Origin of the sequence: Halomonas daqiaonensis, from assembly GCF_900109725.1 — a bacterium.
Lineage (GTDB): Bacteria > Pseudomonadota > Gammaproteobacteria > Pseudomonadales > Halomonadaceae > Halomonas > Halomonas daqiaonensis.
This window is the reverse complement of the sequence record NZ_FOBC01000016.1, coordinates 1-56,964: the sequence shown is the minus strand read 5'-3', so window position 1 is coordinate 56,964 and position 56,964 is coordinate 1. Positions and strand designations below refer to the sequence as shown.

The following is a 56,964-nucleotide window of genomic DNA, read 5'->3' as shown; positions in this document are numbered from 1 at the left end:
CCTCGCGACATCAAGGTCGAAGAGATCAGCGCACACCACGCGAAGATCGTGCTCGAACCCTTCGAGCGTGGCTTCGGCCACACGTTGGGGAATGCCCTGCGTCGCATCCTGCTCTCGTCCATGCCCGGCTGTGCCGTGGTGGAGGCCGAGATTGCCGGTGTCGAGCATGAGTACAGTGCGATAGAGGGTGTCCAGGAAGATGTCATCGAAATCCTCCTGAACCTCAAGGACGTGGCGCTCCGGATGCACAGCCGCGACGAGGCAGTGCTCTCGCTGAACAAGCAGGGGCCGGCCGTCGTGACTGCAGGGGATATCGCTCTCGACCATGATGTCGAGATCGTCAATCCCGAGCATGTCATCGCCCACGTCAACGAGGGGTCCGAGCTGAAGATGCAACTCAAGATAGCTCGCGGCCGCGGTTACGAGCCGGCAGATGTTCGTGGCGATGCCGACGACGAGTCGCGCGCCATCGGTCGCTTGCAGCTGGATGCTACCTTCAGCCCCGTACGCCGGGTTTCCTACAGCGTCGAGGCCGCGCGTGTCGAACAGCGCACCGACCTCGACAAGCTGATCATCGACCTGGAAACCGACGGTACCCTGGATCCGGAAGAGGCGATCCGTCGCAGCGCGACCATTCTGCAGGAGCAACTGGCCGCGTTCGTCGACCTGGAAGCCGACAAGGAACAGGAAGTGGTGGAGGAAGAGGATCATATCGATCCGATCCTGCTGCGCCCCGTAGACGATCTCGAGTTGACCGTTCGCAGCGCCAACTGCCTCAAGGCCGAGAACATCTATTACATCGGGGATCTGATCCAGCGCACCGAGGTGGAGCTGCTGAAGACCCCCAATCTCGGCAAGAAGTCCCTGAACGAGATCAAGGACGTGTTGGCCGCCCGCGGGCTTTCTCTGGGCATGCGGCTGGAGAACTGGCCGCCGGCAAGCCTGAAGGACGACAAGGCATCCGCGTGAGCCTCGACTCGAGTCCCAGTTTGGTAAGGAATCACAACCATGCGTCATCGTAAGAGTGGTCGTCACCTGAATCGCACCAGCTCGCACCGCCAGGCCATGTTCAAGAACATGTCCGTCTCGCTGGTCGAGCACGAAGTGATCAAGACAACCCTGCCCAAGGCCAAGGAACTGCGTCGCGTCATCGAGCCGCTGATCACCCTGGCCAAGCAGGACAGCGTCGCCAATCGTCGTCTGGCCTTCAGCCGTACCCGCTCGAAGGAAGCGGTCGGCAAGCTCTTCAACGAGCTGGGTCCGCGTTACGCCGAGCGTCCGGGCGGTTACGTCCGTATTCTCAAGTGCGGTTTCCGCACCGGCGACAACGCCCCCATGGCCTTCGTCGAACTGGTCGACCGTCCGGTCGTCGAGGAAGCCGTCGCCGAGGAGTGATCCTCGACCGGCCTTCCGCCAGTGGCACGCCAAACCGGCTCCTTTCGAGGAGCCGGTTTTTTATTCCAGCTACAACCACCGAGTGCAGAGCTACAAGCGACCCCCGAGACTTTGGCCTCGGGGGTCGCTTTTTCTCGGGATGCTTCATGCTGGCCGCTTGGCCGCTTGGCCGCTTGGCCGCTTGGCCGCTTGGCCGCTTGGCCGCTTGGCCGCTTGGCCGCTTGGCCGCTTGATCAGGTCGCGCTCGCGGCCCGTGGCTCGTGGCTCGTCGCCTGTCGTTCAAGCAGCGGTTTGAGGAAGCGGCCGGTGTGAGAACCCTCCATGCGTGCCACCTGCTCGGGGGTCCCCTCGGCGATGATGCGTCCCCCGCCTGAGCCGCCCTCGGGGCCCAGATCGATCAGCCAGTCGGCGGTCTTGATCACGTCGAGGTTGTGCTCGATCACCACGATGGTATTGCCGTGGTCGCGCAGGCGGTGCAGCACGGTGAGCAACTGGCGGATGTCCTCGAAGTGCAGGCCAGTGGTCGGCTCGTCGAGGATGTAGAGGGTCTTGCCGGTGTCGCGCTTGGCCAGTTCCCTGGCCAGCTTGACCCGCTGGGCCTCGCCCCCGGAAAGGGTGGTGGCGCTCTGGCCCAGGCGGATATAGGAGAGCCCCACGTCGAGCAGGGTCTGCAGGCGTCGGGCGATGGCCGGCACCGGCGAGAAGAACGCCAGCGCCTCCTCCACGGTCATCTCGAGAACCTCGTGGATGTTCTTGCCCTTGTAGGCGATCTCCAGCGTCTCGCGGTTGTAGCGCTTGCCCTTGCAGACGTCGCAGGGCACGTAGATGTCCGGCAGGAAGTGCATCTCCACCTTGATCATGCCCTCGCCCTGGCATGCCTCGCAGCGCCCGCCCTTGACGTTGAAGGAGAAGCGACCCGGCTTGTAGCCCCGTGAGCGCGCCTCCTGGGTGCCGGCGAACAGCTCGCGGATCGGCGTGAAGATGCCGGTATAGGTCGCCGGGTTGGAGCGCGGGGTGCGGCCGATGGGGCTCTGGTCGATATCGATCACCTTGTCGAGGTGATCGAGGCCCTCGATGCGCTCATGGACCTCCGGCGTCAGGCTTGTGGCGCGATTGAGCTCGCGGGCGGCGATGGGCATCAGGGTGGCGTTGATCAGCGTCGACTTGCCGGAACCCGAGACACCCGTCACACACACGAACAGCCCCAGCGGAAGCTCGAGGGTGACGTCCTGGAGGTTGTTGCCCCGGGCGCCGGTCAGGCGCACCACCTTCTCCGGGTTGCCGGGGATGCGCCAGGGCGGGACCTCGATGCGCCGGGTGCCGGCGAGGTACTGGCCGGTCAGCGACTCGGAGTTGGCGATGATTTCCTGCGGAGTGCCCTGGGCGACGATGCGCCCGCCATGGACGCCGGCGCCCGGGCCGATGTCGAGCACATGGTCGGCGGCGCGAATGGCCTCCTCGTCGTGCTCGACCACGATCACGGTGTTGCCCAGGTCGCGCAGGCGCTCTAGGGTCTGCAAGAGGCGGTCGTTGTCGCGCTGGTGCAAGCCGATGGAGGGCTCGTCGAGGATGTACATCACGCCCACCAGGCCGGCGCCTATCTGGCTGGCCAGGCGGATGCGCTGGGCCTCGCCGCCGGACAGGGTCTCGGCGCTGCGCTCCAGGTTCAGGTAATCGAGCCCCACATTGACCAGGAACTCCAGGCGGGCATGGATCTCATTGACGATCTTGACGGCGATCTCGCCCTTGCGCCCGGGCAGGCTGAGCGTGCCGAAATAGCTCAGGGCCTCGCCGATGGGCAGGCGCACCAACTGCGGCAGGGTACGGTCGTCGATGTAGACGTGGCGAGCTTCGCGGCGTAGCCGCGAGCCGTGGCAGGTGGGGCAGGGCTGGACGGCGATGTGTTTCGCCAGGTCCTCGCGCACCATGCTGGACTCGGTCTCGCGGTAGCGGCGCTGCATGTTGGGCAGCACGCCCTCGAAGGGATGCTCGCGAGTCACCTTGCGGCCGCGGTCGTTGACGTAGCTGAAGGCGATCTCGTCGCTGCCGCTGCCATGTAGAATGACCTCGCGCTCGTGGCGGGCCAGGTCCTTCCAGGGCGTCTCCAGGGTGAAGCGATAGTGGTCGGCCACGGCCTGCAACTGATTGAAGTAGTAGACGCTGCGCCGGTCCCAGCCCTTGATCACGCCCTCGGCCAGCGACAGCTCGGGATGGCTGATCAGCTTGTCGGGGTCGAAGAACTGCTGTACGCCCAGGCCATCGCAGGTGGGGCAGGCGCCGGCCGGGTTGTTGAAGGAGAACATGCGCGGCTCGAGCTCGGCGATGGAGTAACCGCACACCGGACAGGCGAAGCGCGCCGAGAAGGCGATATCTTCGTGCTCGCCATCCATGAAATGGATCGTGGCCACGCCGTCGGCCAGGTTGAGGGCCGTCTCGAAGGACTCCGCGAGGCGCTGCTGCAGCCCCTCGCGCACCTTGAGGCGGTCGACCACCACGCTGATGTCGTGTTTCTTGTTCTTGTCCAGCGGGGCGATATCGTCGAGCTCCAGCACCTGGCCATCGACCATGGCGCGCACGAAGCCATGGGCGCGCAGCTCGGCGAGCAGCTGCAGGTGTTCGCCCTTGCGTCCCTTGACCACCGGGGCCAGCAGCATCAGCTTGCTGCCCTCGGGCAGGGTGAGTACCTGGTCGACCATCTGCGAGACGGTCTGGGCCTCGAGGTCCTCTCCGTGCTCCGGACAGCGTGGGGTGCCGGCGCGGGCGAACAGCAGGCGCAAGTAGTCGTAGATCTCGGTGATCGTGCCCACGGTGGAGCGCGGGTTGTGGGAGGTGGACTTCTGCTCGATGGAGATCGCCGGGGAGAGGCCTTCGATATGGTCGACGTCGGGTTTCTCCATCATCGACAGGAACTGGCGCGCGTAGGTGGAGAGGGATTCCACGTAGCGGCGCTGACCCTCGGCGTAGAGGGTGTCGAAGGCCAGCGATGATTTCCCCGAGCCGGAGAGGCCAGTAACCACGATGAGCTTGTCGCGGGGCAACTCGACGTCGATGTTTTTCAGGTTGTGGGTGCGGGCACCCCTGACCAGGATCTTGTCCATTCCCACCTCGCCGGTCGCGGCAAAAGCTCGATTATACGGGCCGGGCCGTGTCGGCGGCAAAGCGCGGGTCGCCGTCGGCTTTCCCTGCAGGCCGACGAGCCGCTAGAATGTGCGGTCCACCTCCGGGCCCGAGGGGCCGTCCACGGAAGTTCGAACCGCCATGCGAAAGGTCTCAGGACTGCTGTTACCCACCGAGCGTCGTGCCATCACCGGGCTGGCGGGACTCTATGCCACGCGCATGCTGGGTCTGTTCATGGTGCTGCCGGTGTTGGCCCTGTATGCCGATGACCTGAGAGGATCGACGCCGCTGTTGGTCGGTCTGGCGCTGGGGATCTATGGCCTTACCCAGGCGGTCCTGCAGATCCCCTTCGGCCTGCTCTCAGACCGCCTGGGGCGCAAGCCGGTGATCGCTGCCGGTCTCCTGCTGTTTCTGCTCGGTAGCGTGGTGGCTGCCGGTGCCGACTCCATCGGCGGGGTGATCCTGGGGCGTTGCCTGCAGGGCAGTGGCGCCGTGGCGGCGGCCATCATGGCGCTGCTCGCCGACCAGACACGTGAACAGGTGCGCACCGCCGCCATGGCCACCATCGGGCTCTCCATCGGTATCGCCTTCGCCGTGGCCATGGTGCTCGGCCCCTGGCTTGCCGCGGGCTTCGGCCTGGCTGGGGTCTTCTGGTTCACTGCAGCCCTGGCGGTCCTTGGGCTGGCAGTGCTGTGGAAGCTGGTGCCGCCGGCGCCGCGCCGGTTGCGGCATCGCGATGTGGGCATCGATCGTGGCCAGCTGCGCGGGATCCTTGCGCGCGGTGATTTGTGGCGCCTGGATATCTCGATCTTCGCCCTCCACTTGGTGCTGATGGCGATCTTCGTCGCCGTGCCCTTCCGGCTGGTCGAGGCGGGAATTGCTGTCGAGCGTCATGGCCTCACTTACCTGAGCATCATGCTGCTGGCCTTCGTGGCCATGGTGCCGCTGGTGATCATCGCCGAGAAACGGCGCCGCATGAAGGCCATGTGCCTGGTGGCGATCACCGGCATCACCCTGAGCCTGTTCGGGCTGGCGGGTCTAGGTGACGGAGTCCCCGCGTTATTCGGCTGGCTGCTGCTGTTCTTCATTGCCTTCAACCTGCTCGAAGCCACCCTGCCGTCGATGCTCAGCAAGCTGGCGCCGGCCGGGGCCAAGGGCACCGCCATGGGCATCTATTCCACCAGCCAGTTCCTGGGCGCCTTCTTGGGTGGCGTACTGGGGGGTGCCCTGGTGCAGCAATGGGGGCTTTCCGCAGTATTCATCGGCTGCGGCCTGGTGGGCCTGGCATGGCTGGCGGTGATGGTCGGCATGGCGCCGCCGCGTCACCTGACCAGCGAGGTGGTGGCGCTAGACGACAACGAGCGGGATGATGCCCTGGATACCCTGATGGCGCGTTTCGCCGAGGTGGCCGGGGTGGAGGACGTGCTGGTCGTTCCCGAGGAGCGTCTGGCCTATCTCAAGGTGGACCGCCAGCGTCTAGACGAGCAGGCCCTGGCACGCCTGACCGGTTCCGGGAATCATCACAGCGGCGCCTGAGCCGCGTATGATCCTTACAAGGTATTCAACGACAGCAAGGAGTCTCTCATGGCCCGTGGCATCAACAAGGTCATCCTCATCGGCAACCTCGGCCAGGATCCGGAGGTGCGCTTCACGCCCTCCGGCACTGCCGTTGCCAACCTCAACCTGGCCACCACCGACACCTGGATGGACAAGCAGAGCGGTCAGCGCCAGGAGCGTACCGAATGGCATCGGATCGTGCTCTTCAACAAGACCGCCGAGATCGCCCAGCAGTATCTCAAGAAGGGCAGCAAGGTCTATATCGAGGGCCGGCTGCAGACGCGCAAGTGGCAGGATCAGAACGGTCAGGACAAGTTCACTACTGAGATCGTTGCCAACGACATGCAGATGCTCGACTCCCGCGGGGGTGACGTTGGCGGCCAGCAGGGCGGCCAGTACGGCGCTCAGCCCCAGCAGGGCGGTGGCCAGCCCCAGCAGGGCGGTCAGTATGGCGGTCAGCAGCAGGGAGGCAATTTCGGCGGCGGTCAGTCCCAGCGTCCGGCTCCGCAGCCTGCTCCCCCACAGCAGGGTGGTGGCCAGCAGCAGGGCGGCAACTATGGCGCCCCGGATCCGGGCAGCTTCGACGATTTCGATGACGAGATCCCGTTCTAACCAGGGACCAGTCGAGGAGATGCTTTGAAGCTGTTGATTCTGGAGGCCGGGCACTGCCTGAGCCTGGCGCTGGCACGCGAGGCCAATCGGCGCAGCGACACCGAGCTCACCATCGAACCGGGTCTGGCGGTCACGCCGCAGCTGCTCTATGAAGTGCGCCCGGATGCGCTGGTGATCCCGCCGCTGTTGCGGCCGATCACTGTCGAGCCTGCTGCCGTCATGGCGCATGCCGAGGCGGTCGAGGCCTGCATGGAGGCCTGCCGTGAGGCGGAGATTCCGCTGTTGTGGTGCGTCTCCGACCAGCTTTACGAGGATGGCCTCGCTGTCCCCATTGACGAGCACGTGATCCCCGAGCCTCGCGACGATAGCCTGAGGCGGCTGATACGTACCGGCGACCGGATTCGTGCCGAATATCCTCGCCACCTGATCGTGCGCCTGGGACCACTGTTCGCTCTGGAGGGTAGTCAGGCCTGGCTGAGCGAGCTGCTCGATACCCTGACGGATGGTGGCGAGGTGCGGGCTGAGTCCGACGTGATCTTCTGCCCGACCTCGGCGGATGCCGTGGCCATGGCGGTGATCGGCATGCTCCAGCAGCAGCACTGCGGCGCCGAGGCCTGGGGCAGCTACCACCTGGCCGGTCCCGAGCCGGTGAGCGCCTATACCTTCGTCTCCATGGTGCGCACCCAGCTCGCCACACGGCTCGAGGGGCGTGGCGAACAGGTTACACTGGGCAGCGTCAAGGCGCTCAGTCACCATCACGACCAGCCACTGCGTCGCGTGTTGCATTGCCGGCGGGTACTGGACGTGTTCGGCGTGCACCAGAAGCCCTGGCGCCTGGAGGTGGGGCGAATGCTGGATACCTGGTGCCTGGCCAGGGATGACGGCAAGGTGCAAGAGGAGTCGACGCCACGATGAACCTGATCCGCAGCCTGATCTTCTATGCTGGCTACTTCCTGGCCATGCTGGTCTGTGGTGTGCTTTTCCTGCCACCGGCGCCCTTCCTGCCGCTGCGCTCGCGCTATCGCCTGCTCAACCTCTATAACCATTTCATCATCGCCTGGTTCCGCCTGGCCTGCGGGGTGCGCTACGAGTTCCGCGGACATGAGCGGCTGCCCGATGGCCCCTGCGTTCTCCTCGCCAACCACCAGTCCGAATGGGAGACCGTCTACCTGCAGCTGCTGCATCCGCCGGTCTGCACGGTGCTCAAGCGGGAACTGCTGAATATTCCGATCTTCGGCTGGGGGCTACGCCTGCTGCATCCTATCGCCCTTGATCGCAGCAAACCCGCCCGGGCCATGAAGCAGGTGCTTACCCAGGGCAAGACCCGGCTCGAGGAGGGGCTCTCGGTGCTTATCTTTCCCGAGGGGACCCGGGTGGCGCCGGGAAGCCGGCAGCGCTACAACAAGAGCGGCGCGGTGATCGCCTGCCGCGCCGGGGTGCCGGTGGTGCCGGTGGCCCACAATGCCGGGGAGCGCTGGCCGGGGCGCCACTGGGTCAAGCGCCCAGGGCGTTTGTCGCTGGAGGTGGGCGAGCCCATCGAGACCGTCGGCCGCACCTCCGAGGAGGTGATGGTCGAGGTGGAGGCGTGGATCGAGGCGCGGCTGGCCGAGATCTCCGAGGTGCCGCGCCCGGCAGCCGCTGCATCGCCGGCCACCGAGAAGCCCCCGGCCTGATGCCGACGGCTCCCGTAACGCAAGAGGCGCCCTATCGGGGCGCCTCTTGCGTTACTTACGTTACGGCCTGATCGCTGTAGATCAGTCGCGGTACTTCTCCAGCACCAGGCAGGCGTTGGTGCCGCCGAAGCCGAAGCTGTTGGAGAGCACCCGCTCGACCTTCACGCCGTCGCGGCGCTGGGTGACGATATCGAAGCCGTCGGCCTGCTCGTCCAGTGTCTCGACGTTGGCGGAGGCGGCGATGAAGTCGTTCTCCATCATCAGCAGCGAATAGATCGCCTCCTGCACCCCTGTGGCCCCCAGGGAGTGTCCGGTCAGCGACTTGGTGGAGCTCATCGCCGGTGTAGAGTTGCCGAAGACCTCGCGGATTGCCTTGAGTTCGGCCACGTCGCCCACCGGCGTCGAGGTGCCATGGGTGTTGATGTAGTCGATCTTGCCATCGACGGTGGCCATGGCCTGGCGCATGCAGCGCATTGCCCCTTCGCCGGAGGGTGCGACCATGTCGTGCCCGTCGGAGGTGGCGCCGTAGCCGGTCACCTCGGCATAGATCTTCGCGCCGCGGGCCCTGGCGTGCTCGAGCTCCTCGAGCACCAGCATGCCGCCACCGCCGGCAATGACGAAGCCGTCGCGGGCCTGGTCATAGGGCCGCGAGGCCTTCTCGGGAGTGTCGTTGTAGTGGGTCGAGAGCGCCCCCATGGCATCGAACAGGCAGGAGAGGGTCCAGTGCTCTTCCTCGCCGCCGCCGGCGAAGACCACGTCCTGCTTGCCCAACTGGATCTGCTCCACGGCGCTGCCGATGCAGTGGGCCGAAGTGGCGCAGGCCGAGGAGATGGAATAGTTCACCCCCTTGATCCTAAACGGGGTCGCCAGGCAGGCCGAGACGGTGCTGCCCATGGTGCGGGTGACCCGGTAGGGGCCCACACGGCGCAGGCCCTTCTCGCGCATGACATCAGCCGCCTCGACCTGATTGGCACTCGAGGCACCGCCCGAGCCGGCGATCAGCCCTGTCCGCTCGTTGGAGACCTGATCCGGTGCCAGCCCCGCGTCCTCGATGGCCTGGGCCATGGCGACGTAGGCATAGGCGGCGGCGTCGCCCATGAAGCGCAGCAGCTTGCGGTCGATCAGGGGATCCAGGTCGATGTCGACGCTGCCGGCCACCTGGCTGCGGAAACCTCGCTCGGCGTAGTCTTCCTTGAAACGAATGCCCGAGCGCCCGTTCCTGAGCGCCTCGAGAACCTGTTGTGCGTCATTGCCTAGGCAGGACACGATGCCCAAGCCGGTGACTACCACTCGTCGCATGGGAGCCTCCTGTTCAGAAATTCGCGGTGGAGGTGAACAGGCCGACGCGCAGGTCGTTGGCCTGGTAGATGTCGCGGCCGTCGACGGAAACGGTGCCGTCGGCCATGCCCAAGATCAAGCGCCGGGTGATGATGCGCTTGATGTTGATGCGGTAGGTAACCTTCTGGGCATCGGGCAGGATCTGGCCGCTGAACTTGACTTCGCCGCAGCCCAGGGCGCGGCCGCGGCCGGGATGGCCAAGCCAGCCGAGGTAGAATCCCACCAGTTGCCACATGGCATCCAGGCCCAGACAGCCGGGCATCACCGGATCGCCGGGGAAGTGGCAGTCGAAGAACCACAGGTCGGGGTGAATATCCAGCTCGGCGATCAGCTCGCCCTTGCCGTGATCCCCGCCTTCTTCGTGGATGTGCATGATGCGATCGAGCATCAGCATGTTGGGGGCCGGCAACTGGGCATTGCCCGGACCGAACAGCTCGCCGCGTGAGCAGGCCAGCAGTTCTTCGCGATCAAAGGAGTGTTGCTTGGTCACTGAATCGTTCCGAGAGTCGAGATTATTGTGTGCCGAAAGCGGCCTGGGGCCGCCGGGCGGCTGTGCCTAGTCTACTGTCCACACACGATGAATGCACGCCAACCGGGTTTTCTGCGTGGCGTGATGCCTCGCCCGCCCAGGGAGGATGTGAATGGGATAACGTCTCAGGCGGAGCATCCGAGCATAGACCCTGGGTTGTCGTCCGCCGACCGCCAAGCGACGATACCCGCGGCGTGGGGTTCAGCTTTGCACGTCATTGCCGATAAGACAGTAACGATCCGTTCATGCACAGGCATGACACTCTTCACCGATGGAGCGTCAGATACCGTGTGGCCAGACTTCTCTCTCAATCGACCCATGCTCTGGGTGGCGCTCTCGGCCTTCTCGGCCAGTATCTGGCTGCCCGGTATCCCGCTGCGCCTGGCCGCGGCGGCTCTGGTGGCCCTCGGCATTATGGATGCCTGGCGCCAGATCCGACTGGAGCACCAGCGGGCACGCCTCGGCGAAGCGGCGCTCTCCCTGTCGGAAGAAGGCGTCATCATCACCGATGCGTCCAACCGCATCGTCACCGTCAACCCGGCCTTCACCCGCATTACCGGCTATACCCTGGACGAGGTCCGCGGCACTAATGCCAGCTCGCTTTCCGCGCCACGACATGACAAGGCGTTCTTCGAGAATTACTGGCAGACCCTGAAGGCCACAGGACGCTGGGAAGGGGAGGTATGGAACCGCCGCAAGCAGGGCGACGAGTATCCCGAATGGCTTCGTGCCCGTGTCGTCTCGGACGAGTCGGGCCGCGTCACCCATCATGTCTGCCTGTCTACCGAAATTTCCATTCACAAGGCCCGCGAGCGAGACCTGCAGAGGATAGGCTTCGAGGACCCGCTAACCGGCCTGCCCAACCGCCGGCGACTGCACGACCTGCTGGAGTCCCGGCTCCGGCACCTGCGGGCGGGCGAGAGCCTGGACATGGCGCTGATCGATATCGACGGCTTCAAGGAGATCAACGACGGTATCGGGGTTGAGCTCGGCGACCGGCTGCTCGCTCACTTCGGGCAACGGCTGGCCAGACAGGTTGCCGGTGGTGTCGTCGGCCGTCTGGGAGGTGATGAGTTCATGGTGATTTCTACCACGACACATGACGATCATGACAACTGGATCAAGGGCCTGCAGAACCATTTGGGGCAACCCTTCGAGATTGACCAGCACAGCCTTCGGCTGGGGCTGACCATCGGCAGCTGCCGCTCACCCGAAGATGGCCGCGAGTCCGGTGTGCTCTTCCAGCGTCTGGAGTCGGCCCTCTACAGCGCCAAGCGTAACGGCCGCAATCACAGTCAGCGCTTCCGGCCATCGCTGGATGTCCAGGATAGCCCGCAGCTTGGCATGCTCAACGACCTTCGCAATGCCCTGGCCGTGGGTGGTCAGTTGGAGTTGCATTACCAGCCTCAGTATCGACTGGAGGATGACAGCCTCGTCGGGCTGGAGGCCTTGCTGCGATGGCAGCATCCGCGTGATGGCATGGTCTCTCCCGGCGACTTCATCCCCCTGGCCGAACGGCATGGCTTGATGGCGACGCTGGGAGACTGGGTGATCGACCAGGCCCTTGCACAGCTCTCTCACTGGCAGAGCAAGGGCATGCCGGAGGTAGTGGTGTGGATCAACATCTCGGCCATGCAGCTGTTTCAGGGTGACCTGGAGACGGCTCTGGCCTCCGGGCTTGCACGTCACCGCGTGCCGCCTCGGCTTTTGGGGCTGGAGTTGACCGAGTCTGTGCTGCTCGACGAACGCGCGGGTGACATCGCCCCACGGCTGGAAAAACTGCGCCGGCAGGGTCACCACGTCGCCATCGATGATTTCGGTACCGGCTATTCCTCGCTTGGATATCTCAAGCATCTTCCGCTCGACAAGCTCAAGCTCGATCGAGCGTTCATTCAGGCATTGCCCGACGACCAAGCCGATGCAGCCATCGTCTGTGCCGTGCTGGCCATGGCGAGAGGGCTTGAACTGGAAGTGATCGCGGAAGGGGTCGAGACCGAGGCTCAGCGCGATTATCTGCGCGCCCAGGGATGCGCCCAGGTGCAGGGCTTTTTCTATGCCAGGCCGCTGCCCGCAGCGCGACTGGAGGCTCAGTGGCGGGAGCAGATCTCAGCGGGACAGATTATCAAGGGTAAGAGTTTTGCTGAAGCGTCCGCTTAGGGCGAAACAGATCAGCGCCCAGGCGAAGGCCTCGGCGGGCAGCAGCCAGGGGGCGAGCTCGACGCCCGCGAGGTGCGCGCCGCCATAGTAGGAGAGCGGCCCGCTGGTGGCACCGCCGAGCACGGCCAGCCAGGGGGTTCGCCATAGCCAGGCCAATGAGTGGTGTATCAGGGTGGCGAACAGTGGCCAGAGCAGCCATAGCCACATCGGCATCACGCCGAGAACCCGCGTCCCGTCAGCGAAATCAAAGCCGCCGGCCAGCGTCAGGCTGCCGTCGACCACCAGCCCCAGCGCGGCAAAGCCCACCAGCCAACGCCACTCACCAGGTCGCGCCAGCCAGGCCAGGTGCAGGGTGATGATCATTGCAGCCACCAGCAGGCCGACCCGCGAGCCGCCCAATATGCAGGCGAACCAGCCGGCTTGGAAGGCGGCCAGGTTGGCGAGCAGCTTCACGAGACTGTCGGGTTGCGTAGCCATCGTGGATCACGCCGCCCCGGTGAGCGGCGTCGGTCGTGCGTCTGGCTTGGCCAGCAGCAGCTGACAGGTACCGATGGTGCGCTCCAGGAAGCCGCCCTCGCAGTAGCAGAGGTAGTAGCGCCACATGCGGATGAAGCGCTCGTCGTAACCGAGCCGGCTCACGGTCTCCAGGCTGGCCTCGAAGCGATGTCGCCACTCGCGCAGGGTGCGGGCGTAGTGCAGGCCGATCTCGTCCAGGTCGACGACATTCAGCGAGGTGTGGCGTGTCAGGCCGTCGAGGATGGCGCAGTGTGATGGCAGGAAGCCCCCTGGGAAGATATAGCGCTTGATGAAGTCCATCTCATGCTTGGCGACCTCGTAGCGCTGGTCTCGGATAGTGATCGCCTGCAGCATCGCCTGGCCGTCGTCGGTGAGCAGTCTGTCCAGGGTCGCCAGATAGGTGCCCAGGTACTGGTGACCCACCGCCTCGATCATCTCCACCGAGATCAGTCGGTCATACTTGCCCTCCAGCTCGCGGTAGTCCTGCTGTAGCAGGGTGATGCGCTCGCCCAACCCCTCCTCCTCGATGCGCCGGGCCGTGAAGGCGTGCTGTTCCGCGGAGATGGTGGTGGTTGTCACGTGGCAGCCGCGGGTCTTCGCCGCATGGATGGCCAACCCGCCCCAGCCGGTGCCGATCTCCAGCAGGCGGTGATGGGGCTGGACATCGAGCTTGTCGAGCATCAGGTCGAGCTTGTGGGTTGAGGCCTCCTCCAGGCTCGCTTCGGGATGGGGGAAAACGGCGCTGGAGTACATGCGGTGCTCGTGGTCGAGGAAGGTGGCGAACAGCGCGTTGCCTATATCGTAGTGGGCGGCGATGTTGTGCTTCGACCCACGCAGGCTGTTGCGCTGCAGGCCATAGAGGACGCCGAGCAGCCAACGTCCGAGGCGGGCGGTGCCGGTCTCGATCTCGCCGTTGACCCGCTCCAGGTTGGCGGCGAACAGCCTTACCAGTGCCACCGGGTCGTCGGCATCCCAGTCGCCCTCCATGTAGGCCTCGGCGGCGCCCACGGTGCCGCCCAGTGCCAGACGCTTCCACGCCCGGCCGTGGCGGACTACCAGGGTGGTCCGCAGCGGCCCCCCCTGGCCCAGGTGGTGGCGCTGGTGGCCGTCGATCAGGGTGATGTCGCCACCTTCAAGGCGGTCGAGCTGGGCCAGTACCCGGGGCTTGAGCCAGCGGGTCAGCCGGTCGCCCTCAGGGGGTAGGGGGCGAGCAGTAGCGGAGCGAAGGGTGTTCACGACGAGCTCTCCTCACGGGAAGGGTGGTTCTGGCCGGGATGGTCATGGACGGGAATGCGCTTGAGCCAGAGCCGCAGCGCTTCGAGGTGGATGCCGGCGAGGGTCTTCAGGCTCATCCAGGGCTGGCGGGCCAGGGTGGCCAGCAGCACGCCGCGGGTGGCGGGGCGGGCCTGCAGGGTCAAGGTGGCGTCGAAGTGGCGTTCGCCATCTTTCCAGTTCTCCATGTGCATCGACAGGGAATCACCGGGGCTATCGAAGCGCCAACGGTAGGTCATGTCCATGGGGTTGAAGGGCGAGACGTGCATCGCCTTGTCGAATTCGGCGACATGGCCATGGCGGCGAGGCGCCACGGTGCAGGCATAGCGGGTGCGTTCTCCCCAGGGCGTGTTGCTCACCTCGCCGAGCATGGCGCGCAGCTCGCCACGGGCGTTGTAGGCGTAGTAGAGAGATACCGGGTTGAAGCCAAGCCCGAGGGTGCGCAACTGGGTCAGCACGCAGATGCGACCGTCGGGGGCGCTGCCCAACTGGCGCTCCAGTTCCTCGCGCACCGCCTGCTTGAGGGGGCGGTCTTGTGGGCCCAGATAGTCCTCGCGGCGAAAGCGGGCCAGGGCCGGGCGCCGGGCGCTGAAGCCGGGTACGCCGTCGAACAATTCTGGCAACTCGTCGAGGTCGAGCCAGGCCATCCAGACACGGTACTCGAAGGCGTGATGGCGTGGCACGAAGCGCCGGTGGCGCAGGGTGCCCCGATAGATGCGCGAGCGCGGCAAGCGGATCATGCCACACGCTCCTCGGCGGCCGATGCCGGCATGGCCGGTTGCGCCTCGCGGCTGTCGTCCTCGTCACAGCCCAGGGCTTGGGCCACGCGCAGGGCACTCCAGACGCCGTCCTCGTGGAAGCCATTGCGCCAGTAGGCGCCGCAGAAGTGGGTACGGTGCTCCGGCCCGGAGATTTCGGCGTGGCGGGCCTGGGCCGCCTGGCCGGCCAGGGTGAACTGGGGATGGGCGTAAGTGTAGCGGCCCAGCACCTTGGCGGGATCGATGGCAGCGCTGTCGTTGAGGGTTACGCAGAAGGTCTGCGGGGCGCTGATGCGCTGCAGGATGTTCATGTTGTAGGTCACCGAGACCCCGGCATCGTCACCGCGGCCATCGAGCCGGTAGTTCCAGCTCGCCCAGGCACGCCGGCGGCGCGGCAGCAACCGGGTGTCGGTGTGCAGCACCACCTCATTGTCGGCATAGGGCAGGGCGCCGAGGATCTCGCGTTCGGCGGTGCTCGGGTCGTCGAGCATCGCCAGTGCCTGGTCGGCGTGGCAGGCCAGCACCACCTGGTCGAAAGCCTCTATGCCGCCCGCGGTGCGTACCTCGACCCGATCAGCATGGCGGCGGATGCCGCACACCGGGGTGGCCAGGTGAAGGCGACCGGCATAGGGCGCGGTCAGCGCCGGGATGTAGCTGCGTGAGCCGCCTACCAGGGTGTGCCACTGGGGCCGGTCGCTGACCGACAGCAGGCCGTGATGGCGGAAGAAGCGCACGAAGAACAGCAGCGGGAAGTCGCGCAAGTCGCGAATGCTGGCCGACCAGATCGCCGCGCCCATGGGCAGCAGGTAGTGGTGCTGGAAGTCGCCACCGAAGCCGTTGACGTCGAGCCAGGCGCCCAGCGTCATGGCGGGGTCGAGCCGGCCGTCCTCCAGCGCTCGGGTCGCTTCGCTATTGAAGCGCAGGATGTCGCTCAGCAGGCGATGAAAGCTGGGTCGTAGAAGGTTGCGGCGCTGAGCGAAAAGGCTAGAGAGGGTATGGCCATTGTATTCAAAGTCGCGGGCCGTCTCGTGCACCGAGAAGCTCATCTCCGTGGGCTGGCTGGCCACGCCGAGCCTCGCCAGCAGGCGCTGGAAATGTGGATAGGTCCAATCATTGAAGACGATAAAGCCGGTATCGATGGCGTAGTGGCGCCCCTCGAGCTCCACATCCACGGTGGCGGTATGGCCGCCCAGACGGTCGGCGGCCTCGAACAGCGTCACCTCGTGCCGGCTCGACAGGTACCAGGCGGCCGACATGCCGCCGATGCCGCTGCCAATCACGGCAATGCGCCGGGCGGCGCTCCGCTGGGCGGCATTCCGTCGGGTGGCGCTCCGTTGGGCGGTCTCGCGCAGCGGGTGGAGCGGAGTGAGCGAGGCATTCATGAGCGGGTCTCTGGAGCGGTGTCCTGGCGAGCCATTTGCAAGCCCAGGCGGCGGCGCAGGTCCGGGGGCAGGATGCCCGCCAGCCGCACCAGCAGCGTGAAGCGTCGCGGGAAGTTAATATCCAGGCGGCGCTTGGCGAGGCCTTGGAGGATCGCCGTGGCGGCCTCGTCGACGCTCACCCGCATGGGCATGGCGAAATCGTTGCGGTCGGTCAGCGGGGTCTTGACGAAGCCAGGATGGATCAGGCTCACGTCGATGCCCTCAGCGTCCAGGTCGAGGCGCAGAGACTCCAGGAAGTGGCTCAGTGCGGCCTTGGAGGCACCATAGGCCTCGGCCCGGGGCAGCGGCAGGTAGGCCGCGGCGCTGGAGGTGGCGGCCAGCAGCGGCCGCCTGCCCTCGGCACGGGCCTGGCGCAGCAGTGGCAGGGCGGCCTCGACGCCGTAGACGGCACCGAAGAAGTTGGGGGCGAAGACCCGTTCGACGAGGTCGACATCGAACTCGCGGGCGTCCAGGTACTCGCAGGTCCCGGCATTGAGGATCACCAGGTCCAGGCCGCCGAATTCTTCATTCAGCCGCTCGCCGGCCTGATGCACGGCCTGGCGGTCGGCCACGTCAAGGGGCAGCATCAGGGCATTGTCGCGCCCGGCGGTAAGCTCACTGAGCGCCGACTCGCTGCGGGCACTGAGCGCCACCCGGTGGCCCTCGTCGAGCAGTCGTTCGGCCAGGGCACGGCCGATGCCCGAGGTGGCGCCGGTCAGCCAGATGCGTTGCCTGTCGCTCGCTGTGGTCATGGTCTCTCCCCGTTCTCGGTGGCCGTCAGCGGCCCAGTTGTCGCTTCACCAGCCGTATCGCGCTCCCTAGCAGGGGCAACCGCTCGTAGAGCAGCGCGCCGGCGTCGAAATAGTCGCGGTGCCTGACAACTCGGCCATCCTCCGCGAAAGCGAGGTGCGAGCAGCCCTCGACGTCTATCTCGCGGCCGCCATCGAGGCGGGGATGCACCAAGTGCATCGTCCAGGTGATGAATGCCGTATCGTGCCGCTGCAGGGTCTCGTGGAAGATGAAGCGGCACGATGTCACGTTGTCGTACAGGGTGTGGAAGTAGCCTTCCAGCGCCTCGCGGCCCTTGATGTGGTGCAGTGGGTCGGTGAAATCCACGTCGTCAGTGTATACCTCGTACAGCTTTTTTGTACAGGTCTTGTCTAGATTATTGAAGAAGGCGCAAAAGGCCTCCAGGTCAGGTGCCTGGCGCATGGCAGGGTCTCCCGTGTCAGATGGGGGTGTCAGTCCTTGTTCAGGGCCTTGAAGGCTTCCAGGGCGCGGGCCCGGGCGGCGCGGTGGTCGACGATGGGGGGCGGGTAGTCGACGTCACCCAGCAGGTCCTTGGGAGGTGCATGACGCGCCTTCGCCGGCAGCTCGGCTAATTCCGGCAGCCACTCGGCGAGGAAACGGCCGTCGGGGTCGAAGCGTATCGACTGGGTCGTGGGATTGAAGATGCGGAAGTAGGGTGCGGCGTCGGTACCGGTGGAGGCGGCCCACTGCCAGCCGCCGTTGTTGGCGCAGAACTCGCCGTCCACTAGATGACGTAAAAAGAAGGCCTCGCCGCGTCGCCAATCGATCAGCAGGTGTTTGCTGAGGAACATGGCGGTGACCATCCTCAAACGGTTATGCATCCAGCCGGTGGTGATGAGCTGGCGCATGGCGGCATCGACGATGGGGTAGCCGGTGCGCCCTTCGCACCAGGCATTGAAGCCGGCCTCGTCGTCGCGCCAGGCAAGCTGCTCGGTATGGCGCTGAAAAGGGCGATGGCGACACACTCGCGGGAAGCCGACAGCCACGTGACGGTAGTACTCCCGCCACACCAGTTCGTTGACCCAGGCCGTGAGCCCGGCGTCGCCCTCGGCCAGTGCGCCGTCGTTTTCGGCCATCACTGCCTGCAGGCACTGGCGGTGGGAGATCATGCCCAGCGCCAGGTAGGGCGAGAGCTCGCTGGTGCCGCGGATCGCCGGAAAGTCACGCTGCTCGGCATAGTGTCGCCCGCGGAAGCGCAGGAAGCGCTCCAGGCGGTCGGCGGCGGGCCCTTCGCCTGCCGGCCACTGGCGGCCGTCGATGGGCGTGTCATCCAGTTCGGGGAGCTCGGGCAATGGGTTGGAGGTGATGCTGCGCCGCGCCTGGGGCGGGAGGGTGTCATGCAGGGCGATTCGCTCCGACGTCAGCTGGCGATGCCAGGCCTTGGCGAAGGGCGTGAATACGCCGTAGTAGTCGCCCTTGCCGGTGAGCAACTCGCCGGGTGCGAAGGCCACGGCGTCGTGGTGGCCGGTGGCGGTGAGGCCCGCCTCTGCGAAGGCATCGATCACTGCGGCGTCACGGGCCAGTTCGTCCACCGGGTATTCGCGGTTGAAGTGCAGGGCGGCGGCACCTGTCTCCCGGGCGATGTCCAGCAGGGTCGCCGGGGCCTCGGCGAAGTCGTCGATGTCGTGGTGCAGCAGCGGGATCCCCAGGCCGCTCAGGCTATCGCCCAGGGCGGCCACCCCGCGGCCCCAGAAATCGAGCTTGTTGGCGCCGTGGCCGTGGCGCTGCCAGTGGGGAAGGCTGCGCAGGAACACGGCGATTACGGGGCCCTGGCGGTCGGCCGCGGCCAGGGCGGTGTTGTCGTGAATGCGCAGGTCACTGCGGAACCAGACGATCACGGGGTAGGTCATGGGCGGCTCCGATTCAGCGGACGGGAAGGCGGGCCTGGAGGCGCTCCATGGCTTCGCAGAGGTCATCGCCCAGCAGTTCCACGCGGGTCTCCTCCAGGTCGGTCTCGCGGATGCGGGCCATGGGGCCGCAGGCCATCAGCGGCACCTCGAGCTGATCGGCCAGGCGTGGCAGTTGGCGCCGCACCAGCTCGGCCTTCTCCGCCTTGCCGCTGGCCAGCAGCAAGGCCATCGCCTGGAAGCGCTCCACCGCCAGTGGCAGTTCGTTGCAGGGAAGCGGGGCATCGAAGAGGTGTACCCGGTAGCCGCGGTCGCTGGCGGCCAGCGCCGTGAGCAGCACCCACAGCGGGGCGGGGTCATCGGGCAGGGGTACGACCAGCAGCGTCGGGCCCCTGCCCATCGGGTTGGCATGCAGCAGCCGGGTACCGATGCGGGTGCGCAGGAAGGTCTCTAGAGTGCGGCGCTGCAGCGTGTCGCCGAGCTGTTCCCCCCAGCCCTCCTCGAGCTGGCGGACCACCGGCTGCCAGAGCTCGGCCAGGCAGGTCGGCACCGGGTAGAGCGCCAGCGACTGGTTGAACAGCTCTTCCAGGCGCGTGAGGTCCAGGGCCTGCACGGCACTGACCAGCAGGCGACGCTGGCCCGGCCAATCGCCGGCTGCTGGTGCCGGCGTCTCCACGGTCTCTGGCTGGTCGAGCAGTTCGCGGACCTGGCTGACCGGCACCCCGCGATTCAGCCACTGCAGGATGCGTTCGACGCGCTCGATGTCCTCGCGGGCGTAGAGGCGGTGGCCCTTGGGGGTCCGCTGCGGCTTGATCAGGCCGTAGCGTCGCTCCCAGGCGCGCAGGGTGACGGAGTTCACCCCCGTCAGCCGGGAGACCTCACGGATCGGATATAGGGGCGTGTCGGCCGGGCGCCTTGCCTGGTCATTCATGAGCGTGCCCACTCCCTTGCCTGCTCTGCGAAGTGGTCGAAGGGAGCTCGCCATTTCGGGTCGCTGGAGCCGTAGGCGAGCAGGATCTGGGCATAGGACATGGAAGTCTCCAGTCGCGATGGATCAGGGGGCGTCGACCGCCAGGGCCTCGCCGAGGTGATGGCCGGAAAGCCAGGCATCCTCGACCCGCGGCCCGCGCCAGCCGTCGCCGCACAGCGCCAGCCCTGAGGACGAGCGACGGTAGTCGAGGTTGACGGCCTCGCCCGCGGCGAAGACGTCCGGCTGGGCGTAGCGCCAGAGGTGGGCACCCAGATCGCTGGGCTCGGGCAGCGTGACACCCTGCGGCAGGCGCTCGCGGAAGGCGTCGAGAAGCTGCCGAGCCACGGCCTCGGCCTCTTGCTCCCGGTGGGCCTCGCTCCACTCCAGTCGTGCCAGCAGGCTGAGGCTCTCGCCCTGGCCGTGGCGGCCGGGCTTGTGGTCGTTGCGGGTGACGAAGCGCAGCGGGTCGGCGGCCCGGTCATGGCCGGGGTCCAGGCGCACCGCTTGCCAGTCGTCATCGACCCCCGGCAGGGACGGCAAGGGGCTATCGAAGCATGCCCAGGCGGTCCAGCAGGGTCGCTGGATCACCGCCTCGCAGGTCTCCGCCAGGGCCGGCTCGTGTTCGGCCAGCAGCGCCGCGGCCTGGGGCGTGGGTGTGGCGATCACTACCTGCGCGAAGGGGCCGTGGCGCTGCTGGTGCTGGTCCACCAGCCACCACTGCCCCGCTTGCTCTTCGAGGCGCTCGATCCGCGTGCCAGTCACGACCTCGAGTCCTTCGGCCAGTCGGCGAGTCACGGCACTCATGCGCGGGGTACCGATGAAGCGTTCGACGTTGTCCCGGTGGCGCTTCCAGCCCGTCTCGGTCACCTGCCAGAAGGCGTCGGGCCAGAGATCGACATGGCCTGCTTCCTGCCAGCCGGTCACCCTGCGCCTGAAGGCCGGGTCGCGTACGCTGAAGAACTGGGCGCCAAGATCGACCACGGCGCCCGGCAGATGGCGGCTGGACATGCGTCCTCCGGGGCCGCGGCCCTTGTCGAAGAGGCGCACCGCCAGGCCAGCAGAATGCAGGGCCTGGCCGCAGGCGAGGCCGGCGATACCGGCGCCGATGATGGCGGTAGAAACGGAAGGCTGGGGCATGGTCATCTCGTGCAGTCAACGGCTTTCATGGCTAGACTAGCAGAAGTGTACAACGGCTGTATAACTCACGGTGGCTTGTCTTAATGGCATGGGGAGGGATTCCGGATGCGAGTGCTGATCACAGGCGGCAGTGGTTTCGTCGGGCAGCGGCTCTGCCGTCGACTGAAGGAGGCCGGGCATCGCGTGCTGGTGGTGTCGCGGGAGCCGGAGCAGGTTCGCGACCGCCTCCCTGAGGGCAGCGACATTCGTCGTTCGGTGCTGGATTTCGTCGACACCCCGCCGGATGCCATCGTCAACCTGGCCGGCGAGCCGATAGCCGCTAAGCGCTGGAGCGATGACCAGAAGAAGCGTCTGATCGACTCCCGAGTCAACATCACTCGGGACCTGGTGGTGCTCTGCGAGCAGCTTCAGGCCAGCCAGGGCCGCACGCCGCAGGTGATGGTTTCGGCCTCGGCCATGGGCTACTACGGCGACCAGGGCGATCATGAGGTCACCGAAGAGACGCCGCCTCACGACGAGTTTGCCCACCGCCTCTGCAAGCGCTGGGAAGACACCGCCCGCAAGGCGACGGACTTCGGCGTCCGCGTGGCGGTGGTGCGCATCGGCCTGGTGCTCGATGTCGGCGGCGGTAGCCTGCAGAAGATGCTCCCGCCCTTCAAGATGGGGCTGGGCGGTCGCTTCGGCGACGGCAAACAGTTCATGCCTTGGGTCCACCGTGAGGACCTGGTCAGGGCGATTATGTTCCTGCTTGAACGTGACGATCTGGAAGGCCCCTTCAACGGCAGTGCGCCCCATCCCGTCACCAACGCCGAGTTCACCCGCACCCTGGCGAAGCAGCTGGGGCGCCCCGCCCTGATGCCGGTGCCGGCCATTGCCCTCGAGACCGCCTTCGGCGAGATGTCGCGGCTACTGCTCACCGGCGCCGACATGCGCCCGGCCCGGTTGCTCGAGGCCGGTTTCGAGTTCAAGTTCGAGACCCTGGAAGCCGCCCTGGCCGATATCCTGAGTTAGCGGGTTTCCTCTCCCACCGTCACGATAACCCGTACCGCGTCCAGGCGCAGCCGAGCGCCCTCGATGGCGGTGTCCAGCTCGGTGCGCTCGTTGCGCAGCGCCTCAAGCTCGTCGGTGCGCACCGCCGGGTTGAGCCGCGAGAGCGCCTCGAGTCGGCTTAGCTCGGTATCCAGCTCCGTGCGCATGCGCATCTGGGCGGCCTCGATGATGCTCGGCAGCTCCCGCTCGGCCTCTGCCTCGGCCCCGTCGAGCAGCTCGCGCAGTTGATCATGACGGCTCTTGATCAGGTCCCGGGCCACCGCCTTCTTGACCTTCTTCACCGCCTTCGAAAGGCCGGTGAAGGAGATCTTCGCGGTCAGGTTGGCGCCGGACTCGTCGAGCAACACCCGCACTGCAGTGGGCGGCAGGAAGCGGTTGAGATGCAGGCGCTTCGGCGCCGGGCAGTGGGTACGAAAGACCAGCTCGACCATCAGGCGGCCGGCAGGAATCGCCGGGTGCTTGAGCAGGGCCAGAGCGGTATTGCCCATGGGGCCGTCGAGGATACGTCCCATCATCTCGCGCAGCAGCGGATGCTCCCAGGAGAGGCGCTGGACGTCGTCTCGGGCCAGAGCCCGCGAGCGGGAGAAGGTGGCCGAGAAGCCCTCCTCGCCCTTCACCAGGCCGGGTAGGCCCTCGAGCATCTGTGGGCTCGGCTGCAGGTGCAGGATGCCGCCGCCCAGCTCCTGGCTGTCGACGCCGAAGATATCCAGCGCCTGGTCCAGGTAGCGGGTCAGGGCCTTGTCGGCGTCGAGCTCGCGGATCGCCTCGATGACCGCATCGGCCCGATCGTGGCGGCAGGCGTTGAGCTCGAGCAGTCGGTTGCGGCCGGCGTCGCGCTCGGCCAGGCGCACCTCGAACAGCGCCCGGGTCTCCGCGATGACCTCCTCGAGGCTCTCGTCGTCGAGCAGGCTCTCGGCCAAGGCGTCGCCGAAGGCGGCATGGATCTCGCTGCCCAGGCCATGGGGCGTGTTGAAGGCGTCCATGCCCTGGTGGTACCAGCGCAGCAGCTTCTCGCCGGGGCTGCCGGTGAACACCGGCACATGCATCTCGATGGCGTGGCGCTGGCCGATGCGGTCGAGCCTGCCGATGCGCTGCTCCAACTGGTCGGGGTGCAGCGGCAGGTCGAACATCACCAGATGGCGGCAGAACTGGAAGTTGCGCCCTTCGGAGCCGATCTCCGAGCAGACCAGCACCTGACAGCCCTCCTCCGGGTCGGCGAAGGCCGCCGCGGCGCGATCGCGCTCCACCAGCGAGAGTCCCTCGTGGAACACCGGGGCCTGGTAGCCGCCGAGGACCCGCAGCCCCTCGGCCAGGCCCAGGGCGGTCTGGCGGTCATGGGCGATCACCAGCACCTTGTCATCGGCGAAGCCGCCCTCGCCATCGTCGGCGAGGCGCTCCAGCAGCCAGGTCACGCGTGGATCGAACTGCCACCAGGGCTCGGTGTTGAGAGGATCGACGGTCAGCACTCGGTACATGGCGTCCGGATAGATCAACACCTCGGGATGGCCCATCCCGGTCTCGATCAGTAGCTCGTCCAGGTAGTCCTCGTCGCGCTCCAGCCGGCGCAGTACCCGGCGATAGGAGGAGGGCGCCTCGAGCTCGGCGATATGCAAGCGGCGCTCAGGAAAGCCGCCCACATGACGACGACTATTGCGGAACATCACCCGGCCGGTGCCGTGGCGGTCCAGCAGCTGGTCGCGTAGCTGGTCTCGTGCGGCGGCGTGCTGGTCGTCGCCGCGCTCGGGGTCGGCCAGGGTATCGAGCAGGGCCAGGCTGTCGGCTTCGGCGATCACCGCGGCGACCCGCGAGCGGTCGGTGTCCTCTCCCGGCAGGCGCTCCAGGGCATCGATCGCCTCGGCGACCTCCACATAGTGCTGCTCCTCCTCGCGGAAGGCCTCGAGGCTGTGGTAGCGGTCGGGGTCGAGCAGGCGCAGTCGGGCGAAGTGGCTGGTGAGGCCCATCTGCTCCGGGGTGGCGGTGAGCAGCAGGATGCCGGGCGTCTGGGAAGCCAGGCGCCCCACGGAGGCATAGCCGGGGCCGCTCTGCTCCGGGCGCCAGTCCAGGTGGTGGGCCTCGTCGACGATCAGCAAGTCCCAGTCGCAGGCCTGAGCTTGCTGCTGGCGCTGGGGGTTGGCAAACAGCCAGTCCTGACTGGCCAGCACCAGTTGGCCGGCCTCGAAGGGGTTGGTCTCGCCATGGGCCTCGCTCTGTTGCTCGTCGAGCAGGGTGACCTCGAGGGCGAAGCGGCGCAGCAGCTCCACCAGCCACTGGTGGGTCAGACTCGCCGGCACCAGGATCAGCGCTCGCTCGGCGCGGCCGGTGAGTAGCAGGCGATGCAGGATCAGTCCCGCCTCGATGGTCTTGCCCAGCCCTACCTCGTCGGCCAGCAGCACCCGCGGCGCGTGGCGCCTGGCCACCTCGTCGGCGATGTAGAGCTGGTGAGGGATCAGGTCGATGCGCGGGCCGGCCAGGCCGAGCGCCGGGTTCTGCTCGATGCGATGGAAGTGGTGCAGGGTGCGAAAGCGCAGGTCGAACCAGTCGTTGCGATCGACCTGGCCGGTGAGCAGGCGGTCTCGGGCCTGATCGAACTGCATGCTGTCGGCGAGCCGCGCCTCGGGAAGCTCGCACAGCTCTCCGGTCTCATCCTCGCCGATGTAGACGATCAGGCCGCCGACCTCCTTGCTGTCGTCGACGGTCATCTGCCAGCCTTCGGCGGACTCGATGCGATCGCCGCTGCCGAAGGCCACCCGGGTCAGGGGAGCATTGCGGCTGCTGTAGGTGCGGGTTTCCTGGCTGGCGCCGAAGAGCACGGTGACGCTGCGGGCATCGACGTTGAGGATGGTGCCCAGGCCGAGTTCGGCCTCGCCGTCGCTGATCCAGCGCTGGCCGGGAGAGAAGTCGCTCATGGTGCCTCGGGGATGCTTGGGATCGGTTCGGTGCCGCTGGCCACACCCGGCCCGGCGGCGACAGGGCGCGGTATCTTACAGCAAAGCCCGGCGCGGCTTAAGCACTCGTGTCGGTCAGCGATCGTCCAGCCATGTCGAGAGTTGGGCGCGGGTGAGCTCCCCCACATGCTGCTCCAGGGCGCGGCCCTCGTCGTCGAACAGCAGGGTGGTGGGCAGGCCCGGCGACTCGGCAAGCACCATCAGCCGCTGGCGCGGGTCGAGCAGGGCATGATCGAAATCGAGCCCCTGCTCGTCGAGATAGCGCACCACCTGAAGCAGTTCCTCGCCCTGGTTGACGATCACCACGGTGACACCTTCGCGGGCGTCGGCCTCGGCCAGCAGCGGCATCTCGCGAAGGCAGGGCGGGCACCAGGTGGCCCAGAGGTTGACCACCACCCGTTCATCGGACAGCGACTGCAGGTTGATCTCCTCGCCCTCGAGGTTCTCCAGGGCGAGGTCGGGCAACTCGCGCAGCGCCATGCCATCACTTAGCGGGGCCAGGGTGACCAGCGTCAGCCACAGCAGCGAGGCACCCAGCACCAGTCCCATGCCGCCCAGCATCGCCCCCAGCCGGTCGCGCAGCGACCAGGCGGTCCAGCCCAGCGCGGCCAGCAGCCCCCAGAGGCCATGGTAGCCGGGCTGCCAGAGCTTGAAGATGTCCAGCGGTGCCTCGGCATAGGCGTCCAGATTCATCAGACCATGCCCCAGGCGGGCGCCGATCAGCCAGGCCAGCAGCAGGCCGTTGAACCAGCGGGCATGGCGGCCCCGGGGCAGGCCAAGTAGGAAGGCGCTGGCAGCCAGCAGAAACAAGGCGGCAAAAAAGGCATAGAGGCGGGGTAGCGGGATCAGGACGGGCCCCAGGGCGATGGCATCCATGTCGTGGCGGTGACTCCCGAGAGGTCGGCGGCTGGCACCGCAGCGGTTACACTGGGCACATTCGTTTCGCCAAGCCTACTGCCGGCGGGCAGGGCTGTCACTCACCCCTCTTCGGTAGCCTGTATGGCGGTATCCACCCTCGATATGCTGCCTCTTCCAGGATCGGATCACATTACCTCGTAGTAGGAGGCAAAGACGGCATGATTCGAGCGAGTTTCAGGCAGCACATAGACGACGCCATTGGAGTGTTTGAACGCCGGGCTTACCAGGGTGGTATAGAACGTTTTCGGTACATTGATGCAGCCATAGGAAATCCGTTTGTCCTGTACATCGGGTGACGCCAGTCGCTCCTCCCGGCGCTCACTGGGAGTGCCGGCGACGACCGGGTGAAGGGAAAGGGCGTCTTCATAATCCAGCCAGAGTATCTCGCCGCCCTTGAGGTTGCGCCCCAGCGAGGACACGAAGCGGCCCGCCGGCGTCGTGCGCTCGTCCGGCGGAATGCTAGCCAGGGCTCGTTCACCAATGCCTGGAACGGAATCATCTCCCACGGCCATACCCAGCAAGGCGGAGGCCTCCCCCTGGAGCTGGCCTTGTGCATCGAACATGAAGACCTTCGCCTCCTGCTTGTCGATAATCATGAACGGCATGTCGAGATTATCCTGCGAGTCCATGATCCAGTTGATGGTGTTATTCACTTGAATCGATGTATGTTCGAGGGCGTATCGAGATATTGAATCCAACTGGTCGTAGGAATTTGCCTGAGCGACTTGCGGGGCGATAAAGGCAAGGATCAGCCACCCTAGACATAGTGTTTTCCTGGTAATCAAGGGCATGCCTCCAAAGGCGGTGATCCGTTTTGACATCATGCAGAACTACCACCAGCGCCATGACAGCGCTGGTAGCAGCTTGCCTCACTCACTGTTTCAGGTTCAGAAGCGGTCCTGCTTGGGCGCATAAACTGGCGCCACATAGGCATCGCTGGGCGATGTCACGAGATCGTCTTCCTGTAGCAGATCTACCCGGTCCAACTGCGATGTCGGCATAGTGATGGCGGCCGTGGCGAAGGTCAGCTCCAGCCCTTCCATTGTCTGTGTGGTGGATTCCTGATCCGAGTCGCCGTAAGTCGGATACACCGGAGCAAGGTAGACGGGCGTCAGGTAACCGGGAGTCGGATAGACGGGATCAGGGTAGCCGGAAGTCGGGTAGACGGGCGTCGGGTAGACGGGAGTCCGGTAGACGGGAGTCGGATAGACGGGCGTTGCTGCTCCCGGACCGACAGAAGTGGAGCTAACGAAGAGGGCGCCGTTAACGTAATTGATTTTATAGTTGCCTGGACTGAAAGTGCCACCCGTCGCATCCGCGGGAGTAATCGCATAAGGGCTGCCATCCACACTGGCCGTGGCGACCGCCCCGGGGCTTGTCAGGGTGACACCGGTCACCGTCTCTGCATTCACCAGCCCGACCGAGGTAAAGGCCTGGCGTGACAGCGGGTAGGTTTCCCCGAAGACCTTGGAGCCGTCATTGGCCGTGATGGTCAGGGGTGCCGGCGTGATATCCGCCCGGGTGAAATAGGTTCCAGCCGCAGGCGGGGTGCCGTCGTCATTGTAGGGGGCAAAGAGATCATACACGGGGTCGCTAAAGCTGGTTTCATAGGTAATCGGTTTTTCGGTGCCCACATCCTTGGTATCGAAGAGAGCGTTGCTTGTCGTACCCAGCGTAACGGGTGGTTGCGCAGAGGTGATATCGGGCTCGAAGCCACTGACGGTCGCGTCGCGCAAGCCGTCGTAGACCTTGTCTTCACCCTGCCCGAATACCCATGCTTTGGCATCTAGGCTTCCGCCGGCGTCAACCAGGGCCAGCTCATAAGCGAGAATTTCGGCTTCTGTGGTGGCATAACTTTCGGGGTTGAAACGCAGGACCAGGGTGCTGTCAGGGTCAGTGATGGTGATGCAATCGGCACAGGTAATGTCTACGGTGCCGCCGAGAATGGCGCCCGGTCCGGTACCGTCGTTGTCGGCAATCAGAATGACATCACCGGTTGTTACCGAAATCGCTGCCCCTACATTTACATCTTGGCCGGCAAGCGCGGTGAGGTCGCCGGTGGTTATGGTCGTTGCCGCATTGATATTGACGTCATCGTCGGCGATGAAACTCAGGTTGCCGGTGGTGGTGGTGACGGCCGCGTCAACGTTTACATCGCGCCCGGCATTTGCCACCAGGCTACCTAAAGTACCGGTAACCGCCGCGTCGATGTTGATGTCGCGATCGGCATTGAAGGTCAGCGTTGTCGGGTCTTCCCAGGTGACGAAGTTCATAACTGTGATATCACCATTGCCACTACCGCTGGCACCGCTGTTTTCCGTCGTCACGGTGATATTGCTGCTGCCCAGGCCGGTGACCAGATCGGCAACATTGATATTGGCCGCATTGACCCCGTCATCCGGGGCGAAGACATTGCCGGTTTCGGTCGCGCCCGAGGTAGCCGCATCGGAGATGGTGATATCCGCCGGGTCGAGCAACCACATGCCCAGGCTTCCATTGGGTGCGCGGGTATCGATCCTGATACCCGAGACGTCCAACCAGCCACCGGAGGTCTCGATCAGGCCGCCGTCACCGGATTGCGCACCGCCGCGCGCGCTGATGCTGCCGTAGGCGCGCGTCGAATCGTCCGCCCAGAGCACTGCCGTGCCGCCGTCACCCGTGGTGATGGCGTCGGCGTAGATGCTTGAATCGGCGCTCATATAGGTCGCGCTGGCGTTCGGCACAGCGGCATCCTTGCCCTGGTAGCCGCCGCCGATCAATACGCTGCCACCGCCGGCATCGCCGGACGCATCAACCACCGCATCATAGAGGCCGACATGATGGGCCGTTGCGGTGACGCTACCCCCGGTTTCCCCGGCCTCGGAGCCGGACACATCAAGGCTGCCCCCAAGGTTCAGGGTGCCGCTCTGCATGTCACCCGTCAGCATGATGGTGCCATTGCGGTTTTCGATGCTCTGGGCGCGGATCTCCCCGGTGTTGTTGACCGTTGACTGGAACAACTCGCCCGCCGACTGAGCGGTCATCAGGACCTTGCCGCCATCGGCCTGGATCATCCCACCGTTCTGCACCAGTGCATCCAGCGCGCCCTGGTTGACGGCCACATTCAGCAAGCCGTCGCCCGCCACGTCGAGGGTGATGGCGTCACCCGCCGCCAGTGCCACGGTGCCAAGATTGGCCTGGAGGGTGCCCTGGTTACTGACATCGGCTCCGAGAAGGGCGACATAACCGCCGTCGGCATTGATCGTGCCCTGGTTGACGATGCTGCCATCTCCCGTGCCCGCGAAATTGTAGCGACCGGCCATGAAGTCGCTGTCGCTGATGGCCAATGTCGAGGCCACCAGGCCGCCGACGTTGACCGACGCATTCTGACCGAAGAGCACGCCGTTCGGATTGATCAGGAAGACGCTGCCGTTCGCGGTGAGCGTGCCCATGATGGCCGAGGGATCTGACCCCAGGACCCGGTTGAGCGCCACTGCGCTGCTGTTGGGCTGGGCAAAGTTGACCGTTTCTCCCGAGGCAATATCAAACGCCTGCCAGTTGATGGCGGCATTCTGGGTGGATTGCTTGATTTCCATCACGGTCGCATCGCCACCGATTGTCGCACTGCCAGCCGACACCTCGCCGCCCACCGGCAGGGCCCAGGCGTTGCCGGTGACCGCCAGGAGCATTGACGCGATCAGCGGCTTCAGTGTGAAGCGGACTCCACTCGCTGAAACGCTACCGCTACCCCTGGCAATTTTCCTGCCGCCCCGCTTTGCAAACTCGGATACCGCGACAAAGGTGCCGATTTTCTGGTTCCAGATGGATTGGTAGATTCTGTTCATGATGTTTTCCAAGTATGTTGAACGTCTTGTTAATTAGATAAATGCCTATGTATAGGAAGAGCGATCAGAAATACTTGACCAGCTGTAACCAGAATTGGCCATCCGAATCCGGAGCTGAAGTGGCTTCTTCATTTCCGAGCTTATGGGCGTAGTAGGACTTGACGGAAAAATTGTTGTGGTCGATCCAGTTGACACCCACACCAGCTCCGCTCAAGGTGCGGTCATTGTCAGCGTTATCCCATGGATCCTTGTGGATAGTGACAGTCCCTGCATCGGCAAAGCCGATGAGATGTACGTTGCCAGGTACCTGCTCCGAAAGGCCCGCCAGCAGGAGTCTTGCTTCCAGAGTTGCCAGGTAGCCTTCATCGGCAAAGGCTTCACCCTGGGGATAGGCGCGTACGCCATACATGCCGCCGAGTGACATCTTCTCCGAAGCATCGAGATTTCCCGAGGCGAACTGGGCATTTACTGATCCATAGAGAGAGAGAATGTCGGTGAGTTGCTGTACACGCATGACATTCAAGCTTACTTTCTCGTATTGACCGTTGCTCCTCGCCGTAATGGCATCCACATCACGAGCGGCAGGCGTTTCGATATCGAGGTCGCCGGCATGCAGGGTGACAGAAGCCGCCGTCAGGCCGCCCGCACCCAGTTCATCGCGGTGGTCACCATGCAGACTCGCCGTTACCACATCGATATTCTTTTCGCTGATCAAGGGAAGGAAATCGAATCGATCCTCGAAGGTCTTGTGGTCGTAGCCAATTTGCGCATAGAGATTGCTCTGGCGTGAGCGGATCAGCGGGTAACGGCCGAAGACACTTGTAATCTGTGCCTCGCCTTCGCCACCCAGAGCACTGAATTCCTTGCCCAGTTCATATTCGAGATGACTGTAGGCAACGCCGGCGGTCGTCTTGCCAAACTGCATCTGGTAGGCGGCGCGACCATAATCGAGGCCGTCGAAACTGCTTAGCACGCGCAGGCTGGCCACATCGCCTCGTCCTGCCAGGTTGTTGATGTGAATCGTTCCGCCCAGTCGCTCCTCGCCGGTGTAGTAGTTGCCCGCGTTGTCGGCATCGATACTGCCTGTTACCCGCTGTCCTGGCGTGATATCGACGATCAGGTCAGCCGCTCCCACCGACTGGCCCGGCACCAGGGTCGACTGCACGTTGACCCCGGGGATGTCCGACAGCAGCAGAAGCCGGCTCTCGAGAGGGGCGCGGTTGATCACCTCACCCGTATCGACGCCACCGAGAAGGCCATCGGCCAGCCCATCCGAGAGATTGCTCTGGTTACGAAGGGTGACATCACCGTAGCGGCCTTCCACCACGGCGATCGTTACCGCACCATTCCCGATTGTCTGCGCGGGCAGGTAGGCCTGCGCGACAAAATAGCCGTTCTGGTGATAGAAATCGGTGATTCGGGCGGCCATTGCCTGTAGCTCGCCCAGGCTGAACTGTGCCCCTGGCCGGAAGCCGGTGAGAGAGAGGAGTTCCTTCTCGGAAAACAGGCTCTGTCCGCTCAGCTTCAGTGTATTGACCTCGATCCTTGCACTGCCGCCGGCATCCATTGCCGGCGCCTGTGGCTGTTGCACATTAATTTCCGGTGCCACTCTTTCTACTGTCGGCGATGGCGGGATTTGTTGAATCTGGCCACCGGCGCTGGGTAGAGCGCCGCCGGGAACTTGTGCAGCAACAATCCCTGAGCTTAATGCCAGGAGTGCAAAGGGTATAATTTTTTTCATCACCGTGATCGCCTTGATGTTTGCTATCTAATTTTATTAGAGTCTGTGGAGATCTCAGGCTCTTGTTTTTTAGTTTATGTTTAAACTAGTAAAGACTTTTTGAATCCGGTTGCTGACATGCCGGTCATGCAGACCACCGGAGATAGATGGTGTCGCTTTGCAATCTTCATTCTTTCTATAGCGTTGTAGCGGAAAAATGAAAAGAAAAACGAAAGATGAGGAGGGCGCCGTTTGGGAGGCGGTAAAATGGATCTGCCCTCAGTGGATGTCAATGTATTACATTTTATCCTGAGAGTCCTGTTTTATTGAAAAATGACTTTTTGTTTAAAATAAGGATTTCAAGGATGCGAGGATGCAAGTTTCGTGTTTATCTCTCTTTTTCAAGGCTTTAGGGAGCCTCAATAATGAGAAGTATGGTGGGCAGGCACACCGCCGTCTGTGCGCTAACGCACAGATAGAGCAATATAGCCGCCTTAATCACCGGGCTGAGATAAAAAAGATAGCGAGCAGTTCCTCTTGTAGAATCAAGATGTTCCTGCCAGAACACGATTCAAGAGGACTACTCGCCATGGGTGAAAGCTTATCTACCTGGACTCCCTCCTGCAACGGGTCCATCCGCGTCGAGATGAGCGGTCAGCGCACCACCAGCGACAGCGGCGCTCTGCTGCTGCGCGAGGCCCTCGACAGCAGCGGTGTCATTGATGCGCTGGAGGACAATCTGGTCGACCGTCGCGACCCGCAGTGCGTCCGTCACGCGCTGGCCAACCAAGTTCGTACCGTCGTGCTGCAACGGGCCATGGGTTGGTTCGATCTCAGCGATACCACCACGCTGCGCCGCGATCCGGTCTGGCAACTGGCGTGCAGCGATGCGCGGGGGACAACGCCATTGGCACAGGACCGGCCGTCTCAAGCCACGCTGTCGCGGTTGCTGACCTGCCTCGGTCGCAATGACAACATCGATACTTTGCATGAAGGGCTTCTGCGGCTGGCGATCTGGCGACTGACCGCGCTGAACGGCGGCGAACGCCCCAAACACCTGACGCTGGATATCGACGGCTTGCCGATCGAGGTCCACGGCCATCAGGGCGGGTCGTCCTACCATGGTCATGTCGGCGCACGGATCTATTCGCCACTAATCGCCTCGCTGGCCGAGACCGGCGACATGGTCGGTGGCTTGCTGCGCGAGGGCAACGCCGGCCCGGCCGAGAACGCCGACACCTGGATTCCACACCTGGTGCGTCGGCTCAACGAGAGCACCGGCGCCAGTGTTCGGGTGCGCATTGATGCGGGCTTCACCGACAACGACACGCTGGAGGCCCTGGAAGAGCGCGGCATCGAATACCTGGGACGGCTGCGCAGTCACTCAGGCCTCCAGAAGCTGGCGGCGCCGTACCTGAAACGGCCTCGAGGCCGCCCGCCCGAGCAACCTCGGGAGTGGTGCCATGACCTTGAGTACCAAGCCGGTTCCTGGCCAGCTCCACGGCGCGTCGTGCTGGTGGTGCAGGAGCGCCCCGATGATCTGCTGCTGCATGCCTTCTTCCTGGTTACCAACCTCGGCAAGTTCGACTGGCCACCTGAGAAGGTCCTGGCGCTCTACCGCAAGCGCGGTAGCGCCGAGGCCCACATGGGTGAGGTGAAGTCGGCGCTCGACGTGCACCTCTCCTCGACCGATCGTGGCGCCTCCACCGTCCAGGACGTGATGGCCCGCAACGAGGTGAGTCTGCTGCTGAGCCTCTGTGCCTACCAAGTGCTGCATGGCCTGCGTTGCCTGCTGGTCAGGCAAACCCGACAGGGGTGGAGCCTGATGCGGATGCACGAGCAGGTGCTCAAGGTCGCGGCGACGTTATCGCTGCACGCCCGGCGCATCACGGTTCACCTCGGCGATGCCGCCGACAAATGGTGGCCCACCTTGCTGAAGGGACTGCCTCGGCTGACGGCCCTGGCCTGACACTCGACATCACATGATCTAATCAGCCAACAGAGCGGCCACAACGGAGGTCGGCGGGCACGGCTGCACCGGCAGTAGACATAGATTCCTATTAGATATGAAAAGGCTGGATAGAAGGCGGATCGGGTATAGGCTGACCGACTACCAAGCGGCCGCATGACGTTAAAGTGGGTCGATGCCAGCAATCACTCGGTTCAACACCCTCGTTCGACCCCCTGATGAATGAGGCGGGCTAACGCACAATTGGAGCGATGCAGGCACCTCAAGTCCCCTCATTCTGGCATCAGGGGTATCTTGAAGGTGTCCAGCGCCAACGGGGCGTCGGTCGCGCTTCAAGTGGGGTCGTCGCCTAGTCCACTGCCAGCTTACAATTCTGTCACTCACACCCTCCGGGAGCACTCATGGCACGACCGGCCTTCGATACCCTGCGCGCCCTGGCCATCACCAGCCAAGCGCTGGGCTTCATCCTGATCATCACTCTGGAGACCCTGATGGGGGATGCCGCGCGTCCCTGGCAGGGCTGGACCCTGGCAGTGATGGTGACAGCTGCCATCGGGATTGCCTTGGTGCGGCTCTACCGGCGCAACAGGTCTCGCAAGGCGATGGCCAGGCGACTGGCCGATGACGGGGAAGATTCATGACCGACTCGACGTCCGAGGATGCCTCGGAGGCATCACCGTCACGCCTGTCGCGCCTCAAGGTTCCGCTGGGGCTGATATTGGGACCGCTGGCGTTCCTGCTGCTGGCGTTGATGGAGGTGCCGGCTGACATGCCACCGGCGGCCTGGAAGGTGGTGGCGCTGACCGCCTGGATGGCGACCTGGTGGGTGCTGGAGCCGGTGCCTATCGCCGTCACCGCCCTGCTGCCGGTGGCCGTGCTGCCGCTCATGGGTGTGGCGCCCATCGACCAGGTAGCGGCACCCTATGCCAATCCCTTGATCTTCCTCTTCCTCGGTGGCTTCCTGCTGGCAGAGGCGATCCAGCGCTGGAGCCTGCATCGGCGCATTGCCATGCTGGTGCTGCGACTCTCCGGGCTGCGTCCGGATCGGCTGGTGGGTGGCTTCATGGTCGCCACGGCGGCACTGAGCATGTGGGTCAGCAATACTGCCACCGCGGCGCTGATGGTGCCCATCGGCATCTCGGTGCTGACCATGCTGGAGCGAGAGGGTGGCGAGGGTGGCAGCCATCACATGGCCCTGACTCTGCTGCTGGGGATCGCCCTGGCGGCCAACATCGGTGGCATGGGCACCCTGATCGGCACGCCACCCAATGCGCTGCTGGCCGGCTTCATGGCCGACAACTACGACATCAGGATAGGCTTCGCCCAGTGGATGCTGGTGGCCGTGCCTCCCGCCCTGCTGTTGCTGGTGCTCGCCTGGTGGCTGCTGACCCGCTGGATCTATCCGGTGAGCCACGAAGAGCTGCCAGGGGTGGCGCAGATGCTCCGCGAGCAGGCTGAGGACCTGGGGCGCATGAGCCCTCCCGAGCAGCGAGTGGCGGTGATCTTCGTCCTCGTCGCCCTGGCTTGGGTCACCCGGCCGCTGCTGGAATCCTGGCTGCAGGTGTCGCTCAGTGATGCCGGCATCGCCGTGATCGGGGCCTTGCTGCTGTTCGTGGTGCCGGCGCGCTGGCGTCAGCGCCAGTTCCTGATGGACTGGGACAGCGCCCGTCAGCTGCCTTGGGGGGTGCTGGTGCTGGTTGGTGGCGGGCTCAGCCTGGGCACGGCGATCGAGGGAAGCGGTCTGGCCGCGGCAGTGGCCGAGGGGCTCGGGGCCTTCGGCACCTGGCCGACCTGGGGCTTGGTGGCCATGGTCGTGGTGGTGGTGATGCTGATGAGTCACGTGACCAGCAATACCGCCACCGCGGCGGCGATCCTGCCGCTGACCGCCGCGCTAACCGTTAGCCTGGGTGCCAGCCCGCTGCTGCTCTCGATACCGGTGGCCATGGCGGCGAGCTGCGCCTTCATGCTGCCGGTGGCAACCCCGCCCAATGCCGTGGTGTTCGGCAGCGGGCGGCTGAGCGTGGCGGAGATGATGCGCGCCGGGGCGCTGATAGGGCTGGCGGCGGTCCTGGTCATCACATTAGTGGTGTTTGTCCTGGCCATGCCGGTGCTGGGGTTCGGCTGGGGAGCTTGATTCAGGACAATGCTGAATTTTCGTCAGCCTCTAGGCTTAAGTTCAGGAGGGGTGCCGCGGGGTATCCCGATGTGTCACTAGAAGGGTAGATATCATGTATCAGTCAATCCTCGTTCCCGTCGACGGTTCCACCCATGCCGAGCACGCGCTCAAGGTAGCCGCTCAGCTGGCTAAAGGAACATCCGCCACCCTGCATCTGATGACCGTGGCCGAGTTTCCGCCGGACAACCTCGGCCTGTTCACCGGTGGTACTCCCGAACCCTTCACCGAGGAGGATCGCGATAAGCTGGCGGCCGGCATGAAGGAGGAGGCCCGCAAGGCGATCGACAAGGCTCGGGCCGCCGCCGACTTCTCGGGCATCGAGGTTCAGGAGGTCGTCCGCCAGGGCCGGCCGGCGGAGTTGATCATCCAGGAGGCCAAGACGCTGGGTGCCGATGTCATCGTCATGGGCAGCCGCGGCATCAGCGACGTGCGCGGCATGGTGTTCGGCAGTGTCTCTCACAAGGTCAGCCATGCCGCCGACTGTTCGGTCATTACCGTGACGTGACGAGAGCTTCCTTGTGCGTTTCTCTTGCGCCCGGTCGCGCCTCTTGTAGCAACCGGGCGCAATGTCTTACTCACGAGGCGGTGATGGATAGACATAGCGGTCGCGCCGACCGGGACGGTGCGCCTGCTCTTGGTTCAAGCCTCTGACCAAGCCCCAGCTCATGAGTACCAATGCCAGCGAGAAGGGGAGTCCCATCGCCACGGCAGCCGTCTGAAGGGGGGTAAGGGCCGCGGTGGCGTTGCCGGCGACGGCCCAGCCAGCGGCGAGCAGCACCGCCGCGATTACGCCCTCCAATACTGCCCAGAACAGGCGCTGTGCCTTTTTGGGATGAGGGTCGCCGCCGTTGGTCAGCATGTCTACCACCAGGGAGCCGGAGTCCGACGAAGTGGCAAAGAACAGCGAAACCACCAGGATCGCCAGCAAGGATGCTAGGGTGCCCAACACGGGCCAGACGGGCAACTGGTTGAGCAGGATGAACATGGCGTCGTTGGTGCCAGCCTGCCTTAGGGGGTTGTCGGGGTCGTTCAGGATTCCCTCCAGCGCACTGCCGCCGAAAATGGCGAACCAGACGATGGACGCGCCGACGGGGGCCATCAGGGTGCCACCGATGAAGGAACGGATGGTGCGACCCCGAGAGACGCGAGCGATGAAGATGCCGACAAAGGGGGACCAGGAAATCCACCACCCCCAGTAGAAGAGAGTCCAGTTACCCAGCCATTCTGAGCCCGCCGGCGAGAACGAATACATCTGGAAGCTATTCTCCGGTAGATGCTGCAGGTAGCGGCCCGTGCTGTTGACCATCAACTCGAGAATGAAAACAGTCGGCCCGACCACAAACACGAAGACGGCCAGCAGGCTCGCCAGGTACATGTTGATCACCGACAGTCGGCGGATGCCGGCGTCGAGACCCAGCATGACCGAGGTGACCGCCACCGCGGTGATCAGCCCGATGATGAGGACCTGAGAGGTCGCCCCGACCTCTACACCGAAGACATTATTGAGACCGGCATTGATTTGCGTGGCCCCGAGTCCCAGTGAGGTCGCCAGCCCGAAGAGGGTGCCGAAGACGGCCAGGATGTCGATGAGGTGTCCCACAGGGCCGTAGATGTGCTTGCCGATCAAGGGGTACAGCGCTGCGGCGGGGCGCATGGGCAAGCCCTTGCGGAAGCAGAAATAACCCAGCGACAGTCCGACCACGATGTAGATGGCCCAAGGGTGCAGGCCCCAGTGGAAGATGGTGATTTCCATGGACTCCAGGGCGGCCTGACTGGTGCCTCCCTCGCCGACGGGCGGGTCGTTGAGGTGGAAGACGGGTTCGGCAACACCGAAGAACACCAGGCCGATGCCCATACCGGCGGTGAACAGCATCGAAAACCATGACAGGGTCGACCACTCAGGGCGACTGTCGTCGGGCCCGAGGCGGATTCGCCCCCAGCGGCTGCACATCAGCACCAGCACCAGCACCAGGAAGCCGCTGGCGCACAGCATGTACCACCAGCCGAAGATCTGGGTGATCCAGTTGTTGATGTCGGAAGCGATGGCGCCAAGATGCGAAGGCGCCGTTACCCCCCAGCTGACGAAGGCTAGAGCCAGGATCGCCGAGAAGAGAAAGACCGGCAGGTTGGTATGTTTGCGTAGGTAGTCGCGCATCGCGCCACCTCCTAAGCCGTTGGTTGTCCTGATTAGTGTAGGGCACGCTCGCGCGATAACGCTCGTCACGCCGAGGTCTCTACTGGGCTCAATAACGGTGAGTGAATGCTGGCGCACGATCGGAATCCTGCCGCGTATCGCCTTCTCTGCCACCCGGAATGCAATCCAACGAAAAACGGCCACCGCCCTGATGAGCTAAGTGGCCGTTTTTACTGATGTTTTTGGTCGGAGTAGCAGGATTCGAACCTACGACCTCTGCCTCCCGAAGGCAGCGCTCTACCAAGCTGAGCTATACTCCGAATCTTCTTGTGCCGGACCCTTGGCGACCGACGGGGCGAATTATACCCAAGCCTTGCCGGCATGCAAGCCCCTCGAGCGGCTGTGCACCGCTCACGTCTGCCGGTCGACGGCTAGGCGGGCGAGCTGGGCCATGCTGTCGCGGAAGGGGCTCTCGGGCAGGGCGTTGAGCTGTACCAGGGCCTTGTCGGCCATCTCCTCGGCGCGGGCCCGGGTATAGTCCAGGGCGCCGGTGTCGCGGACGATAGTGAGCACCTCATCCAAGTGGTCGAGGCCGCCCTTGCGAATAGCCTCACGCACCAGCTTTCGCTGCGCCGGGGTGCCGGCGGCCATGGCCTGGATCAGCGGCAGGGTCGGCTTGCCCTCGGCCAGGTCGTCGCCCACGTTCTTGCCCATCGCCTCGGCGTCGCCCTGGTAGTCGAGCAGGTCATCGATCAACTGGAAGGCCAGGCCCAGGTAGCGGCCGTAGTGCTGGAGGGCCGCCTCCTGGTCGGGGCTGGCATCGGCGAGGATGGCGCCGCTATGGCTGGCCGCCTCGAAGAGCATGGCGGTCTTGCCCTGGATGGTCTCGAAATAGGCTGCTTCGTCTGTGTCGGGATTACCCACGTTGGTGAGCTGCTGCACCTCGCCCTCAGCGATGGTGCAGGTAGCCCGCGAGAGCACGTCCATGATGCGCATGGAGCCCACTTCCACCATCATCTGGAAAGAGCGTGAATAGAGGAAATCGCCCACCAGCACCGAGGGGGCATTCCCCCAGGCATCGTTGGCCGTGGCCTTGCCGCGGCGCATATGGGACTCGTCGACCACGTCGTCATGCAGTAGCGTCGAGGTGTGCATGAACTCGACCAGGGTGGCCAGGGTGATGTGTCGGTTGCCCTGATAGCCCAGCGAGCGCGCCGCCAGCAGCACCAGCAGCGGGCGCAGCCGCTTGCCGCCGCTCTCGATGATGTACTGGCCAATGGTCTCCACCAGCGGGATGCGCGAGGCAAGCTGGTCCATGATCGTGCGGTTCACGGCGAGGAAGTCATCGGCGACCGCGGCGTGGAGCGGCGACGCAGGGGCGGGGCGGGATGACTGGGGCGGTGCGGCGTTGGCAGGCATGGGGGTGGTTTCGACGAGTAATGGGTGCCGGGGCGAGAGGCGCCCCTTCTGGCTTCGGGTTGCCGGCCATGCTATGGGCCCCCTATGGGGGCGTCAAGCCGGCTCTGCCGGGCCCTCGGCCGGGTCGGCGGCATCGCTTTCCGAGCCCGCATCACGGGTTGTACGGTCGTTCGCCCGCGGTTATAATCTGCGACCCACTCATCTTGCTCCCTGTCAGATGGCTGCCGGAAGGGGCGCCACTCGCAGCAGGTCGATGAAGAGCCAACACCCGATGAGTCCTGGAGAGAAAAGCATGTACGCAGTTATCAAGAGCGGTGGCAAGCAGTACCGCGTTCAGGAAGGCCAGACTCTCAAGCTCGAGAAGCTGGAAGTGCCGACCGGCGACACCATCGAGTTCGATGAGGTTCTGCTGGTGGGCAACGACGAGGACGTCACGGTTGGCGCCCCGCTGGTCGACGGTGCCAAGGTGGCAGCCGAGGTCGTCTCCCACGGCCGTGGTGACAAGGTCACCATCATCAAGTTCCGTCGTCGTAAGCACTCCATGAAGCGTCAGGGCCACCGCCAGTGGTTCACTGAAGTCAAGATCACCGGGATCTCCGCGTAAGCGCCGCGCCAGCGGAACGCTTTTCGAGATATTCCCCTGAACGAGCGAGGACTTTGCAATGGCTCACAAGAAGGCAGCGGGCTCCACACGTAACGGTCGCGACAGCGAATCCAAACGCCTCGGCGTAAAGCTGTTCGGCGGCCAGGTCGTCAACCCGGGCAACATTATCGTGCGTCAGCGTGGCACCAAGTTCCATGCTGGCACCGGCGTCGGTATCGGCAAGGACCACACGCTGTTCGCGCTGGACGAGGGCGTGGTCAAGTTCGAGACCAAGGGTCCGAAGAATCGCAAGTTCGTCAGTATCGTCTCTGCCTGAGGCACTGATGCTTGCAGCGAGAAGGCCCCGCCCAGGCGGGGCCTTCTTGTATCATGGCGGCACAGGCCGTCAGGAGAGTAAGAGATGCAGTTCGTCGACGAAGCCTCGATCATCGTGGAAGCCGGTAATGGCGGCAATGGCTGCCTGAGCTTCCGCCGCGAGAAATACGTGCCCAAGGGAGGCCCCGACGGCGGCGATGGGGGCCATGGCGGCACCGTCTACCTGATCGGTGACGATGCCCTCAACACCCTCATCGACTTCAAGTATCAGCGCTTCTACAAGGCGCAGAATGGCCAGCCCGGCATGGGGCGACAGATGAGCGGGCGCGCCGGCGAGGATCTGCACGTCAAGGTGCCGGTAGGCACCACGGTGATCGATGAGGACACCCTCGAGGTGATCGCCGACGTCACCGAGATCGGGCAGGTGGTGCCGGTCGCCCAGGGTGGTCGTCGGGGGCTTGGCAACATCCACTTCAAGTCCTCCACCAACCGGGCACCGCGGCGAACTACGCCGGGCACCGAAGGCGAGCGTCGCAATCTGCGCTTCGAGATGAAGGTGATGGCCGACGTGGGCCTGCTGGGCATGCCCAATGCCGGAAAATCGACGCTGATCCGCTCCGTCTCCGCGGCCAAGCCCAAGGTGGCCAACTATCCGTTCACTACTCTGGTGCCTAACCTGGGCGTGGTGCAGCTCGGCCTGCACGAGCACTTCGTGATGGCCGACGTGCCCGGCCTGATCGAGGGCGCCTCGGACGGCGCCGGCCTCGGGCTTCGCTTTCTCAAGCACCTGACCCGCACCCGGCTGTTGTTCCACGTGGTCGACGTCGCGCCTTTCGACGAATCCGACCCGGTGGAGGCCGCCGAGGCGATCATTCACGAGCTGGGCGAGTTCTCGCCGGCGCTGGCCGAGCTGCCGCGCTGGCTGGTGCTCAACAAGCTCGACCTGCTGCCGGCCGAGGAGCGCGAGGCGGTAGCCGACAAGATCGTTCGCCGGCTCGGCTGGGAGGGACCGGTGTTTCGTATCTCGGCGATCTCCAGCGACGGCACCGATGCCCTGGTCCAGGCCGCCCACCGCTGGCTCACCGAGCAGCGTCGCCTCGAGAACGAGGACGAGGAGGCCGCCGAGCGGGCCCGCGAGATGCGCGTGCGGATGGAGGACGAGGCGGTGGCCCGCACCGAGGCCCGCCTGGGTCGCAAGCGCAAGCGCGACGACGAGGATGACGACGATTTCGATGACGACGACTTCGACGTCGAGGTCGAGTACGCGCCCTGAGGATCGTGAGCGAATGGAGCACAACGAGCAGGTGGCAGGCCGCGAGGCGCTGATGGGCGCCCGCCGGGTGGTGGTAAAGATCGGCAGTGCGCTGCTGACAAATGACGGCCGCGGCCTCGACGAGGCGGCCATCGGTGGCTGGGTTGATCAGATCGCCGAACTGCATCACCGAGGCATCGAGGTGGTGCTGGTCTCCTCCGGTGCGGTGGCTGCCGGCATGGTGCGCCTGCGCTGGCAGGTTCGGCCCTCGGCGGTCCACGAGCTCCAGGCCGCGGCAGCGGTGGGCCAGAATGGCCTCACCCAATGCTACGAGGGTCACTTCGCCCGCCACGGTCTGATTACCGCCCAGGTGCTGCTCACCCACGACGACCTCTCTAACCGCAAGCGCTACCTCAACGCCCGCTCGGCGCTGCGCACTCTGGTATCGCTGGGGGTGGTGCCGGTGGTCAACGAGAACGACACCGTGGTCACCGACGAGATCCGCTTCGGCGACAACGACACCCTAGGGGCCCTGGTGGCCAACCTGCTGGAGGCCGACGCCCTGGTCATCCTCACCGATCAGGAGGGGCTGTTCGATGCCGACCCGCGCAGCCACCCCGAGGCGCGGCTGATCGCCGAGGGGCGTGCCGACGACCCGAGCCTGGCCGCGGTGGCCGGCGGCGGCGGGGTGCTGGGTCGTGGCGGCATGACCACCAAGGTGCGGGCGGCCCAGCTCGCGGCCCGTTCCGGCGCGGTCACGGTGATCGCCAGCGGCCGCCAGCCGGCAGTGCTCGGCCGTCTGCTTGAGGGTGAGCGATTGGGTACCCTGTTGCTGCCCGAGCAAGCGCCCATGGCAGCGCGCAAGCGCTGGCTGGCGGGGCAGCTGCAAGTGCGCGGCACCCTGACGCTGGATGCCGGCGCGGTGAAGGTGCTCAAGAGCAGCGGCTCCAGCCTGTTGGCGGTCGGGGTGACCGCGGTAAGTGGCCAGTTTCGTCGTGGCGACATGGTGCTCTGCGTCGATGACCAGGGGCGTCGCGTGGCCAAGGGACTGGTCAACTACGGCGCCGACGAAGCCCGCCTGCTGGTCGGCAAGCCCAGCCACCAGATCGAGGCCATCCTCGGCTACATGGAATCGCCGGAGTTGATCCACCGCGACAACCTGGTGGTGCTGTAGCACTCCCGCAAGAACTATGGCAAGCACGGGGTTGGCGTGATAGGATGCGCCATCCTCTCAGACACGGCCCCTAAGCGACTGCGTTCAATAGCGCAGCCGGCAATATGGCCAGGCCGGCGGGGATTTTTTATTTCCCTGTTGGATCATACCGTTATCAAGTGTCGCCCACAGATGGCGACCACAACTTTCTCCAAGGAGACAGTCAGTGGCGAACAGCAAGCAAGCCCGCAAGCGTGCCCGTCAGTCGGAAGGCCGTCGTGTCCTCAAGGCGAGCCAGCGCAGCATGGTCCGTACCTACATCAAGCACGTCGTCAAGGCCATCAACGGCGGTGACCACGCCCAGGCCATGGACGCCTTCAAGCAGGCGCAGCCGGTCATCGACCGCATCGCCGACAAGGACGTGCTCTCCAAGAAGAAGGCCGCGCGCCTGAAGAGCCGCCTGAACAAGCGCATCAAGGCACTCGCGGCGTAAGCCGGGAGCGCCAGAAGGAAAACCGGCTGCGGCCGGTTTTTTTGTGCCTGTGACTCTTGCCGAGTGCCCGCCGAGGGCACCGAACGAGGATAGAGACGGTGACGGAGCACGAACAGCCGCCCGAATCCCGGGACGACGAACGAAAGACGCCTGACGACGCGCCTCGCCCGCCGGCCGTCGAGGAACATGACCGCGTGGTGGCGCCCAAGGCCGGTGGCCTGATGCGCTCCGGGCTGGTGGTCAGCATGATGACCATGCTCTCGCGGGTGATGGGGCTGGCGCGCGACGTGGTGATCGCCACCCTGTTCGGTGCCGGCGACGGGGCCGACGCCTTCTTCGTCGCCTTCAAGATCCCTAACTTTCTGCGCCGCCTGTTCGCCGAAGGGGCCTTCAACCAGGCCTTCGTGCCGGTGCTCTCGGAGTACGCCACGCGGGGCAGCAAGCGCGAGGTGAAGGAACTGCTCGATGCGGTGGCCGGTAGCCTCGCGTCGGTACTGGCGCTGATCACGGCGCTGGCCATGCTCGCCTCGCCCTGGCTGGTGTGGGCCTTCGCGCCCGGCTTCGGGCGCGACCCGGAGAAGCTGGCGCTGACCGCCGACATGCTGCGGCTCACTTTCCCGTACCTGCTGCTGATCTCTCTCACCGCCTTCGCCGGCAGCACGCTCAACACCTGGAACCGCTTCGCCGTTCCGGCCTTCACCCCGGTGCTGCTCAACCTCTCGCTGATCGGCGCGGCAATCCTGCTTACGCCGCTGTTCGAGGAGCCGGCCATGGCGCTGGCTTGGGGCGTGCTGATTGCCGGCGGCGCCCAGTTGGCCTTCCAGGTGCCCTTCCTCGCGCGGTTGGGACTGCTGCCGCGACCCTGGCCCGATTTCGCCCACAGCGGCGTGCGGCGCATCCTGCGGCTCATGGCACCGGCGCTGTTCGGCGTCTCGGTCTCGCAGATCAACCTCCTGCTCGACACCGTGCTGGCCTCGCTGCTGGCGGCGGGCAGCGTTTCCTGGCTCTACTACTCGGATCGCCTGGTGGAGCTGCCGCTGGGGGTGTTCGGCATCGCCATCGGCACGGTGATTCTGCCGGCGCTCTCCAGGCGCCATGCCGAGCAGTCCGGCGAGCACTTCGCCGCCATGCTCGACTGGGCGATCCGTACCGTGTTGCTGCTCGGCTTGCCCGCCGCCCTGGCCCTGGCCGTGTTGGCCGAGCCGCTGCTGATCGCCCTGTTCCACTATGGCGCCATGACCGAGCACGATATCGCCATGGCGGCGATGAGTCTGCGGGCCTATGCCTTCGGGTTGGTGGCCTTCATGCTGATCAAGGTGCTGGCGCCGGGCTTCTTCGCCCGCCAGAACACCGCTACTCCGGTGAAGGTGGGCATCATCGCCATGGTCGCCAACATGGTCTTCAACCTGATCCTGGTCTGGCCCCTGGCCCATGCCGGCCTGGCGCTGGCCACGGCGCTCTCGGCCTTCCTGAACGCCGGCCTGCTGGGCTGGCTGCTCTACCGCCAGGGTGTACTGGTCTTCCAGCCCGGCTGGAGGCGCTACGCCGTGCAGCTGCTCGGCGGCTGTACGGTGATGAGCCTGGGGCTGGCCTGGCTGGCGCCCGAGTGGCAAGCCTGGCTCGACTGGAGCGTCTGGACCCGTGCCGGCTGGCTGGCAGTGCTGGTGCTCGCCGGGGTGGCGGTCTACTTCGCCTGGCTGATGGCCTTCGGGGTACGGATTCGGCATTTCCGGATGAAGGGGTGAGGGATGCGAACAAACTGCCGCTTCGCGACAGATCGCGACGCAAGCGTTGCTCCCACAATTCATGTCCGGTGGTTTGGGATGCATGTGGGAGCTGTGCTTGCACGGCGATAAGCGGAGAGCACCCATCACCGTGCCAGTCGAAGCATCGAACCGCAGCTCCCACAAGAAACAGCCGGGAAAGACCAAGCCGCGCCGGCTGTCAAGGGGCCCCCGGTCCGTTATAATCGTGGACTTTATTTCCCAGCGCGACGACGCCCATGCGAGTGATTCGAGGACTGCACAACCTGCGTGACGAGGATCGCGGCTGCGTGGCCACCATCGGCAACTTCGATGGCGTGCACCGCGGCCACCGGGCGATCCTCGAGCAGTGCCGCGAGCATGCCGCCCGGCTCGGCCTGCCAGTGACCGTGGTGGTCTTCGAACCTCAGCCGCGTGAGTTCTTCGCCGGCGACCAGGCGCCGCCGCGGCTGACCCGCCTGCGCGACAAGGTGGCGCTGCTCGGCGAATGCGGGGTCGACTCCATCCTCTGCCTGCCCTTCAACGACGCCCTGCGTAGCTTGACCGCGCTGGAGTTCATCGAGCGGGTGCTGGTGGACGGCCTGGGCGTACGCCACCTGGTGGTGGGCGACGACTTCCGTTTCGGCTGCGACCGCCGCGGCGACTTCCATCTGCTCACCGAGGTGGGGGAGTCCCGCGGCTTTGGCGTCGAGCATACTCGCACTTTCACCATCGACGGCGAGCGGGTCTCCAGCACCCGGGTGCGTACCCTGCTGGCCAGTGGCAACTTCGCCGCTGCGGCGCGCTTGCTGGGCCAGCCCTACCGGCTGGGCGGCCGGGTGGTGCCCGACCGCCAGCTGGGCCGCACCATCGGCGTGCCTACCGCCAACCTGCCGCAGCCGGCCCTGTCGCTGGCCCTGCAGGGCGTCTATGCGGTTGTCACCGAACTCCCCGACGGGCGCTGCCTGCCTGGCGTGGCCAACATCGGCTGGCGCCCCACGGTGGGCAGCGAGCGGCCGGTGCTCGAGGTGCACCTCTTCGATTTCGACGGTGACCTCTACGGTGAGCGCCTCACGGTGTTCCCCTGCGCCAAGCTGCGCGGCGAGGTGAAGTTCGCCCACTTCGACGAGCTCAAGGCGCAGATTCGCACCGACCAGGCACGCGCTCGCGCCTTCTTTCTTCAGCACCCCGCCGCCGGTGCCGTTCTACAGCACCCCGCCGCTGGTGCCGTTGCCGGGCATGCCGGCGCGGACGATTCTCTTCCTCTGGCATCGGCGCCGCTGGCGCGCGAGGCCGTGACTTCCGATTCCTCGGCGGGCCATCCCGCCGACCACGACGACGGCTGACCCCCAGGATATGAGCGACTACAAGCACACGCTGAATCTGCCAGAAACCGACTTTCCGATGCGCGGCATGCTGCCCAAGAAGGAGCCCGCCCGGGTGGCGCAGTGGAAGGAGATGGACCTTTACCATCGTCTGCGTGAGGAGCGCCAGGGCAGGGAGCTGTTCGTGCTTCACGACGGCCCTCCCTACGCCAACGGCAGCATCCACATCGGTCATGCCGTCAACAAGATCCTCAAGGACATCATCGTCAAGTCGAAGAACCTGGCCGGCTTCGATGCCCCCTACGTGCCCGGCTGGGACTGCCACGGCCTGCCCATCGAGCACAAGGTGGAGACCACCCACGGCAAGCACCTCGAGCCGGGCAAGGCCCGCGAGCTGTGTCGCGAGTACGCCGCCGAACAGATCCATGGCCAGCTCGCCGACTTCGTGCGCCTGGGCGTGATCGGCGACTGGGACAAGCCCTACCGCTCCATGGACTACGCCAACGAGGCCGGCGAGATCCGCGCGCTGGCCGAGATGGTCGAGGCCGGCTATGTCTTCAAGGGCCTGAAGCCCGTCAACTGGTGCTTCGACTGTGGCTCGGCGCTGGCCGAGGCCGAGGTGGAATACCAGGACAAGAAGTCCGACGCCATCGACGTCGCCTTCCCGGTGGAAGATGCCGACCGCCTGGCCGCGGCCTTCGGCCTCGACCGGCTTTCCAAGCCGGCGGCCATCGTGATCTGGACCACCACGCCCTGGACCATCCCCGCCAACCAGGCGCTTAACGTACATCCCGAGTTCACTTATGCCCTAGTGGATACCGGCGAGCGGCTGCTGGTGCTGGCCGAGGAACTGGTGGAGTCGTGCCTCGAGCGCTTCGGGCTGGAAGGCGAGATCATTGCAACCGCCACCGGCGAGCGCCTCGACGGACTGGAATTTCAGCATCCCTTCTATGACCGTCTGTCGCCGGTCTACCTGGCCGACTATGTCGAGGTCGAGGTCGGCAGCACCGGTATCGTCCACTCGGCCCCGGCCTACGGCGTCGACGACTTCGTCACCTGCCGAGCCCACGGCATGGAATTCGACGAGATCGAGAGCCCGGTGCAGGGCAACGGCGTCTATGTCGATGACCTGCCGTTCTTCGGCGGCCAGATGATCTGGAAGGCCAACCTGCAGATCGTCGCCAAGCTCGACGAAGTGAGCGCGCTGATGGCCCACCAGACCATCACCCACAGCTACATGCACTGCTGGCGCCACAAGACCCCGGTGATCTACCGCGCCACTGCCCAGTGGTTCGTGGGTATGGACCTAGAGGGTCGCGACGGCAAGACCCTGCGTGAGCGGGCGCTGGCCGGCATCGAGGCGACCACCTTTACGCCGGCCTGGGGCCAGGCGCGCCTGCACAGCATGATCGCCAACCGCCCGGACTGGTGCATCTCCCGCCAGCGCAACTGGGGCGTGCCGATCCCCTTCTTCCTGCACAAGGCGACCGGTGAGCTGCACCCGCGCACCGTGGCGCTGATGGAGATGGCCGCCCAGCTCGTGGAGCAGGAGGGCATCGACGCCTGGTTCCGCCTCGACCCGGCGGAGCTGCTGGGCGAAGAAGCTGCTGACTACGACAAGGTCACCGACACCCTGGACGTCTGGTTCGATTCCGGCACAACTCACCGCCACGTGCTGCGTGGCTCGCACCCCCATGGCCACGAGAGTGGCCCGCGCGCCGATCTCTACCTGGAGGGCTCCGACCAGCACCGCGGCTGGTTTCATTCCTCGCTGCTCACCGGCTGCGCCATCGACGGCCACCCACCGTATCGCGGCCTGCTCACCCACGGCTTCACCGTGGACGCCCATGGCCGCAAGATGTCCAAGTCGGTGGGTAACGTGGTGGCGCCCCAGGAGGTGATGGACAAGCTCGGCGCCGACATCCTGCGCCTCTGGGTGGCCTCCACCGACTATGGCGGCGAGATGGCGGTTTCCGACGAGATCCTCAAGCGCACCGCCGATGTCTACCGCCGCATCCGCAACACCTCGCGTTTCCTGCTCGCCAACCTCAATGGCTTCGAGCCGGATCGCGATGCCGTGCCGTTCAACGAGATGCTGGCGCTGGACCAGTGGGTGGTCGATCGTGCCGCCCAGTTGCAGGCGCGCATCGAGACCGCCTACGAGGAGTATCGCTTCCTCGACGTCTACCAGCAGGTGCACGGCTTCTGTGCACGGGAGCTGGGCGGCTTCTATCTGGACGTGATCAAGGATCGCCAGTACACCACCCAGGCCGACTCCGTGGCGCGCCGCAGCGCCCAGACCGCGCTCTACCAGGTGGTCGAGGCGCTGGTGCGCTGGGTGGCGCCGATCCTCTCCTTCACCGCCGAGGAGATCTACGAGAATATCCCGGGAAAGCGCGGCGACAGCGTGCTGCTGGCCAAGTACTTCACCGGGCTCGAGACGCTCGCCGATGACGCCGCCATGGGCCGCGACTTCTGGGAGCAGGTGCTGGAGGTCAAGCAGGCCGTCAACAAGTGCCTGGAGGACGCCCGCAACGCCAAGGCCATCAAGGGCAGCCTGGCCGCCGAGGTCACCCTCTACGTGGACGACGCCCTGCAGGCCACACTCGCCAAGCTGGGCGACGAGCTGCGCTTCGTGATGCTGACCAGCGAGGTGCGCCTGGCGCCGCTCGCGGAGGGCAAAGGCGCCGAGGCCACCGAGCTCGAGGGACTCAAGGTGGCCGTGGCCGAGAGCCCCAACAACAAGTGCGAGCGCTGCTGGCATCACCGCCCGGAGGTGGGCACCCACTCTGAGCATCCGGATCTCTGCGGGCGCTGCATCGGCAACCTGCCGGACGGCCCCGGCGAGACGCGTCACTATGCCTGATCGCCAAGCCTCACCCGGCAAGCAGGCCGATGCAGGCGGAGCCGCCTCGGTGCCGCCGATGTACAAGCCCCTGCGCTGGCTGTGGCTGGCATTGGCGGTGATCGTGCTGGACCTGGCCACCAAGTATCTGGCCAGCGGGCTGCTCGACTACGCGCGGCCGGTGGAAGTGCTGCCGTTCTTCGACCTGACGCTGCTGCACAACACCGGCGCGGCCTTCAGCTTCCTGGCCGGCCATCCCGGCTGGCAGCGCTGGTTCTTCGCCACCATCGCCGTGGGTGCGAGTATCGGCCTGACGATCTGGATGCGTCGCCTCAAGGCCGACGAGACGCTTCTGGCGGTATCGCTGGCGCTTATCATCGGCGGGGCGCTCGGCAACCTCTACGACCGTCTGGTGCACGGCTATGTGGTGGACTTCCTCTCCTTCCACGTGGTCGGCTGGTACTACCCCGCCTTTAACGTGGCGGACATCGGCATCACCCTGGGCGCCATCGGCCTGATCTGGGAATCGCTGTTCGGCGAGAAGCGCCGAGCGCGCCGCCGTGGCTGAGGAACCCGCAGCCCGCTTCGCCGTCCAAGCGGCCATCATCTTCACGAACTTCATGTACGAAACTTCATGCACGCTTCGAGAGACACGCCATGAGCCACCAGGAACCCCAGGGTCTTCGCATCGATGAAGGCATGGAAGTGACCCTGCACTTCACCCTCAGCATGGAAGATGGCACCGTGGTGGATTCCACCCGTGACAAGCAGGCCGCCACCTTCCAGGTGGGCGACGGCAACCTGCCGCCCGGCTTCGAGCACCCCCTCAAGGGGCTGACGACCGGCGAGACCGGCAGCTTCGAGATCACTCCCGAGCACGCCTTCGGCCAGCACAACCCCCAGAACATCCAGCTGCTCAAGCGCGACGACTTCGAGGGCGAGGAGCCGGAGGTGGGCATGGTGATGTCTTTCGCCGATGCTGCCGGCGGCGAGCTGCCCGGCGTGATCAAGCGTATCGACGGCGAACAGGTAGAAGTGGACTTCAACCACCCCTTGGCAGGGCGTACCCTGACCTTCGAGGTGGAAGTGCTGGACGTGCAGCCCGCCACGACTCACTGAGGCAGCGAACCCCTTCGCTTTGCAAGCAAAGCTTCTACAATGTCAGACGGTCCATCGAGGCCCTTGTAGGAGCGCTCGGTCCGGCGATCCGGCTTGCAGCGCGATGACAATGCTTCTCGACTTATCAAATGCAACGGTGCTGCGGCATCAAGGCAAGGCCCCTATGCAACCCAACACCATGCAAACGAACTCGATACACATCAGGCTGGCCAACCCGCGCGGCTTCTGCGCCGGCGTCGACCGCGCCATCGATATCGTCAACAGTGCGCTGGATGCCTTCGGCCCGCCGATCTACGTGCGCCACGAGGTGGTCCACAACCGCTTCGTGGTCGACACCCTGCGCGAGCGAGGGGCGGTCTTCGTCGAGGAGCTCCACGAGGTGCCCGACGACGTCATCGTGATCTTCTCGGCCCATGGCGTCTCCCGCGCCGTGCAGCAGGAGGCAGAACTGCGCGGGCTCAAGGTGTTCGATGCGACTTGCCCGCTGGTCACCAAGGTGCATCTGGAAGTGTTGCGCTACGCCCGCAAAGGCCAGGAGTGCATCCTGATCGGCCACCAGGGACACCCCGAGGTGGAGGGCACCATGGGGCGCTACGATACCTCGCATGGCGGACAGATCTACCTGGTCGAGGATGAGAAGGACGTGGCCAACCTGGAAGTGAAGGACCCGACCAAGCTCGCCTTCGTTACCCAGACCACGCTTTCCATGGACGACACCGCCCGGGTGATCGACGCCCTGCGCGCCAAGTTCCCCGAGATCCAGGGGCCGCGCAAGGACGACATCTGCTACGCCACCCAGAACCGCCAGGACGCCGTACGCGAGCTGGCGGAAGGTGCCGACCTGGTGCTGGTGGTCGGCAGCCCCAACAGCTCCAACTCCAACCGTCTGCGCGAGCTCTCCGAGCGAGTCGGCACCCCGGCTTACCTGGTCGACAGCGCCGAGCAGGTCGACTCGGCATGGCTGGAAGGTGTCAACGTCATCGGCGTCACCGCCGGCGCCAGCGCCCCCGAGGTGCTGGTCAAGGGCGTGATCGAAAGGCTACAAGCCCTGGGCGCCACCGCCCCCGAAGAGATCGCCGGCCGCGAGGAGACCATCACCTTCTCGATGCCTCGGGAGCTTCGTGAAAGGGTGATCGCCAGCGAGTAGCGCCGCCCCCGGCCAACCCGAAAGGCCAGCGCAAGGCAGGGACGCCGGGCACCGCCCGGCTTTTTGCGTCCCGCCCCTATAACATTGCCGCGAGCTGATCCATACTGAAACCAAGTGTAAATAGACGATGGAGACCCGTCGCGAGATGCAGGCGATCACCCGACACGGGCCCCAGGCCCGGGCAGGCAGTACTCGGCGCTCCGCCGGCTTCACGCTCATCGAACTGATGATTGTGGTAGCCGTGATCGCGATTTTGGCCTCGATTGCCTATCCCTCCTACACACAGTATGTGGAAAGAGCAAGAAGGACGGATGCCATGTCTGGCCTTTCGAATATCGCTGGTCAATTGGAGAGATGTTATACAGTAAATACTGACTATACTGCCACTAATTGTCCGAGTGGTACGAATATTCCAACTGAAGAAGAATTTTATTTAATTGACATCAGTGCATCGTCCGCTAGTTATACAATAACGGCTACTCCCCAGGGTGCTCAGGCGAACGATAGTTGTGGCAGCTTTAGCTTGAACCATCAAGGAGTGAGGTTGCCTAATGAATGTTGGTGAAATTAATCGGAAAGCTGGATTTACCCTTATTGAGCTTTTGGTTACGATTGCTATGATTGCGATAATTGCAACTATTGCGGTACCAAATTTCCAGAGCTTGATGGCTAGGAACCAACTTTCAACAGATTTTAACCAAATATTGACTAGTATGCACTATGCGCGTTCCGAGGCAGCAAAACGTCGAGAGCCCGTTAGCGTCATGATTACAACGACGAACGGTTGGGAATTGATCGTTACTCACAGTGGTCAGGAACTTAGAAAAATCTCAAGTCAGGGTGGAGATGTTAGTGTGACTTCAGGAGATTTATCAGTAACTTTTAATGCTTTTGGTTGGTCAGATTGTCCTGTTGCTATTCCCTGCTCAGTTTCGGTCCAGCACTCTTATTATAGCGGATCTCCTGAAAGTCTAGAAATAAACTCGGTTGGTAAAGTAACGAGGATTGATACGTAGATAAAGGCCTATGGAGAAAAATGTGAGGAAGTCATGCTCAAGAGGTTTTAGCTTTTTAGAAGCGCTCGTAGCGGTTCTAGTCTTGGCGCTTGGTCTTCTGGGTGTTGCTGCAATGCAACTAAAAGCCTTGCAAAGCTCCCACGTATCTTTCCAAAGGACCGTCGCCACGATGGCCGCGCAAGATGCTGTCGAGAGGCTTTGGGTTGACTTAGGGAACAAGACATTGAAGGCATGTCCCGATGCAGACCCCGTTGGTTGGAAAAATGACTGGGCTGATCACCTCACATTGCGGGATGTCACAACTATCACGGAAGATCCCGTCTTTTGCGAATACGGCATCACCGTAGGCTGGGTAGATGACCGTTTCGAAGGTGAAGATGTCTCTACGCTCGAATACCGCATCAAACTGCCGAAGAACTAGGTCTATGAAAAAGAGCACTAAAAAAAATCATGGTCTCAGGGATAGTGTAGAAGGGGGCTTTTCCCTAGTTGAGCTGATGGTGGCTTTGGTTATTGGTCTTCTGATAGTTCTGGGGGCAGGTCAGCTTTATCTGACATCCAAGCAGAGCTATAATCGAATGGATAATTTGGCTAAGCGGCAGGAGTCGTTGCGGGTCATTTCCGACCTGGTTTCTTTTGACGTTAGAACATCAGTAGAGATTACAAATAACAGTGCTGACCAGACAGTTCTGAATATGACGTATGACAGCGGTGTTAGGAGCAATGACCCATATTGTGGGAGTGCTAATAACCTGCTGGAAGTAAGGTATAGTTTTGTTTCTCCGGAGCTCATGATTCAAGTGCGTTGTGATCCTGATGCGTCATTATCAAGTTCACAATCTTTGATTGAAGGTATTGAAGGCGTTAACTTTAATGTGGAGTTGGACGCTAGTGGTACCACAGGGGATGGTTTATTTGTTCAGATTACTGTTATTTTTCCTGAAATTGGCCCTAGTGAACCACTGGAAAAAAGGCAGTATACCTTCATGGTTGCAAGGCGGAATAATATCCTCCACTGAGTGCCGTGATGAGATCAGACGAGGTGGGTGTCATGGAAAAAAATAATGGTAATGAATCTAAGCAGCAGGGTGTCGCTTTGGTAGTGACCTTGGTTTTGTTGACGGTTTCACTCTTATTAGGTGTGTCGAGTTTCCAGAATTCTCGGAATGAGGAGGCAATGGCTGGGAATCATCGCTCCAGCAGCCTAGCTATGATGGCGGCGGAATACGGAGCATCGGATTTTTGGCACCAAGTCAAGGGTGCGTCCGTTGTTCCGTCCGGTCCTGATGCAGATGATACTGTAGATAGTTATACGGGTAAAATACTTACTGCACTAAAGGATTGGGCGGATAGCCAACCCTTCTCTACTAACTGTGTCGAGATGGATGACACAAAAATCTCTAATGCCTGCTATCGTGTCAGTGTGGATCCCCCTTCAGGGGGAGTAATATCCATTCTGGTTGATGGAATTGTATATTCTGGTAGTGAAGATGATGTAATTGCTCGCCGACGGGTATCTATGGGCTGGGGGGCTCTACTGGGTGAGTCGCTTTCTGCATTCAATCTGACCGGTAATGTCTCTTCGTATGATGGCATCAACTCTCAGGCAGAAGTGTCGGGTGAAGAAGTAGATGGATATGTCAATCCAGCTATCTCTGTTAATAGTAAGGGTGAGGCTGAGAAAATTGTTCAGGATATTATCGGAAATAAAGATATAAATGACTTTGCTGTATTTGTTCCTGAGCCGGGACAAGACTGTACCTCCCATGACAGCTGTGGCTCTGGTGCCTTAGGAGTTTATCATGCAAAAGATGTTGTGACAGGCGATCCACCCGAGTATGAAGGAAATTACAATAACTGTACCACAGCAAACAATGATCTCTGCAACTATAAAGGGGGAATTTCGTCAGAGCTCGGGACGCCAATTCTATCCCAGCCAGAACGTTTTCATGAGTTTGTTTATGAGCTTGTGACGCAAGATGGTGGGGCTTCAAATAATGAGACAGAGTGGACAAATAATATTGTACAGGATTTCGATGCTGGGGTTCACTTCGTGACCAATAAGGATGCTGTTGCCCGGACTTACGAGGATCCAGTCTATGATCCTGATAATCTTCGTTTAGAAGATGCTGATCTTGCACTACAGGATCAACGGCTGAGCAGAGATCTTTTTGAAGTGGGGCAAGGCAGTTTCTCAGGTAGTGGTGTATTGGTCGTGGACGGTGACGTTCAATTCAAAGGAAATCCAGAATTCGATGGCCTTATTATTGTGCTGGGAGACTACGTTATTGATGGTAGTGGTACAGAGGAGTTTACCGGATCTATCATTTCTGCACCTTATAGCCAGCACTATAAAATGCAATTAGCTGATGGCTCTTTTGAAACCCTTAATCCGGAATACGACGCGACTACAGGCGTTGAATATTTCCTAACATCTGGGGGTGAGGAGGTTTATGAAAATTCTAATGGTACATGGACAACTGATCCGGGGGACGCTGGCTCACCGAATACACTTGTTACTCCAGAAATGATAAAAGGCGAAGGCGGGGGGGTTGATGGTCTCTCTGTCAATAGGGGTTTCGATGCCGCTAGTGTTGACGTGAGTGGAGGAGGTAATCAGGATTATAACTATAGCTACGATTCTCTTCTTGCCGCCTTTGAGTACTTTAATGGAGAGACTTTGTTAGCTTGGCTGGTAGGGCAAGCCAATCCTGATGGTAGTTATGAGTATGGTCTATCTACTTGGCAGGAAAAGATTGTTTCGACTTCGGGTGGTTAGACCTGCGTTTTAAAGGAAGGCTTAGTGTCTCCTCGTCAATTTTTTAGATTTTTTCGGATATTGCCCGCTATTAATTACGGCGGGCAACTTTTATTCGTCCTTCCCAAAGAAAGCAAAGAAAGGACACCCACTTACTCCAAAGACACCAAAGACAGGACACCCACTTACTCCACTTACTTGACCTCCAAATAAAAAAGAAAGGACACCCACTTACTTGACCTCCTATCAGCGCAGACTAAGCTAAAAGCAACGTTCACTCGCTGAAGGCACCTGTCATGACCCAGCCGCGCGCTGCCCTGGTCTCGCTTGACGCCACGCCCTGGTACCACCTGGTCAACCGCTGTGTTCGTCGCGCCTTCCTGTGCGGAACCGATGCCGTCAGCGGCCAGGATTACGAGCACCGCCGCGGCTGGATCAGTGATCGCCTACATCAGCTGGCCGGGGTGTTCGCCATCGACGTGGCCGCCTATGCGGTGATGAACAATCACTACCACTTGGTGGTGAGGGTGGAGACCGAACGCGCCGCGAACTGGAGCGACGACGAGGTACTGCACCGCTGGACGGCACTGTTCTCCGGCCCGCTGCTGGTGCAACGCTACCGGGCCGGGGCCGATCAACTACCGGCGGAAGTGGCGGCAGTCAAGAAGCTGGCGGCGATCTGCCGCGAGCGGTTGGTGGATGTCTCCTGGTTCATGCGGGTTCTCAACGAAGCCATCGCCCGCCAGGCCAACGCCGAGGACGGGGTAAAAGGGCGCTTCTGGGAAGGGCGCTTCAAGAGCCAGGCGCTGCTCGACGAGGCGGCGATCCTCAGCGCCATGGCCTATGTCGACCTCAACCCCATCCGCGCCGGCATGGCCGAGACGCCGGAGGCCTCCCAGCATACCTCGGTGGCCGAGCGGTTGGCCGAGCTGCCAGGCGATGGCGAGACGGAGAGGGCCGCCAAGAGGGTAACCCTTGGCGATGGTCTGCTGACCGATGCCTCGCCCGAAACCCCGCCGGCGGCCCAGGTGCCGGCCTGGTGGCAGACCCTGCCCCACCAGCCGCTGATGCCCTTCGATGCCACCGCCCAGTTACCCACCGCCATTCCCTTCAGCCTGGAAGACTATCTGGAGCTGGTCGAGACTACCGGCCGCTGCCAGCGCCCCGACAAGCGCGGACAGATCACAGGCCGAGTCCCCAAGCTGCTGGGTCGGCTGGGCATCGACCCCGAGGCCTTTATCGCCGCCTCCAGCACGCTGCTCAAGCGCTTCGGCAGCGCCGTGGGCACGCCCGAAAGTCTCACCGCCCGCTGTGCCGCCCGCCAGGCCCGGCACCTGCGTGGCATGCGCGCCGCGCGCGAGCTGTATGAACACCGGGCGGCGTGAGGGAGCACAGTCGGTTTGCCGGTGTCAATGGCCATCTTGCTCGACCCCAAGAACGACTACATTTTCAAACGGCTGTTTTCCGAAGCGCTTGATCTGCTGGTGGTGCTGATCAACGATCTGTGGCCCGACCTCCCGAATATCACTGCTGTCGAGGTGCTCAACCCCAATATCGAGCCCAGCGAACTCACCGGCAAGTACATCAGTACATCCCGAGTTCGACACTTCCAGTCCGATTTTGGCCAGAAATCCGCACCTGTGGTCTGAGAATTCAGTAGCTTAGAGAATTCTGGCCGCATTCTTTGTAGTGACACGTTTTTCTAGTGGCACCTTGCCATTCGTAGCGCCTACGGTCTATCGTGATGACATGTTCGTCAAAGTCACCAAATCCGGCCCGCGCCGCTACGTCAAACTCGTCGAGTCCTTCCGGGACGAGGCCGGCAAGTCGCGCCAACGCGTGATCGCGACACTGGGTCGCCTCGAGGCCGTCACGGCCGGGGAATCCAGCGCGCTGATCAATGGCTTGCTGCGTGTCTCTGGCCAGCCGAC

General features: G+C 63.8%; 49 protein-coding genes, 1 tRNA gene and 1 pseudogene (1 of these 51 only partly in view). 31 read left to right on the top strand and 20 right to left on the bottom strand.

Annotated elements, in window-relative coordinates:
* Together BMY30_RS12940 and rplQ are read left to right on the top strand one after the other, a co-directional pair.
* On the top strand, positions 1-969 hold the 3' portion of the coding sequence (locus tag BMY30_RS12940; protein WP_089714377.1) for a DNA-directed RNA polymerase subunit alpha. 30 nt of this gene lie to the left of the window's left edge; the window shows 969 of its 999 coding nt (coding positions 31-999); its start codon lies beyond the left edge, outside the window; its stop codon occupies positions 967-969.
* Positions 970-1,008: 39 nt separating this feature from the next.
* Positions 1,009-1,395 (top strand): 50S ribosomal protein L17, encoded by a 387-nt coding sequence (gene rplQ / locus BMY30_RS12935; protein WP_089714376.1) that lies wholly within the window; start codon positions 1,009-1,011, stop codon positions 1,393-1,395.
* A gap of 233 nt (positions 1,396-1,628) precedes the next feature.
* On the opposite strand, the gene uvrA is transcribed toward rplQ, so the two are convergent.
* Positions 1,629-4,493 carry an excinuclease ABC subunit UvrA gene (gene uvrA / locus BMY30_RS12930; protein WP_089714373.1) on the bottom strand — a complete coding sequence of 955 codons (2,865 nt, stop codon included), beginning with the start codon at positions 4,491-4,493 and terminating at the stop codon, positions 1,629-1,631.
* 160 nt (positions 4,494-4,653) lie between these two features.
* On the opposite strand from uvrA, the gene BMY30_RS12925 reads away from it, so the two are divergent.
* From BMY30_RS12925 to BMY30_RS12910, 4 genes are read left to right on the top strand one after another with little or no spacing between them, the layout of a single operon-like run.
* Entirely contained in the window at positions 4,654-6,048 is a 1,395-nt protein-coding gene (locus BMY30_RS12925) for an MFS transporter (protein WP_089714371.1), read from the top strand.
* A 48-nt stretch (positions 6,049-6,096) separates the two neighbouring features.
* Positions 6,097-6,681, top strand: a complete 585-nt coding sequence (ssb, locus tag BMY30_RS12920) for a single-stranded DNA-binding protein (protein WP_089714369.1) — start codon at positions 6,097-6,099, stop codon at positions 6,679-6,681.
* A 24-nt stretch (positions 6,682-6,705) separates the two neighbouring features.
* The gene (locus BMY30_RS12915) at positions 6,706-7,596 is read left to right on the top strand and encodes a sugar nucleotide-binding protein (RefSeq protein WP_089714368.1); all 891 of its coding nucleotides are present in this window, start codon (positions 6,706-6,708) and stop codon (positions 7,594-7,596) included.
* Positions 7,593-8,354, top strand: coding sequence for a lysophospholipid acyltransferase family protein (locus tag BMY30_RS12910; protein WP_089714366.1), 762 nt, complete (start codon positions 7,593-7,595; stop codon positions 8,352-8,354). Before BMY30_RS12915 ends, BMY30_RS12910 begins: the two co-directional genes overlap by 4 nt.
* An 81-nt stretch (positions 8,355-8,435) precedes the next feature.
* On the opposite strand, the gene fabB is transcribed toward BMY30_RS12910, so the two are convergent.
* A complete protein-coding gene (gene fabB, locus BMY30_RS12905; protein ID WP_089714364.1) occupies positions 8,436-9,653 on the bottom strand; it encodes a beta-ketoacyl-ACP synthase I in 1,218 nt (405 codons plus the stop codon).
* A 13-nt stretch (positions 9,654-9,666) separates the two neighbouring features.
* Positions 9,667-10,182 (bottom strand): 3-hydroxyacyl-[acyl-carrier-protein] dehydratase FabA, encoded by a 516-nt coding sequence (fabA, locus tag BMY30_RS12900; protein ID WP_040183089.1) that lies wholly within the window; start codon positions 10,180-10,182, stop codon positions 9,667-9,669.
* Positions 10,183-10,509: 327 nt separating this feature from the next.
* Here fabA and BMY30_RS12895 point away from each other — a divergent pair, with 327 nt between their 5' ends.
* The gene (locus tag BMY30_RS12895) at positions 10,510-12,378 is read left to right on the top strand and encodes a putative bifunctional diguanylate cyclase/phosphodiesterase (protein WP_089714362.1); all 1,869 of its coding nucleotides are present in this window, start codon (positions 10,510-10,512) and stop codon (positions 12,376-12,378) included.
* Here the strand turns inward: BMY30_RS12895 and BMY30_RS12890 are convergent.
* The 9 genes from BMY30_RS12890 to BMY30_RS12850 all read right to left on the bottom strand — a co-directional run bounded on the left by BMY30_RS12890 (position 12,328) and on the right by BMY30_RS12850 (position 21,109).
* Positions 12,328-12,855 carry a DUF2878 domain-containing protein gene (locus BMY30_RS12890; RefSeq protein ID WP_089714360.1) on the bottom strand — a complete coding sequence of 176 codons (528 nt, stop codon included), beginning with the start codon at positions 12,853-12,855 and terminating at the stop codon, positions 12,328-12,330. The genes BMY30_RS12895 and BMY30_RS12890 overlap by 51 nt on opposite strands.
* Before the next feature lie 6 nt (positions 12,856-12,861).
* Positions 12,862-14,130: an SAM-dependent methyltransferase gene (locus BMY30_RS12885; protein ID WP_089714358.1), complete on the bottom strand. Its 1,269-nt coding sequence runs from the start codon at positions 14,128-14,130 to the stop codon at positions 12,862-12,864.
* Positions 14,127-14,906 carry a DUF1365 domain-containing protein gene (locus tag BMY30_RS12880; RefSeq protein ID WP_089714356.1) on the bottom strand — a complete coding sequence of 260 codons (780 nt, stop codon included), beginning with the start codon at positions 14,904-14,906 and terminating at the stop codon, positions 14,127-14,129. Before BMY30_RS12880 ends, BMY30_RS12885 begins: the two co-directional genes overlap by 4 nt.
* Entirely contained in the window at positions 14,903-16,306 is a 1,404-nt protein-coding gene (locus BMY30_RS12875; RefSeq protein WP_089714354.1) for an NAD(P)/FAD-dependent oxidoreductase, read from the bottom strand. Before BMY30_RS12875 ends, BMY30_RS12880 begins: the two co-directional genes overlap by 4 nt.
* A complete protein-coding gene (locus BMY30_RS12870) occupies positions 16,303-17,097 on the bottom strand; it encodes an SDR family NAD(P)-dependent oxidoreductase (RefSeq protein ID WP_089714352.1) in 795 nt (264 codons plus the stop codon). The genes BMY30_RS12875 and BMY30_RS12870 overlap by 4 nt, the downstream gene beginning before the upstream one ends.
* 25 nt (positions 17,098-17,122) lie before the next feature.
* Positions 17,123-17,557, bottom strand: a complete 435-nt coding sequence (locus BMY30_RS12865) for a nuclear transport factor 2 family protein (protein ID WP_089714350.1) — start codon at positions 17,555-17,557, stop codon at positions 17,123-17,125.
* A gap of 29 nt (positions 17,558-17,586) precedes the next feature.
* Positions 17,587-19,005, bottom strand: coding sequence for a deoxyribodipyrimidine photo-lyase (gene phrB, locus BMY30_RS12860; protein WP_089714348.1), 1,419 nt, complete (start codon positions 19,003-19,005; stop codon positions 17,587-17,589).
* 13 nt (positions 19,006-19,018) lie between these two features.
* On the bottom strand, positions 19,019-19,933 hold the full coding sequence (locus BMY30_RS12855; protein ID WP_089714346.1) for a MerR family transcriptional regulator: 915 nt from the start codon (positions 19,931-19,933) through the stop codon (positions 19,019-19,021).
* 123 nt (positions 19,934-20,056) lie between these two features.
* Positions 20,057-21,109 carry an NAD(P)/FAD-dependent oxidoreductase gene (locus tag BMY30_RS12850; protein WP_244516204.1) on the bottom strand — a complete coding sequence of 351 codons (1,053 nt, stop codon included), beginning with the start codon at positions 21,107-21,109 and terminating at the stop codon, positions 20,057-20,059.
* A 105-nt stretch (positions 21,110-21,214) separates the two neighbouring features.
* Here BMY30_RS12850 and BMY30_RS12845 point away from each other — a divergent pair, with 105 nt between their 5' ends.
* A complete protein-coding gene (locus tag BMY30_RS12845; protein WP_089714342.1) occupies positions 21,215-22,120 on the top strand; it encodes a TIGR01777 family oxidoreductase in 906 nt (301 codons plus the stop codon).
* Here the strand turns inward: BMY30_RS12845 and rapA are convergent.
* From rapA to BMY30_RS12820, 5 genes are all read right to left on the bottom strand, one after another.
* Complete coding sequence (rapA, locus tag BMY30_RS12840) at positions 22,117-25,065, bottom strand: RNA polymerase-associated protein RapA (RefSeq protein ID WP_089714340.1); 2,949 nt, start codon at positions 25,063-25,065, stop codon at positions 22,117-22,119. The genes BMY30_RS12845 and rapA overlap by 4 nt on opposite strands.
* 114 nt (positions 25,066-25,179) lie before the next feature.
* A complete protein-coding gene (locus tag BMY30_RS12835) occupies positions 25,180-25,980 on the bottom strand; it encodes a TlpA family protein disulfide reductase (RefSeq protein ID WP_089714337.1) in 801 nt (266 codons plus the stop codon).
* 167 nt (positions 25,981-26,147) lie between these two features.
* Positions 26,148-26,846, bottom strand: coding sequence for a hypothetical protein (locus BMY30_RS12830; RefSeq protein ID WP_211607326.1), 699 nt, complete (start codon positions 26,844-26,846; stop codon positions 26,148-26,150).
* A gap of 63 nt (positions 26,847-26,909) precedes the next feature.
* Positions 26,910-29,846 (bottom strand): two-partner secretion domain-containing protein, encoded by a 2,937-nt coding sequence (locus BMY30_RS12825; RefSeq protein ID WP_089714335.1) that lies wholly within the window; start codon positions 29,844-29,846, stop codon positions 26,910-26,912.
* Positions 29,847-29,910: 64 nt separating this feature from the next.
* On the bottom strand, positions 29,911-31,587 hold the full coding sequence (locus BMY30_RS12820; protein ID WP_089714333.1) for a ShlB/FhaC/HecB family hemolysin secretion/activation protein: 1,677 nt from the start codon (positions 31,585-31,587) through the stop codon (positions 29,911-29,913).
* Positions 31,588-32,116: 529 nt separating this feature from the next.
* Between BMY30_RS12820 and BMY30_RS12815 the strand changes: the two genes are divergently transcribed.
* From BMY30_RS12815 to BMY30_RS12800, 4 genes are all read left to right on the top strand, one after another.
* Positions 32,117-33,535, top strand: a complete 1,419-nt coding sequence (locus BMY30_RS12815) for an IS1380 family transposase (protein WP_089714331.1) — start codon at positions 32,117-32,119, stop codon at positions 33,533-33,535.
* A gap of 401 nt (positions 33,536-33,936) precedes the next feature.
* Positions 33,937-34,176 carry a hypothetical protein gene (locus BMY30_RS12810; protein ID WP_089714329.1) on the top strand — a complete coding sequence of 80 codons (240 nt, stop codon included), beginning with the start codon at positions 33,937-33,939 and terminating at the stop codon, positions 34,174-34,176.
* Positions 34,173-35,669 (top strand): SLC13 family permease, encoded by a 1,497-nt coding sequence (locus BMY30_RS12805; RefSeq protein WP_089714327.1) that lies wholly within the window; start codon positions 34,173-34,175, stop codon positions 35,667-35,669. Before BMY30_RS12810 ends, BMY30_RS12805 begins: the two co-directional genes overlap by 4 nt.
* A 94-nt stretch (positions 35,670-35,763) precedes the next feature.
* The gene (locus BMY30_RS12800; protein WP_089714325.1) at positions 35,764-36,216 is read left to right on the top strand and encodes a universal stress protein; all 453 of its coding nucleotides are present in this window, start codon (positions 35,764-35,766) and stop codon (positions 36,214-36,216) included.
* A 66-nt stretch (positions 36,217-36,282) separates the two neighbouring features.
* Here the strand turns inward: BMY30_RS12800 and BMY30_RS12795 are convergent, their stop codons facing one another.
* The 3 genes from BMY30_RS12795 to ispB all read right to left on the bottom strand — a co-directional run bounded on the left by BMY30_RS12795 (position 36,283) and on the right by ispB (position 39,264).
* A complete protein-coding gene (locus BMY30_RS12795) occupies positions 36,283-37,866 on the bottom strand; it encodes a BCCT family transporter (protein WP_089714323.1) in 1,584 nt (527 codons plus the stop codon).
* A gap of 222 nt (positions 37,867-38,088) precedes the next feature.
* Positions 38,089-38,165: transfer RNA gene (locus BMY30_RS12790), tRNA-Pro, on the bottom strand.
* A gap of 91 nt (positions 38,166-38,256) precedes the next feature.
* Positions 38,257-39,264: an octaprenyl diphosphate synthase gene (gene ispB / locus BMY30_RS12785; protein WP_089714321.1), complete on the bottom strand. Its 1,008-nt coding sequence runs from the start codon at positions 39,262-39,264 to the stop codon at positions 38,257-38,259.
* A gap of 292 nt (positions 39,265-39,556) precedes the next feature.
* Between ispB and rplU the strand changes: the two genes are divergently transcribed.
* From rplU to BMY30_RS12690, 19 genes and pseudogenes are all read left to right on the top strand, one after another.
* Entirely contained in the window at positions 39,557-39,868 is a 312-nt protein-coding gene (gene rplU / locus BMY30_RS12780; protein ID WP_089714318.1) for a 50S ribosomal protein L21, read from the top strand.
* A 58-nt stretch (positions 39,869-39,926) separates the two neighbouring features.
* Positions 39,927-40,184 carry a 50S ribosomal protein L27 gene (rpmA, locus tag BMY30_RS12775; protein WP_089714316.1) on the top strand — a complete coding sequence of 86 codons (258 nt, stop codon included), beginning with the start codon at positions 39,927-39,929 and terminating at the stop codon, positions 40,182-40,184.
* 84 nt (positions 40,185-40,268) lie between these two features.
* Entirely contained in the window at positions 40,269-41,456 is a 1,188-nt protein-coding gene (cgtA, locus tag BMY30_RS12770; protein WP_089714313.1) for an Obg family GTPase CgtA, read from the top strand.
* Positions 41,457-41,469: 13 nt separating this feature from the next.
* Positions 41,470-42,609 carry a glutamate 5-kinase gene (gene proB / locus BMY30_RS12765; RefSeq protein ID WP_089714311.1) on the top strand — a complete coding sequence of 380 codons (1,140 nt, stop codon included), beginning with the start codon at positions 41,470-41,472 and terminating at the stop codon, positions 42,607-42,609.
* A 205-nt stretch (positions 42,610-42,814) separates the two neighbouring features.
* The gene (gene rpsT / locus BMY30_RS12760) at positions 42,815-43,081 is read left to right on the top strand and encodes a 30S ribosomal protein S20 (protein ID WP_089714309.1); all 267 of its coding nucleotides are present in this window, start codon (positions 42,815-42,817) and stop codon (positions 43,079-43,081) included.
* Positions 43,082-43,302: 221 nt separating this feature from the next.
* The gene (gene murJ, locus BMY30_RS12755; protein ID WP_089714451.1) at positions 43,303-44,826 is read left to right on the top strand and encodes a murein biosynthesis integral membrane protein MurJ; all 1,524 of its coding nucleotides are present in this window, start codon (positions 43,303-43,305) and stop codon (positions 44,824-44,826) included.
* A 257-nt stretch (positions 44,827-45,083) separates the two neighbouring features.
* On the top strand, positions 45,084-46,169 hold the full coding sequence (gene ribF / locus BMY30_RS12750; protein ID WP_089714307.1) for a bifunctional riboflavin kinase/FAD synthetase: 1,086 nt from the start codon (positions 45,084-45,086) through the stop codon (positions 46,167-46,169).
* Between the two features lie 10 nt (positions 46,170-46,179).
* Positions 46,180-49,014, top strand: coding sequence for an isoleucine--tRNA ligase (ileS, locus tag BMY30_RS12745; RefSeq protein ID WP_089714305.1), 2,835 nt, complete (start codon positions 46,180-46,182; stop codon positions 49,012-49,014).
* Between the two features lie 58 nt (positions 49,015-49,072).
* On the top strand, positions 49,073-49,561 hold the full coding sequence (gene lspA / locus BMY30_RS12740) for a signal peptidase II (protein WP_244516206.1): 489 nt from the start codon (positions 49,073-49,075) through the stop codon (positions 49,559-49,561).
* Positions 49,562-49,650: 89 nt separating this feature from the next.
* Complete coding sequence (gene fkpB / locus BMY30_RS12735; protein WP_089714301.1) at positions 49,651-50,112, top strand: FKBP-type peptidyl-prolyl cis-trans isomerase; 462 nt, start codon at positions 49,651-49,653, stop codon at positions 50,110-50,112.
* A gap of 163 nt (positions 50,113-50,275) precedes the next feature.
* Positions 50,276-51,259: a 4-hydroxy-3-methylbut-2-enyl diphosphate reductase gene (gene ispH / locus BMY30_RS12730; protein WP_244516203.1), complete on the top strand. Its 984-nt coding sequence runs from the start codon at positions 50,276-50,278 to the stop codon at positions 51,257-51,259.
* A 127-nt stretch (positions 51,260-51,386) separates the two neighbouring features.
* Positions 51,387-51,824, top strand: coding sequence for a type IV pilin protein (locus BMY30_RS18310; protein ID WP_342027788.1), 438 nt, complete (start codon positions 51,387-51,389; stop codon positions 51,822-51,824).
* The gene (locus tag BMY30_RS12720) at positions 51,811-52,275 is read left to right on the top strand and encodes a GspH/FimT family pseudopilin (protein ID WP_089714297.1); all 465 of its coding nucleotides are present in this window, start codon (positions 51,811-51,813) and stop codon (positions 52,273-52,275) included. The genes BMY30_RS18310 and BMY30_RS12720 overlap by 14 nt, the downstream gene beginning before the upstream one ends.
* Positions 52,276-52,285: 10 nt before the next feature.
* Positions 52,286-52,696 carry a type IV pilus modification protein PilV gene (pilV, locus tag BMY30_RS12715; RefSeq protein WP_089714294.1) on the top strand — a complete coding sequence of 137 codons (411 nt, stop codon included), beginning with the start codon at positions 52,286-52,288 and terminating at the stop codon, positions 52,694-52,696.
* A 4-nt stretch (positions 52,697-52,700) separates the two neighbouring features.
* Positions 52,701-53,294, top strand: a complete 594-nt coding sequence (locus BMY30_RS12710; RefSeq protein WP_170840140.1) for a PilW family protein — start codon at positions 52,701-52,703, stop codon at positions 53,292-53,294.
* 32 nt (positions 53,295-53,326) lie between these two features.
* Positions 53,327-55,054, top strand: coding sequence for a PilX N-terminal domain-containing pilus assembly protein (locus BMY30_RS12705; protein WP_170840139.1), 1,728 nt, complete (start codon positions 53,327-53,329; stop codon positions 55,052-55,054).
* 275 nt (positions 55,055-55,329) lie between these two features.
* On the top strand, positions 55,330-56,418 hold the full coding sequence (locus tag BMY30_RS12700; protein ID WP_089714289.1) for a transposase: 1,089 nt from the start codon (positions 55,330-55,332) through the stop codon (positions 56,416-56,418).
* A gap of 27 nt (positions 56,419-56,445) precedes the next feature.
* Positions 56,446-56,682, top strand: coding sequence for a hypothetical protein (locus tag BMY30_RS12695; protein WP_089714287.1), 237 nt, complete (start codon positions 56,446-56,448; stop codon positions 56,680-56,682).
* Between the two features lie 100 nt (positions 56,683-56,782).
* A pseudogene (locus BMY30_RS12690) lies at positions 56,783-56,964 on the top strand (IS1634 family transposase); the annotation flags it as partial.

Coding starts and splice junctions, on each gene's coding strand:
- BMY30_RS18310 (WP_342027788.1), top strand. CDS start 51,387: ATGGAGACCCGTCGCGAGATGCAGGCGATCACCCGACACGGGCCCCAG.
- BMY30_RS12705 (WP_170840139.1), top strand. CDS start 53,327: ATGGAAAAAAATAATGGTAATGAATCTAAGCAGCAGGGTGTCGCTTTG.
- ileS (WP_089714305.1), top strand. CDS start 46,180: ATGAGCGACTACAAGCACACGCTGAATCTGCCAGAAACCGACTTTCCG.
- fkpB (WP_089714301.1), top strand. CDS start 49,651: ATGAGCCACCAGGAACCCCAGGGTCTTCGCATCGATGAAGGCATGGAA.
- rpmA (WP_089714316.1), top strand. CDS start 39,927: ATGGCTCACAAGAAGGCAGCGGGCTCCACACGTAACGGTCGCGACAGC.
- BMY30_RS12810 (WP_089714329.1), top strand. CDS start 33,937: ATGGCACGACCGGCCTTCGATACCCTGCGCGCCCTGGCCATCACCAGC.
- BMY30_RS12830 (WP_211607326.1), bottom strand. CDS start 26,846: ATGATGTCAAAACGGATCACCGCCTTTGGAGGCATGCCCTTGATTACC.
- pilV (WP_089714294.1), top strand. CDS start 52,286: ATGGAGAAAAATGTGAGGAAGTCATGCTCAAGAGGTTTTAGCTTTTTA.
- rplQ (WP_089714376.1), top strand. CDS start 1,009: ATGCGTCATCGTAAGAGTGGTCGTCACCTGAATCGCACCAGCTCGCAC.
- BMY30_RS12845 (WP_089714342.1), top strand. CDS start 21,215: ATGCGAGTGCTGATCACAGGCGGCAGTGGTTTCGTCGGGCAGCGGCTC.
- BMY30_RS12910 (WP_089714366.1), top strand. CDS start 7,593: ATGAACCTGATCCGCAGCCTGATCTTCTATGCTGGCTACTTCCTGGCC.
- lspA (WP_244516206.1), top strand. CDS start 49,073: ATGTACAAGCCCCTGCGCTGGCTGTGGCTGGCATTGGCGGTGATCGTG.
- uvrA (WP_089714373.1), bottom strand. CDS start 4,493: ATGGACAAGATCCTGGTCAGGGGTGCCCGCACCCACAACCTGAAAAAC.
- BMY30_RS12700 (WP_089714289.1), top strand. CDS start 55,330: ATGACCCAGCCGCGCGCTGCCCTGGTCTCGCTTGACGCCACGCCCTGG.
- fabB (WP_089714364.1), bottom strand. CDS start 9,653: ATGCGACGAGTGGTAGTCACCGGCTTGGGCATCGTGTCCTGCCTAGGC.
- BMY30_RS12825 (WP_089714335.1), bottom strand. CDS start 29,846: ATGAACAGAATCTACCAATCCATCTGGAACCAGAAAATCGGCACCTTT.
- BMY30_RS12870 (WP_089714352.1), bottom strand. CDS start 17,097: ATGACCACAGCGAGCGACAGGCAACGCATCTGGCTGACCGGCGCCACC.
- BMY30_RS12855 (WP_089714346.1), bottom strand. CDS start 19,933: ATGAATGACCAGGCAAGGCGCCCGGCCGACACGCCCCTATATCCGATC.
- ispB (WP_089714321.1), bottom strand. CDS start 39,264: ATGCCTGCCAACGCCGCACCGCCCCAGTCATCCCGCCCCGCCCCTGCG.
- cgtA (WP_089714313.1), top strand. CDS start 40,269: ATGCAGTTCGTCGACGAAGCCTCGATCATCGTGGAAGCCGGTAATGGC.
- BMY30_RS12710 (WP_170840140.1), top strand. CDS start 52,701: ATGAAAAAGAGCACTAAAAAAAATCATGGTCTCAGGGATAGTGTAGAA.
- BMY30_RS12720 (WP_089714297.1), top strand. CDS start 51,811: ATGAATGTTGGTGAAATTAATCGGAAAGCTGGATTTACCCTTATTGAG.
- proB (WP_089714311.1), top strand. CDS start 41,470: ATGGAGCACAACGAGCAGGTGGCAGGCCGCGAGGCGCTGATGGGCGCC.
- BMY30_RS12815 (WP_089714331.1), top strand. CDS start 32,117: ATGTTCCTGCCAGAACACGATTCAAGAGGACTACTCGCCATGGGTGAA.
- ssb (WP_089714369.1), top strand. CDS start 6,097: ATGGCCCGTGGCATCAACAAGGTCATCCTCATCGGCAACCTCGGCCAG.
- BMY30_RS12805 (WP_089714327.1), top strand. CDS start 34,173: ATGACCGACTCGACGTCCGAGGATGCCTCGGAGGCATCACCGTCACGC.
- ribF (WP_089714307.1), top strand. CDS start 45,084: ATGCGAGTGATTCGAGGACTGCACAACCTGCGTGACGAGGATCGCGGC.
- BMY30_RS12880 (WP_089714356.1), bottom strand. CDS start 14,906: ATGATCCGCTTGCCGCGCTCGCGCATCTATCGGGGCACCCTGCGCCAC.
- rapA (WP_089714340.1), bottom strand. CDS start 25,065: ATGAGCGACTTCTCTCCCGGCCAGCGCTGGATCAGCGACGGCGAGGCC.
- BMY30_RS12800 (WP_089714325.1), top strand. CDS start 35,764: ATGTATCAGTCAATCCTCGTTCCCGTCGACGGTTCCACCCATGCCGAG.
- BMY30_RS12890 (WP_089714360.1), bottom strand. CDS start 12,855: ATGGCTACGCAACCCGACAGTCTCGTGAAGCTGCTCGCCAACCTGGCC.
- BMY30_RS12865 (WP_089714350.1), bottom strand. CDS start 17,557: ATGCGCCAGGCACCTGACCTGGAGGCCTTTTGCGCCTTCTTCAATAAT.
- BMY30_RS12695 (WP_089714287.1), top strand. CDS start 56,446: ATGGCCATCTTGCTCGACCCCAAGAACGACTACATTTTCAAACGGCTG.
- BMY30_RS12835 (WP_089714337.1), bottom strand. CDS start 25,980: ATGGATGCCATCGCCCTGGGGCCCGTCCTGATCCCGCTACCCCGCCTC.
- BMY30_RS12850 (WP_244516204.1), bottom strand. CDS start 21,109: ATGCCCCAGCCTTCCGTTTCTACCGCCATCATCGGCGCCGGTATCGCC.
- BMY30_RS12820 (WP_089714333.1), bottom strand. CDS start 31,587: ATGAAAAAAATTATACCCTTTGCACTCCTGGCATTAAGCTCAGGGATT.
- BMY30_RS12875 (WP_089714354.1), bottom strand. CDS start 16,306: ATGAATGCCTCGCTCACTCCGCTCCACCCGCTGCGCGAGACCGCCCAA.
- murJ (WP_089714451.1), top strand. CDS start 43,303: ATGCGCTCCGGGCTGGTGGTCAGCATGATGACCATGCTCTCGCGGGTG.
- rplU (WP_089714318.1), top strand. CDS start 39,557: ATGTACGCAGTTATCAAGAGCGGTGGCAAGCAGTACCGCGTTCAGGAA.
- phrB (WP_089714348.1), bottom strand. CDS start 19,005: ATGACCTACCCCGTGATCGTCTGGTTCCGCAGTGACCTGCGCATTCAC.
- BMY30_RS12925 (WP_089714371.1), top strand. CDS start 4,654: ATGCGAAAGGTCTCAGGACTGCTGTTACCCACCGAGCGTCGTGCCATC.
- BMY30_RS12795 (WP_089714323.1), bottom strand. CDS start 37,866: ATGCGCGACTACCTACGCAAACATACCAACCTGCCGGTCTTTCTCTTC.
- ispH (WP_244516203.1), top strand. CDS start 50,276: ATGCAACCCAACACCATGCAAACGAACTCGATACACATCAGGCTGGCC.